General features: G+C 42.9%; 44 protein-coding genes and 4 riboswitches. Of the genes, 16 read left to right on the top strand and 28 right to left on the bottom strand.

Translation table 11 applies throughout. From position 1 onward, the window contains the following. Positions 1-473: 473 nt before the first annotated feature. From queF to ACY3LV_RS20285, 5 genes are all read right to left on the bottom strand, one after another. A complete protein-coding gene (gene queF, locus ACY3LV_RS20305) occupies positions 474-971 on the bottom strand; it encodes a preQ(1) synthase (protein WP_003218613.1) in 498 nt (165 codons plus the stop codon). Positions 972-988: 17 nt separating this feature from the next. Next, positions 989-1,720 carry a 7-carboxy-7-deazaguanine synthase QueE gene (gene queE, locus ACY3LV_RS20300; RefSeq protein WP_148963759.1) on the bottom strand — a complete coding sequence of 244 codons (732 nt, stop codon included), beginning with the start codon at positions 1,718-1,720 and terminating at the stop codon, positions 989-991. Then, positions 1,713-2,162, bottom strand: coding sequence for a 6-carboxytetrahydropterin synthase QueD (queD, locus tag ACY3LV_RS20295; protein ID WP_148963760.1), 450 nt, complete (start codon positions 2,160-2,162; stop codon positions 1,713-1,715). The genes queE and queD overlap by 8 nt, the downstream gene beginning before the upstream one ends. Then, the gene (gene queC, locus ACY3LV_RS20290) at positions 2,155-2,814 is read right to left on the bottom strand and encodes a 7-cyano-7-deazaguanine synthase QueC (RefSeq protein ID WP_087990991.1); all 660 of its coding nucleotides are present in this window, start codon (positions 2,812-2,814) and stop codon (positions 2,155-2,157) included. Before queC ends, queD begins: the two co-directional genes overlap by 8 nt. A 127-nt stretch (positions 2,815-2,941) precedes the next feature. Continuing rightward, a riboswitch (PreQ1 riboswitch) is annotated at positions 2,942-2,986 on the bottom strand. Positions 2,987-3,123: 137 nt separating this feature from the next. Further along, entirely contained in the window at positions 3,124-4,167 is a 1,044-nt protein-coding gene (locus ACY3LV_RS20285; protein ID WP_087990990.1) for a YkvI family membrane protein, read from the bottom strand. A gap of 365 nt (positions 4,168-4,532) precedes the next feature. Here ACY3LV_RS20285 and clpE point away from each other — a divergent pair, with 365 nt between their 5' ends. The 3 genes from clpE (at position 4,533) to motB (ending at position 8,587) form a co-directional block, all read left to right on the top strand. Continuing rightward, entirely contained in the window at positions 4,533-6,632 is a 2,100-nt protein-coding gene (gene clpE, locus ACY3LV_RS20280) for an ATP-dependent protease ATP-binding subunit ClpE (RefSeq protein WP_333560533.1), read from the top strand. 391 nt (positions 6,633-7,023) lie between these two features. Further along, the gene (gene motA / locus ACY3LV_RS20275) at positions 7,024-7,836 is read left to right on the top strand and encodes a flagellar motor stator protein MotA (RefSeq protein ID WP_087990988.1); all 813 of its coding nucleotides are present in this window, start codon (positions 7,024-7,026) and stop codon (positions 7,834-7,836) included. Further along, positions 7,808-8,587: a flagellar motor protein MotB gene (motB, locus tag ACY3LV_RS20270; protein WP_464864403.1), complete on the top strand. Its 780-nt coding sequence runs from the start codon at positions 7,808-7,810 to the stop codon at positions 8,585-8,587. Before motA ends, motB begins: the two co-directional genes overlap by 29 nt. Before the next feature lie 39 nt (positions 8,588-8,626). Here motB and mhqR read toward each other — a convergent pair whose 3' ends face one another. Continuing rightward, positions 8,627-9,064, bottom strand: coding sequence for a MarR family transcriptional regulator MhqR (mhqR, locus tag ACY3LV_RS20265; protein ID WP_087990986.1), 438 nt, complete (start codon positions 9,062-9,064; stop codon positions 8,627-8,629). Positions 9,065-9,259: 195 nt separating this feature from the next. Here mhqR and kinD point away from each other — a divergent pair, with 195 nt between their 5' ends. Next, on the top strand, positions 9,260-10,777 hold the full coding sequence (gene kinD, locus ACY3LV_RS20260) for a sporulation kinase KinD (RefSeq protein WP_187441535.1): 1,518 nt from the start codon (positions 9,260-9,262) through the stop codon (positions 10,775-10,777). A 27-nt stretch (positions 10,778-10,804) separates the two neighbouring features. Here the strand turns inward: kinD and ACY3LV_RS20255 are convergent, their stop codons facing one another. Together ACY3LV_RS20255 and spo0E are read right to left on the bottom strand one after the other, a co-directional pair. Beyond that, positions 10,805-11,236: a hypothetical protein gene (locus ACY3LV_RS20255; RefSeq protein WP_333517745.1), complete on the bottom strand. Its 432-nt coding sequence runs from the start codon at positions 11,234-11,236 to the stop codon at positions 10,805-10,807. A gap of 85 nt (positions 11,237-11,321) precedes the next feature. Further along, positions 11,322-11,579: an aspartyl-phosphate phosphatase Spo0E gene (spo0E, locus tag ACY3LV_RS20250; RefSeq protein WP_087990982.1), complete on the bottom strand. Its 258-nt coding sequence runs from the start codon at positions 11,577-11,579 to the stop codon at positions 11,322-11,324. A gap of 202 nt (positions 11,580-11,781) precedes the next feature. On the opposite strand from spo0E, the gene ACY3LV_RS20245 reads away from it, so the two are divergent. Then, positions 11,782-12,102 (top strand): YkvA family protein, encoded by a 321-nt coding sequence (locus ACY3LV_RS20245; RefSeq protein ID WP_333560535.1) that lies wholly within the window; start codon positions 11,782-11,784, stop codon positions 12,100-12,102. 90 nt (positions 12,103-12,192) lie between these two features. Here ACY3LV_RS20245 and mtnD read toward each other — a convergent pair whose 3' ends face one another. From mtnD to mtnE, 5 genes are all read right to left on the bottom strand, one after another. Then, positions 12,193-12,729: an acireductone dioxygenase gene (mtnD, locus tag ACY3LV_RS20240; RefSeq protein ID WP_333517746.1), complete on the bottom strand. Its 537-nt coding sequence runs from the start codon at positions 12,727-12,729 to the stop codon at positions 12,193-12,195. Between the two features lie 14 nt (positions 12,730-12,743). After that, positions 12,744-13,373, bottom strand: coding sequence for a methylthioribulose 1-phosphate dehydratase (locus ACY3LV_RS20235; protein ID WP_087990980.1), 630 nt, complete (start codon positions 13,371-13,373; stop codon positions 12,744-12,746). Next, on the bottom strand, positions 13,331-14,038 hold the full coding sequence (gene mtnX, locus ACY3LV_RS20230; protein WP_333560536.1) for a 2-hydroxy-3-keto-5-methylthiopentenyl-1-phosphate phosphatase: 708 nt from the start codon (positions 14,036-14,038) through the stop codon (positions 13,331-13,333). The genes ACY3LV_RS20235 and mtnX overlap by 43 nt, the downstream gene beginning before the upstream one ends. Continuing rightward, the gene (gene mtnW, locus ACY3LV_RS20225) at positions 14,035-15,252 is read right to left on the bottom strand and encodes a 2,3-diketo-5-methylthiopentyl-1-phosphate enolase (RefSeq protein ID WP_148963769.1); all 1,218 of its coding nucleotides are present in this window, start codon (positions 15,250-15,252) and stop codon (positions 14,035-14,037) included. The genes mtnX and mtnW overlap by 4 nt, the downstream gene beginning before the upstream one ends. A gap of 84 nt (positions 15,253-15,336) precedes the next feature. After that, positions 15,337-15,437: riboswitch (SAM riboswitch) on the bottom strand. A gap of 41 nt (positions 15,438-15,478) precedes the next feature. After that, positions 15,479-16,672 (bottom strand): methionine-glutamine aminotransferase, encoded by a 1,194-nt coding sequence (gene mtnE / locus ACY3LV_RS20220; protein WP_333560538.1) that lies wholly within the window; start codon positions 16,670-16,672, stop codon positions 15,479-15,481. A 94-nt stretch (positions 16,673-16,766) separates the two neighbouring features. On the opposite strand from mtnE, the gene ACY3LV_RS20215 reads away from it, so the two are divergent. The 3 genes from ACY3LV_RS20215 (at position 16,767) to mtnA (ending at position 20,152) form a co-directional block, all read left to right on the top strand. After that, positions 16,767-17,546, top strand: coding sequence for a carbon-nitrogen family hydrolase (locus ACY3LV_RS20215; protein WP_464864402.1), 780 nt, complete (start codon positions 16,767-16,769; stop codon positions 17,544-17,546). 83 nt (positions 17,547-17,629) lie between these two features. Next, positions 17,630-17,785: riboswitch (SAM riboswitch) on the top strand. Positions 17,786-17,889: 104 nt separating this feature from the next. Beyond that, positions 17,890-19,083 (top strand): S-methyl-5-thioribose kinase, encoded by a 1,194-nt coding sequence (gene mtnK, locus ACY3LV_RS20210; RefSeq protein WP_333560539.1) that lies wholly within the window; start codon positions 17,890-17,892, stop codon positions 19,081-19,083. Between the two features lie 7 nt (positions 19,084-19,090). Beyond that, positions 19,091-20,152 carry an S-methyl-5-thioribose-1-phosphate isomerase gene (gene mtnA / locus ACY3LV_RS20205; protein WP_464864401.1) on the top strand — a complete coding sequence of 354 codons (1,062 nt, stop codon included), beginning with the start codon at positions 19,091-19,093 and terminating at the stop codon, positions 20,150-20,152. A gap of 33 nt (positions 20,153-20,185) precedes the next feature. Here mtnA and ACY3LV_RS20200 read toward each other — a convergent pair whose 3' ends face one another. From ACY3LV_RS20200 to kinE, 3 genes are all read right to left on the bottom strand, one after another. Further along, positions 20,186-20,311: a hypothetical protein gene (locus ACY3LV_RS20200; protein WP_148963774.1), complete on the bottom strand. Its 126-nt coding sequence runs from the start codon at positions 20,309-20,311 to the stop codon at positions 20,186-20,188. A gap of 90 nt (positions 20,312-20,401) precedes the next feature. After that, entirely contained in the window at positions 20,402-20,899 is a 498-nt protein-coding gene (locus ACY3LV_RS20195) for a methylated-DNA--[protein]-cysteine S-methyltransferase (protein WP_333560541.1), read from the bottom strand. Continuing rightward, positions 20,896-23,112, bottom strand: a complete 2,217-nt coding sequence (kinE, locus tag ACY3LV_RS20190) for a sporulation two-component system sensor histidine kinase KinE (RefSeq protein WP_333560542.1) — start codon at positions 23,110-23,112, stop codon at positions 20,896-20,898. Before kinE ends, ACY3LV_RS20195 begins: the two co-directional genes overlap by 4 nt. A gap of 254 nt (positions 23,113-23,366) precedes the next feature. Here kinE and ACY3LV_RS20185 point away from each other — a divergent pair, with 254 nt between their 5' ends. Continuing rightward, positions 23,367-24,389, top strand: a complete 1,023-nt coding sequence (locus ACY3LV_RS20185; protein ID WP_148963777.1) for an acyltransferase family protein — start codon at positions 23,367-23,369, stop codon at positions 24,387-24,389. 40 nt (positions 24,390-24,429) lie between these two features. Here the strand turns inward: ACY3LV_RS20185 and ACY3LV_RS20180 are convergent, their stop codons facing one another. The 4 genes from ACY3LV_RS20180 to htpX form a co-directional block, all read right to left on the bottom strand. Next, positions 24,430-24,600, bottom strand: a complete 171-nt coding sequence (locus ACY3LV_RS20180) for a hypothetical protein (protein ID WP_148963778.1) — start codon at positions 24,598-24,600, stop codon at positions 24,430-24,432. Between the two features lie 2 nt (positions 24,601-24,602). Further along, entirely contained in the window at positions 24,603-24,758 is a 156-nt protein-coding gene (locus tag ACY3LV_RS20175) for a hypothetical protein (protein ID WP_087990970.1), read from the bottom strand. A 154-nt stretch (positions 24,759-24,912) separates the two neighbouring features. Further along, a complete protein-coding gene (locus ACY3LV_RS20170; protein ID WP_087990969.1) occupies positions 24,913-26,262 on the bottom strand; it encodes a TrkH family potassium uptake protein in 1,350 nt (449 codons plus the stop codon). Between the two features lie 173 nt (positions 26,263-26,435). Further along, a complete protein-coding gene (gene htpX, locus ACY3LV_RS20165) occupies positions 26,436-27,332 on the bottom strand; it encodes a protease HtpX (protein ID WP_464864400.1) in 897 nt (298 codons plus the stop codon). Positions 27,333-27,501: 169 nt separating this feature from the next. On the opposite strand from htpX, the gene htpK reads away from it, so the two are divergent. Beyond that, positions 27,502-28,203 carry a transcriptional regulator HtpK gene (gene htpK, locus ACY3LV_RS20160; RefSeq protein ID WP_087990967.1) on the top strand — a complete coding sequence of 234 codons (702 nt, stop codon included), beginning with the start codon at positions 27,502-27,504 and terminating at the stop codon, positions 28,201-28,203. 131 nt (positions 28,204-28,334) lie between these two features. Continuing rightward, positions 28,335-28,529: an acid-soluble spore protein SspD gene (gene sspD, locus ACY3LV_RS20155; RefSeq protein WP_010330194.1), complete on the top strand. Its 195-nt coding sequence runs from the start codon at positions 28,335-28,337 to the stop codon at positions 28,527-28,529. A 10-nt stretch (positions 28,530-28,539) separates the two neighbouring features. Here sspD and ACY3LV_RS20150 read toward each other — a convergent pair whose 3' ends face one another. The 4 genes from ACY3LV_RS20150 to ACY3LV_RS20135 all read right to left on the bottom strand — a co-directional run bounded on the left by ACY3LV_RS20150 (position 28,540) and on the right by ACY3LV_RS20135 (position 32,414). Beyond that, positions 28,540-29,682 (bottom strand): anti-sigma-I factor RsgI family protein, encoded by a 1,143-nt coding sequence (locus tag ACY3LV_RS20150; RefSeq protein ID WP_087990966.1) that lies wholly within the window; start codon positions 29,680-29,682, stop codon positions 28,540-28,542. After that, a complete protein-coding gene (sigI, locus tag ACY3LV_RS20145; RefSeq protein ID WP_087990965.1) occupies positions 29,679-30,434 on the bottom strand; it encodes an RNA polymerase sigma factor SigI in 756 nt (251 codons plus the stop codon). Before sigI ends, ACY3LV_RS20150 begins: the two co-directional genes overlap by 4 nt. Before the next feature lie 262 nt (positions 30,435-30,696). Further along, positions 30,697-31,488 (bottom strand): TerC family protein, encoded by a 792-nt coding sequence (locus ACY3LV_RS20140; RefSeq protein WP_087990964.1) that lies wholly within the window; start codon positions 31,486-31,488, stop codon positions 30,697-30,699. Between the two features lie 105 nt (positions 31,489-31,593). After that, a riboswitch (yybP-ykoY riboswitch) is annotated at positions 31,594-31,701 on the bottom strand. 47 nt (positions 31,702-31,748) lie between these two features. Next, a complete protein-coding gene (locus ACY3LV_RS20135) occupies positions 31,749-32,414 on the bottom strand; it encodes a DedA family protein (protein WP_087990963.1) in 666 nt (221 codons plus the stop codon). Between the two features lie 175 nt (positions 32,415-32,589). Here ACY3LV_RS20135 and ACY3LV_RS20130 point away from each other — a divergent pair, with 175 nt between their 5' ends. The 3 genes from ACY3LV_RS20130 (at position 32,590) to ACY3LV_RS20120 (ending at position 37,804) form a co-directional block, all read left to right on the top strand. Then, positions 32,590-34,992, top strand: coding sequence for a putative bifunctional diguanylate cyclase/phosphodiesterase (locus ACY3LV_RS20130; protein WP_464864399.1), 2,403 nt, complete (start codon positions 32,590-32,592; stop codon positions 34,990-34,992). Positions 34,993-35,080: 88 nt separating this feature from the next. Continuing rightward, positions 35,081-35,965, top strand: coding sequence for a non-homologous end joining protein Ku (gene ku / locus ACY3LV_RS20125; protein ID WP_442893051.1), 885 nt, complete (start codon positions 35,081-35,083; stop codon positions 35,963-35,965). 3 nt (positions 35,966-35,968) lie between these two features. Beyond that, the gene (locus ACY3LV_RS20120; protein ID WP_464864398.1) at positions 35,969-37,804 is read left to right on the top strand and encodes a DNA ligase D; all 1,836 of its coding nucleotides are present in this window, start codon (positions 35,969-35,971) and stop codon (positions 37,802-37,804) included. Positions 37,805-37,827: 23 nt separating this feature from the next. Here ACY3LV_RS20120 and ACY3LV_RS20115 read toward each other — a convergent pair whose 3' ends face one another. Further along, entirely contained in the window at positions 37,828-38,841 is a 1,014-nt protein-coding gene (locus ACY3LV_RS20115) for a glycosyltransferase family 2 protein (RefSeq protein WP_087990960.1), read from the bottom strand. Positions 38,842-38,853: 12 nt separating this feature from the next. Then, on the bottom strand, positions 38,854-40,548 hold the full coding sequence (locus tag ACY3LV_RS20110; RefSeq protein WP_333560551.1) for a DUF6044 family protein: 1,695 nt from the start codon (positions 40,546-40,548) through the stop codon (positions 38,854-38,856). Positions 40,549-40,743: 195 nt separating this feature from the next. Between ACY3LV_RS20110 and ACY3LV_RS20105 the strand changes: the two genes are divergently transcribed. Beyond that, a complete protein-coding gene (locus ACY3LV_RS20105) occupies positions 40,744-41,556 on the top strand; it encodes a metallophosphoesterase (protein ID WP_087990958.1) in 813 nt (270 codons plus the stop codon). Positions 41,557-41,584: 28 nt separating this feature from the next. On the opposite strand, the gene ACY3LV_RS20100 is transcribed toward ACY3LV_RS20105, so the two are convergent. Then, the gene (locus ACY3LV_RS20100; RefSeq protein ID WP_087990957.1) at positions 41,585-42,136 is read right to left on the bottom strand and encodes a YkoP family protein; all 552 of its coding nucleotides are present in this window, start codon (positions 42,134-42,136) and stop codon (positions 41,585-41,587) included. 92 nt (positions 42,137-42,228) lie between these two features. On the opposite strand from ACY3LV_RS20100, the gene ACY3LV_RS20095 reads away from it, so the two are divergent. After that, positions 42,229-43,365, top strand: a complete 1,137-nt coding sequence (locus ACY3LV_RS20095) for an MGDG synthase family glycosyltransferase (RefSeq protein WP_464864397.1) — start codon at positions 42,229-42,231, stop codon at positions 43,363-43,365. Here ACY3LV_RS20095 and ACY3LV_RS20090 read toward each other — a convergent pair. After that, on the bottom strand, positions 43,362-43,826 hold the full coding sequence (locus ACY3LV_RS20090) for a MarR family winged helix-turn-helix transcriptional regulator (RefSeq protein ID WP_003232536.1): 465 nt from the start codon (positions 43,824-43,826) through the stop codon (positions 43,362-43,364). The two genes, ACY3LV_RS20095 and ACY3LV_RS20090, sit on opposite strands and share 4 nt — an antisense overlap. Between the last annotated feature and the right edge of the window lie 227 nt (positions 43,827-44,053).

The following is a 44,053-nucleotide window of genomic DNA, read 5'->3' as shown; positions in this document are numbered from 1 at the left end:
TCTAATGTCGGATAACAACGATCCGTTTTCAAACTTGAAGGTGTTTTTTATTTGTCTCATTTTATGGGGTCAGTCCCACATCATAGTGAGGGGTTTATTTGTTTGGACGATATTTCTGATTAGCTTCAAGTTCCTTTTTCAAGGCGATTTTCTTAACCGGTATTATTCTTTCCATATTAATCAATGCGCTCAAAGAAAAAACTGCATTTGGTAAACCTAAAATATATAAACCAATTAAAAGTCTAGATTAAGAGGGTGATGTCCTTTGCAGGGCATTTTTTAGTAGATAAAAAAAAGAAAAGACGTACTAAAGCGTACGCCTTAAACTGCTTCTGTTCTATCAATTTTCAGCTGCATAAAAGTCACAGTTCAGGTTGCACCTCAGGTCACAGTCGGGTCACATTCCCGCCTAAAATTGACGCTAAATGTCAGTATTTTATGGTGACATCACTTCGTCTCACACAACGGATTCCTTATCGATTATCAATCGTCTCCGGATACAAATCATGATTCATCATACGATACTCGGCCATTTTCTCGTACTTCGTTCCCGGCTTTCCGTAGTTTGTGTACGGGTCAATGGAAATTCCGCCTCTTGGCGTAAATTTGCCCCATACTTCAATGTAGCGCGGGTCCATTAATTCGATTAAGTCATTCATGATGATGTTCATGCAGTCTTCGTGGAAGTCACCATGGTTTCTGAAGCTGAATAGGTACAGCTTTAATGATTTGCTTTCAACCATTTTTTCATCAGGAATGTAGCTGATGTAGATTGTTGCAAAGTCAGGCTGTCCTGTTTTGGGGCATAAAGATGTAAATTCTGGGCAGTTGAATTTCACAAAGTAATCACGGTTTACATGTTTATTCGGGAATGATTCCAGCACGTCCGGCGCATATTCAAACAAATAATTTGTTCCTTGGTTGCCAAGCAGTGTGACACCTTCTAATTCTGATTCTTTTCTTGTCGTCATATTTATCTTCCTTTCTATTATACGCCGCGTTTGTTGCCCCATAACAGGGTGTGCAGCTGCGGAAGCACTCTGACGAGATTCAGTTCCGCATCGGCAGCTACCTTATCAACAAGCGCTTCGTATTTTCCAAGCAAATGTGCAATCAATGTCTGATCATCTGTCGTATGAACGTCATCATTACCGACTTGTAAATAAAACGGGATTCCCGGGTAACGCTTGTGCACGGTTTTGGCAAACGCCATATCTTCATCATTAAAAATGACAACCTTTAAGCTGACAGCATGCTGTCTGTTATTCTCTTTAAGTGATGTCAAAATGTGATCAAGCTTTTGAAAGTTCGTTACCATTTTTGAGCTTGGCGGTTTTGGAGAAATTGTCAGATCATCGATCAGCGTAAACCACTCCTGATAAACAGTCCCCTGGGTTTCAAGCGCTGCACGAATGTTATTTTCCTTCAGCAGTTCGATAAAAGCACCCAGCTGTTTTAACAGGGCCGGGTTTCCGCCCGAGATCGTCACGTGGGAAAACGCGTCTCCCCCAATGTCTTTAAGCTCTGCAAAAATCTCCTCAGCCGTCATCCATCGAATATCTTTTTTAGCAGACCCGTCCCAAGTGAAGGCAGAGTCACACCAGCTGCAGGAATAATCACAGCCGGCTGTGCGAACGAACATCGTTTTTTGTCCGATCACCATGCCTTCTCCTTGAATCGTCGGGCCGAAAATTTCTAATACAGGAATTCCTTTAGCCATTCAAACCACCCTTTTTCGGACGGTAGACACAGTAACTTGTCGGTGTTTCCCGGACAAACACCTGTACACAGCTTGGCTTATTCTCCAATGTGTCTAAATAAGCCTGTACGTTGTCATAAATCGTTTTCGCCACAACTTCAGTTGTTGGCACCGAATACCGATCGTCCTGAGAAAATTCTTCATGATCATTTAAAAGCGTATGATCATAGTTTCCGTGCACCAGTTTTTTGAGCACGCTGAAATTGACAAGGAAGCCGGAGTCGTCAAGTTCGTCGCCGGCAACGGTTATATTGACGGTATACGTATGCCCGTGAACCCTGCTGCACGCTCCAGCACTTTCCCGAGGGATAAAATGAGCAGCTGAGATGTGCATGTCCTTATTCAATTCAAATGAATAAGGATGCTGGGTCTGGGGATAAATTTGAGATAACAATTTATGCACGCTCTCCTTTCATCGCCATATATTCTTCATAGCCTTTTAAACGAAGGTGGCATGCCGGACATTCGCCGCAGCCGTCTGCGATGATGCCGTTATAGCATGTCAGCGTGTTGTTTTTCACAAAATCAAGGGCGCCAAGCTCATCTGCAAGCTTCCATGTTTCCGCCTTATTGAGCCACATGAGAGGCGTATGAATCACAAACGGCTTCTCCATTGCCAGGTTTACCGTTACGTTGCAAGATTTCACGAATTCATCACGGCAGTCAGGATAACCGCTGAAGTCTGTCTCGCAGACTCCTGTAATAATGTGGCGCGCGCCAATTTGATATGCCAGAATAGATGCAAAAGATAAAAATACCAAATTCCGTCCCGGAACAAATGTGGATGGCAGTTCACCGTCTTTTGCCTCTATCTCAATATCATTTCTTGTCAGGGCATTCGGTGCAAGCTGATTTAAAAGTGACATATCGAGCAAATGGTTTTTCACACCAAGCTTTTCCGCAATCGATTTTGCCACTTCGACTTCCTGCGAATGACGCTGATTATAATGAAAAGTCACCGTTTCGACTTCTTTGAATTCCTTTAAAGCCCACAGTAAGCAAGTGGTACTGTCTTGACCGCCGCTGAATACGACAATTGCTTTTTCTTTTTTCATGATTCCTCTCCTTTTCCGCAATAAAACCATCGGCGAGAGACATCGCTACAGCTGATTCACACAAAAAAACACCTTTTCGGAAGGTGCTCTAGAAAAACATAAAAAAGGCCGTATCCAAGGATACAGCTCGTCCTTAGTTTTTTATAGAGGGTGTAGCTAGAACCTCTCCCGCATATCGCACGGATTTTCTTCAATTTTTCACTTCTGCTATCTTACCATAATGTTGTTTTTCTTGACAATAAAAAAGTAAGCCCTGACTTCCCGATCAATCATTGTTCTGCAATGACGGCTCACTTCATTACTTGTATTTTACAAACTGCGCCGCCGGGGAACCTTTTTGCAAATCAGGGCGCCTATGAACGCCAGACTCACATAGCCAAACAATGGATAAATCGTTGAAATGAGCTTGCCGTATCCTATTTGGCTCGTAATATAAGCCGTGGTCATAATGGCTGCAAAGATATATTTGCTTTTCATTGGAAGAAAGCTCTGCACTTGTTTTTCCAACCCATATAGATTGCCGATAACCGATGTGAACACTTCACCGAAAATAATGAGCAAATAAATCAAATGGACAGACCGCGCAAAGAGATAAACCACTTGAGCCATCGGTATATCGTACAAAAATACATCCGGGAGCATCGACAAAGACAGAAAACTCGCGGACAGCACAATCGTCAGCATCGCGCCTCCGACTAAAGCGCCCTTTTTTATCACTTTTTCCGATGACATTTCATTCGCCAGCGGAACCAAGACCGCTTGGGCAAGCGATAAATTTAAAGCGCCGTAAGAAAACGCTGATAACAGCCAGTCCCAGCGGTGCGGCCATCCCCACTGCGCTGCGTTCCGCGACTCGCTGAAAATAAAAGAGTCGGCCACCACAATCATAGAAAAGATGATTAAAAGAGGAACAACAAACACATTGACACCGAAAATGCCTTTTACTCCTCCAGTCATCACAATTAAGCTCAAACCGATTGTAATCAGCATCCCAATCTGAGGGGACAGCCCCAGCTGTTCCTCAAAAAGCGCCCCTGCCCCGGAAAGCATAACAGATGTGACGCCGAGGAGTACAAACAGCATAAACACATTAATAAACCGCCCAGCCTTCGCCCCGAACAAGAATATGTTCATTTCTTGATAGGACTTGGCATTGATTCGTTTTGAAATGATCATCAGCTTGGCCCCCAGAAACGTAAACATTCCGCCGCTGACGATAATACCGAATAAACCGAACCAGCCGAACTTCAGAAAAAACTCAACAATTTCCCTGCCAGTCGCAAACCCAGCTCCGACTACTGTGCCGACATAAACAAAGGCAAGCTGACTTGCTGACCCTTTTGATTGTTCCATTTCTCCCCTCCGAACGAACCGCAGTTTTGTCCACATGTGCCTTTTATAACCTATGAGACAAGTTCCTTGAAAAGAAGGGGAAAACATGTTTTACTTTATAAACAATTTAAAAACATTTTCCGCAAATGACTTGAAAGTCAAAGAAGGTCAGAGTATACTATGAATCAAAGTTGGTCAAACAAGCCGGCCTTTTTTAAAAACCAATTGGTCAAAGTTAGTCAAATAGTCAGACTGCTCTGAGCATATTGTTTTGAAAGCCCATAAGTTTGCCGTATACTAATAGTCAAAGAAGGTCAAATTCAATCGGCCTTTTTATTCACATTCATTGGTCAAAGAAGATCAAATTTTTAAGGGGGTTTTGGCAAATGCGTTGTCAACATTGTCATCAAAACGAGGCGACGATTCGCCTTAACATGCAAATTAATTCCGTTCATAAACAAATGGTATTATGTGAAACTTGCTATAACGAACTGACCCGTAAACCTTCAATGAGCATGGGTCCTCAATCTTTCGGTTTTCCGTTTGAACAAGCGTTCCAGCCGAAAGAACAAAACGCAGCAAAACAAAGCGAGAAAAAAGGGTTGCTTGATGAGCTGGCTCAAAATATCACAAACGGTGCAAAAGCCGGCCTCATTGACCCCGTAATCGGCCGTGATGAAGAAGTCGCTCGCGTGATCGAAATTCTGAACCGCCGCAACAAAAACAATCCTGTTCTCATTGGTGAGCCGGGTGTAGGGAAAACCGCCATCGCCGAAGGACTCGCTTTAAAAATTGCTGAAGGCGATGTTCCAAACAAACTGAAAAACAAAGAACTTTACTTGCTTGATGTTGCATCCCTTGTTGCAAACACAGGAATCAGAGGCCAATTTGAAGAGAGAATGAAACAGCTGATCACTGAGCTGAAAGAACGAAAAAATGTCATTCTTTTCATTGATGAAATTCATCTTCTCGTTGGCGCAGGCTCTGCAGAAGGCTCTATGGATGCAGGCAACATTCTCAAACCCGCCCTTGCCAGAGGCGAACTGCAAGTCATCGGTGCGACAACACTGAAAGAATACCGTCAAATCGAAAAAGATGCCGCGCTGGAAAGACGTTTTCAGCCTATCATGGTGCAGGAACCTTCAATAGAACAGGCCATCCTCATTCTGCAAGGGATCAAAGACAAATACGAAGCATACCATGGCGTGACATTCAGTGATGAAGCAATCAAAGCATGTGTGACTTTATCATCCCGCTACATTCAGGACAGACACCTGCCGGATAAAGCAATTGACTTATTAGATGAAGCTGGTTCAAAAGCCAACCTGTTAATTGATGAGCTGAATGATGAGGATGCGGCGGAACGCTTAACTGCGATTGAAGCCGAAAAAGCAAAAGCGCTGGAAGAGGAAAATTACGAACTGGCGGCAAAACTCCGGGATGAAGAAATTGCATTAGAGAAAAAAACAAACAGCTCTTCCTCTCATTCGGCTGTCACTGTGGAAGCTGACCATATTCAGGATATCATTGAACAAAAAACAGGCATCCCTGTCGGCAAGCTGCAGGCGGATGAACAAACAAAAATGAAAGAGCTTGAAGCAAAACTTCATGAACGTGTGATCGGACAAGAAGCTGCTGTTCAAAAAGTGGCAAAAGCGGTAAGACGAAGCCGCGCGGGATTAAAATCCAAAAACAGACCCGTTGGCTCCTTCCTCTTTGTCGGTCCTACCGGTGTAGGGAAAACAGAGCTTTCTAAAACGCTGGCGGATGAACTATTCGGCACAAAAGACGCTATTATCCGTCTTGATATGAGCGAATACATGGAGAAACACGCCGTATCTAAAATCATCGGTTCACCGCCTGGTTATGTCGGCCATGAGGAAGCTGGACAATTAACAGAAAAAGTGCGCCGCAATCCTTACAGCATCGTGTTGCTGGATGAGATTGAAAAAGCACACCCTGACGTTCAGCATATGTTCCTGCAAATCATGGAGGACGGCCGTCTGACAGACAGTCAAGGCAGAACCGTAAGCTTTAAAGACACTGTGATTATTATGACAAGCAACGCGGGTGCTGGTGAGAAACAAATGAAAGTCGGTTTCCAATCAGATGACAGTGTATTCGAAGAACAAACATTGATTGATTCACTCAGCATGTTCTTTAAACCTGAGTTCCTCAACCGTTTTGACAGCATTATTGAGTTCCGCTCACTGGAAAAAGAACATCTGGTCAAAATCGTCAGCCTGCTGCTCGGAGAACTTGAAGAAACATTGGCAGAACGCGGCATCGCCTTGAGTGTGACAGACGAAGCGAAAGAAAAAATCGCTGAGCTGGGCTACCACCCTTCATTCGGCGCACGTCCGCTCAGAAGAACCATCCAAGAATGGGTGGAAGATGAAATGACCGATCTCCTGCTTGACAATAGCGAGATCACAAGTTTCCATGTGACTGCAGAAGATCATACAATCAAAGTGCACGCGAAATAACAATGAGCGGTTTCCTGTTTAGGAAGCCGTTTTTTTGTGGATTCATACTCTTGACCGAGAAAATACCGTCCCTTCCCCCGAAGTGTTACTCCCCTTTATCATTTACACTTTTTCTTAAGGAGGGATGGAACATGTTTATATACAGTGAATATTTATTTCTCTTATGTTATGAAAACCGTCTGAAGAACAGCTTGCGAGCAAGCTGCCAATTTCAATACCGCTAAACCCGCGGGCTTTTCAATTTTTGAAAGGCCCCGTATTTGTTTATTTCTCCCTTCTATGCCTCTTCCTTGAATATTTCATGAACAAATTCACAATCTCCCTAAAGTTCCGGGTACCGAAACCGATATTAACCATAGACAAGCTAGAAAAAAAGGATTTGGTGAAAACTATGGATAAAACTTCGTTAATTGGTGTTATTCTTGCTTTTGTGGCATTGAGCGTGGGGATGGTTCTGAAAGGCGTCAGTTTCAGCGCGCTTGCAAACCCCGCTGCCATTTTAATTATTATCGCCGGGACAATCTCAGCAGTGGTCATTGCGTTCCCAACAAAAGAAATTAAAAAAGTGCCCGCGCTGTTCCAAGTGTTATTTAAGGAAAACAAACAGCTGACAATAGAGGAGCTTATTCCTATGTTCTCTGAATGGGCCCAGCTTGCGCGCCGCGAAGGCCTTCTTGCTTTAGAAGCGAGCATTGAAGATGTAGATGATGCTTTCCTGAAAAACGGGCTCAGCATGGCTGTTGACGGGCAAAGCGCGGAATTTATCAGAGATATCATGACAGAGGAAGTTGAAGCAATGGAGGACAGGCATCAGGCCGGAGCCGCTATTTTCACACAGGCAGGAACGTATGCGCCGACACTTGGAGTACTCGGCGCTGTAATCGGACTGATCGCCGCCCTCTCTCATATGGATAACACAGATGAGCTTGGACACGCCATCAGTGCGGCCTTTGTTGCCACCCTTCTCGGTATCTTTACGGGGTATGTATTATGGCATCCTTTCGCAAATAAATTAAAACGAAAATCAAAACAAGAAGTAAAACTGCGTGAAGTCATGATCGAAGGCGTCCTGTCCGTACTTGAAGGACAAGCACCGAAAGTCATCGAACAAAAGCTTTTAATGTACCTTCCTGCGAAGGACCGCTTGAAATTTGCAGAACAAGGAGAGGCGCAAAATGGCGAGAAAAAAGAAGAAGAAGCATGAGGACGAGCACGTTGATGAATCATGGCTGGTTCCTTACGCCGATATTCTAACTCTTCTCTTAGCATTATTTATTGTGCTGTACGCGAGCAGCTCGATTGACGCAGGTAAATTTCAAATGCTTTCAAAATCATTTAATGAAGTCTTTACGGGTGGCACCGGCGTAATGGACTACTCCAGTGTCATCCCTCCTGAAAACGATTCAGACGGAATTGATGAAGTGAAAGATGAAAAAGAAGAGAAAAACAAGAAAGATCGAGAAAAAGCGGCTGATCAAGAAGAACTTGAAAGTGTGAAGAGCCAGGTAGAAAAGTTCATCAAAGATAAAAAGCTCGAACATCAGCTGGAAACAAAATTGACTAGTGAAGGTCTTCTGATTACGATTAAAGACAGTATTTTCTTTGATTCTGGGAAAGCGACCATCCGTAAGGAAGATGTTCGGCTTGCAAAAGAGATTTCTACTCTTCTTGTGATTAACCCGCCGAGGAATATCATTATCAGCGGACATACGGATAATATGCCAATAAAAAATTCTGAATTCCAATCAAACTGGCATTTAAGCGTCATGAGAGCGGTAAACTTTATGGGACTCCTGGTTGAAAACCCTAAGCTTGACGCAAAAGTGTTCAGTGCCAAGGGCTATGGTGAGTATAAACCGGTGGCTTCCAACAAAACTGCGGAAGGCCGAAGCAAAAACCGGCGCGTTGAAGTTCTCATCTTGCCGAGAGGCGCTGCGGAAACAAATGAACAATAGAAAAAAAGGAAGCCTTGTGATTAGTCAGGCTTCCTTTTTTTACTTATTATGAAACTGTTTTGCGTTTAACCCTACTCTTTTTAACATCTCTGTACACATCTCTACCTCTTCTTCGCTTAATACGCTGATCATTTCATCAATTTCCGCAGCGTGATCAGGAAAAATATCATTCAAAAGACCGGTGCCTTTTTCAGTGATTTGTGCAAATGTCACTCGTCTGTCTGTAGGAGACGCTTTCCGAATGAGGAGTTCTTTTTGCTCCAGCTTATCTACAACGTATGTGATGCTCCCGCTAGCCAAGAGAATTTTATCCCCTATCTGCTGCAGCGGCTGATCGCCTTTATGGTACAACAGCTCAAGCACAGCAAATTCAGTCGGATTCAGTCCATGATTATGAATATGCTTATTCATATGATCGTTAATAGACCGATACGCGCGCGACAGCACGATAAATAACTTCAGTGATTTTTCTGTCATGTCTCAATCATCCTTTTAGAAACCGTTACAGAGAAACATTAATAAACAAAGACGGAAATGTCAATAAAAATCTTTCCAATATTTCTCTTCTTTTTTATCATGTAAGCTGCCCAACATCTTTTTCTAATTTTTTTGGTTATTTTTTCTTATTAAAGAAGAAGAAACAATGATATAATACCTCTAATCAGGTGTAAGTTGGAGCGATGCAAATTGAAAATACTAAAAGGCGCCTGCGGGAGAATCAAACTTTATTTGATACTGGTCGTGATTCCGGCACTCGTCATCAGCTTTTTCGTATATGAAAAAGAAAAAGATACAATAGCTATAGAACATAAGCAAGAAGCAAGTGTTATGCTGAACCTTCACCGCAACAAAATTAATTATTTAATCGGAGAAACAAAGGCGAGAATGACCTCCTTGTCCATCGCCATCGACAGACCGGTTGATATAAAAAAAATGCAGTCGATTTTGGAAAAAGCCTTTGATTCAGAGCCGAGATTTTCCGGTCTCTATCTTCTTAATACCAAAGGAGACGTCACTGCAAGTTCAACAGAATTAAAAACGAAAGTAAACCTGGCAGACAGATCTTTTTTTACAAAAGCGAAGGAAACCAAAAAGACAGTCATTTCAGATAGTTATTCGAGCAGAATTACAGGCCAGCCAATTTTTACAATTTGTGTCCCTGTTTTGGACTCAAAACGAAATGTGACAGATTATCTTGTCGCAGCGATCCAAATTGATTATTTGAAAAATATCATTAACTTGCTGAGCCCTGATGTTTATATTGAAGTAGTGAACCAAGATGGGAAAATGATATTTACGAGCGGACAAGCCTCTCATGCAAAAGATCAGAAACCAGTCAGCGGATTTCTGGATGATATCAGCTGGAATATGAAAGTATATCCGAAGCCGGTCACAATAGAAGAACTGACGAAAAGCCTTGTTCTGCCACTATCATGTACTATTGTTTTGCTGAATATCCTTTTTATTCTCGTGCTGTATTATTTACTGAAACGCCAGACTCAGCTGGAGCGCTCAGAAAATGAGGCGCAAAAATTAGAGCTGATCGGGACGCTCGCTGCCAGCACAGCTCATGAAATCCGCAATCCGCTCACCGGCATAAGCGGCTTTATTCAGCTGCTGCAAAAGAAATATAAAGGTGAAGAAGATCAGCTGTACTTCTCCATTATTGAACAAGAGATAAAGCGCATTAACCAAATTGTGAGTGAGTTTCTCGTTCTCGGAAAACCGACAGCTGAAAAATGGGAGCTGAACTCGCTTCAGGATATTATCGGTGAAATTATGCCGATTATCTATTCTGAGGGCAACCTATACAATGTTGAAGTCGAATTACAGTATTTAACCGGGCAGCCCTTACTTGTTAAATGTACAAAAGATCATATTAAACAAGTGATTTTAAATGTAGCAAAAAATGGCCTCGAATCAATGCCTGAGGGAGGAAAACTGACGATCACCTTGGGTGCTTCGGATCAAAAGGCCATTATCAAAGTTGTGGATAACGGTGAAGGGATTTCTCAGGAAATGCTGGATCATATCTTCCTCCCCTTTGTTACTTCTAAAGAAAAAGGAACCGGTCTCGGCCTTGTCGTATGTAAACGGATCGTGCTGATGTACGGAGGCTCCATTCATATCGAAAGTGAAGTGCGAAGAGGTACAGAGGTGACGATCATCCTCCCTGTATCCGCTTCATAGCCCCCCTGACTGTGTCAGGAGGGCTTTTTATCTTCGTGACCGGGCATTGCCACTTGACTTGCTCGCCGTTCTGCCAGAAAAGAGTATTTTGATGAAGCGCAGCAGCATTTTCAGAAGCAAAAAAAACATAAAGAATACCAAAAAACCCTTTAAACCCTCAGTAGCATCTAAAAACTCCATATTCCCTCTCCCCGTCACTTTTTGCTGAATTTCAATCGCGAATACGATGACAATGATGACTGTAACGGTATAGATAAAGGACAAGGCTGTCATGCTCCACTTAGAAAGCCAAGTAAACACAGCGTGAGTGACGCCGAAAAAGAAAATGCCAAAAATGCCAATCACCCAAAAGTGCATTTCTTTGTCGGTTAAATGAATGCCGAACATTCCGCATAATGAAATAAAAGCATCATGAAATTGATTGATCATTTCAGTAATGATAATCGCCAGTTCTTTCATCAGTTCCCTCTTTCATATGAATTTTTCCAGAAAAAAAGAGCGCTTCTGAAAAGCTCTCTCTTTATATATGCATCTGATAGCGCCGCTATTTATTTGCATCATATGCAGGCATGACATCTCTGCGGGGCCACAAGCCTAATTTCTTTACAAGGCCTTGAATCCCTTGAGAATGTTCGTTTTCTAGCATAAGCTGCTGATATTCATTCATTAAACAGTCCAGCTCCTGACTGTGCCTGATCGTGTCATGGCCCGTAAATCCCTGTTTTCTAGCGGCATCTATCATTAACTTTCTTTTTTCATCAATAGACACCAACAATCTTTCTTGTTCAGAAGAACCGCCCATTCACTTCACCCCTCGCCGCTAAGAAATAGGAAACAAGTTTGATTGGGTTATTGTGCATTATTACAGATTATACTTTATTTGTAAACATATTTTCATTAAATAAGTTAAATTTTCAGGTATAATAGATTTATTGATAGGATTAGAAGAACAATACCCAGAGGAAGAATATCTTAAACACGCCGCTAGGCAGGAGGTATGCCAAATGAAGAAAAAGAAAGCATTGATGCTCGGAGCGGCAGGCGGAAAAGCGATTTTAAAAAGGAGAAACCGAAAAAAATGTATCCAGCATATTGCTGTTTTTTTTCAAATGCTTCGTGATTGGAGAAACGGCGACTACCCCCATTCACAGGTTAAAACGCTTTTACTACTAACTGCTGCCATCTTGTATATCGTCATGCCGCTCGATATCATTCCAGACGTTATCTTCGGTCTTGGGATCATAGACGATGCAGCTGTTTTAGGTTTGATTTGGACACTGATTAAAAAAGAAATGTCACGATATGAAAAATGGCGTTTGCAATGAAAAAGCCCCGTTCGATTTGAAAGGGGCTTTCAGATTGTTGACAACATCCTAAGACGTTTTGAGTTTTAGGATGTTGTCCTCTTTTCCTGCTTATTGATTCACGCTGTCCTTTTCATAAATCGGAACCCAGCCTTCGGTTGTCACAAAGATTCTCACCGCGACAACTTTTCGGTCCTCCTGAAGCGTGAAGTAATGGCGGATATTTTCAGGCACTGAGATTAAATCTCCGGGGTTTAAACGAACATCAAAAAACGTGCCGTCTTTGCCTTGAATGACAAAAATCCCATGGCCGCTTACGATAAAACGGACCTCATCGTCTGTGTGGTGATGCTCTCTTTTAAAGTTCTCAAGCAGTTCATCAAGTTTCGGATTGCTGTCTGACAATGAAATAACATCCTGTGCTTTGTAGCCGCGGCGGTTTGAAATATCTTTAATTTCAGTTTCAAAGGCATCAAGGATTTGCTGTTTTTCTTCTTCTGTCAGATCATATTTCTCTGAAAGCTGTTCCGGGAGCTTACTGATATCCCATTGCTCATAAATGACCTCTTGACTGTCCAGAAAGCTTGCTACTTCCTCTTGATTTTCAATCGTTGTATTTGCCTCATCATGAATACGAATTGTTGCCATTTCAGTTCCTCCTTTTATTTAACCAGCTGATGCTGAATTGTGTTCAATTTCAAATGGTAGCTGAACAAAAATTCATATGCTTCAAGCACTCTTTTTGCTTCAAATGCTGTTCGGCCCCAAGCTGTAATACCGTGATTTCGGATTAGAACAGCTCCTGAATCTTCTGAAACCTCTTCCGCAAACAATGCCGCGAGCGTCGGAATATGAGCTGGGTTTTCAATGATCGGAATGGTCACTTCTGCATTCTCTTCCCACAGTCCGAGCGCTTTTATGATTTCCTGGCCTCTGAATGTGATTTTCTTTTGGTCTCCGTATAGCTCTGAGATGACATTATTGTTTATCGTATGGACGTGCAGGCAGCATCCGGCATTGGTTTTATTGTACAAATGTGTATGCAAAAGCGTTTCCGCTGACGGTTTCAGAGAATGCCCGCTTTCGGCAGGCTCTCCGTTTTGATCCACCAGCAGAAAATCTTCATCCGTTTCTTTGCGTTTATCTTTCCCGCTTGCGGTTACGAGAAAGGTTAAAGGCTCATCAGAAACCTTAATAGACAGATTGCCGCTAGTCGCCGGAAACCAGTCTCTTTCGGCCAATTCCCGTTTTACTTCAGCGAGCTCTCGCCAGCGTTCTTGTTTTGCAGCCATTCCTGTACCTCCGTTACGTTCTCAATATCTTTTCTAATCTCATAAAAATCTTGATACGGGAGATGATTCAGATTTCGCTCCCGGCATTCGTTTAATAAATAATCCCTTGCAAAACAAAGGTCAGACAGCTTTGCCGCCTCCACATCTGTAACCGAATCACCGATCATGATGAGATATTGGTCCGGTTCAGAAAGTTCATGTATCACAGAGGGTTTGCAGCACCCGCATTGATTGCTGCATGATCCTTTGCAAGAATGAGGCCAGTCAATATGAATATAGTCGCTGTCAAATGACGCATGGTTGCAATAAATACGTTCTTTCTCCACAATGCCTTCAAGCAAAGGATACACAAAAAAGTCCATTCCTCCGCTTACGACATAAAACGGAAGCTCGTGCTCATTGATAAACGCTACAAATTCCCGAAAGCCTTCCCTGATTTTTGCATCTTCCAATACAAATCTTGTAATCTCTTCTTCTAAATTGCTAGGCAGAAGGCCGAACATCCGCCCGACACCTTCCTTGATCGACAGCGTTTTGGAAAGTACGCCGTCTTTTAATGCCGTCCACTCCGGGGGAGCGAATGTTTTCATGATGCTTATAATGTTGTCGTTCCTCGTGATGGTTCCGTCAAAATCACAAATGATTAAAGGTTTTCGAGTCGTCATACGGCTTCAACCTTTCCCCATTTATCAAGCGCAAGCTTTAGATCCTTGCATTGTTCGGCTTTTTCATCAATCGGCTGGGCTTCTAAGACCGCATCAATAATGGCTCTGAACGCTTTGCCCCCACCTTGGGCGCCGTTCGGATGTCCGTGTACGCCTCCACCGGCGTTAATAATATGATCTATGCCAAAATCCCGCATTAAAAGCGGAACCATACCGGGATGAATGCCTGCTGACGGAACGGCAAATGTTTGGTTAAAGGCATCCTCTCTTACACATTCTTCATGAATCGCCAGCGCATGTTCTTTCGGAAGCGCAACCGAGCCGTATGGCGACGGAAAGAGACTGAAGTCAGCACCGCAATACCGGTTTAATTTTCCGAGCAAAAGAGCGTGAGAAAAGCCATAAAACGGAGAAGATGTGAACGCCCCGCTGACCGCTGGATGCGCCATAATCGGGATCGCAATTTCGGGATCTTCCGCAAGGCTTTGCATGACGTCCAAGCCGTAAGCGAAAACATTAAACAAAAGCGCATCCGCTCCCAATTCGGCGGCGCGTCTCGCTTTATCTTTCAGATCAGCCGTACGTCCAGTCAAATTGACCGCGTACAGCGTTTTATGCCCGGTTTGTTCATACGTTTCTTTCAATATTTGCTTTCCCTCTGTAATTCTTGTTTCAAAAGACGCCGGACCTGTCTCAAAGAAAATTTCATCGTCCTTGATCAAGTCAACTCCGCCAAGCGCCTGCTGTCTGAGCTGTTCTTTAATATCACGCAGGTCCCTTCCGATAACCCCTTTAAATATGCTCATTAACAGCGGTCTCTCAAATTCCCCCAGCAGCTTCCGGATGCCGTATACGCCAAACTTCGGTCCCGGCAGCGTGCGCTTAAATGCTTCAGAGAAGTGAAGATCGAGTAATTTAATTTTTCCATCCAGCGACAGCTTGCCAAACACTGTTGTCAGCAAAGCCGGAATATCCTGAGAGAAATTGATGTCAGGATAGGCAATTGTGATCACCGCTTGTTTTCCTGATGCAGGAGTTCCCTCTCTTTCCTCGACCTGTATCACCCGCCCCTTGTGCTTTTGCATTTGCTCCTGTTTCACCAAGGGCAAATCCGTCCAAGAGCCAACTGTCAATCCTGTTGCGATTTGTTCTGCTTTTTTCTCTGTATCGGCTCCCGGTTCGGTCAGGAGATATGTTGCCAATAACTCACTCATGCCAGAGCTCCTTTCATTTTCATCCATATAAAAAAACCTCTTCAAACAGCAATCGCGTCTAAAGAGGTTTCGTTTCTCGTCCGAATCTTATCTCTCAGCCGCCAGCTGCAAGAATTAGCACCGTGCTTTACAAGTCGGTTGCCGGGCTTCATCGGGCTCGTCCCTCTGCCTGCTCTTGATAAGAAAATATAGATTTTATAAATTATTTCGAATTATCCCATCGTTATCAGGTCTTGTCAATGCTTTTTTGGGTAAACAGGTTCAGTTTCCCAATTCGATAAGCGGCTTCCTTCAGTCTTTCTTCACTTGTCAGCAGCCCGACTCGGACGTAGCCCTCGCCATATTCACCGAAGCCGTTTCCGGCTGCAACCGCCACATTCGCTTTTTCCAGCAAAAGGTTTGAGAACTGCTCGGAAGTATAGCCTTCAGGCACAGGCAGCCATGCAAAAAATGAACCTGCCGGAGCTGTCACATCCCAGCCGATTTTCCGGCATGACGCGATCCAAACGTTTCGCCTGCTTTCATATCGGGCATTTTGCTCCGCCACACACGTCTGATCAGCTAACAGTGCCGCCGCTGCAGCCTCCTGAGTCGCTCTGAAAAGACTGACAAACATATGGTCTTGATACAGATTGATCGCTTCAATGACCGAAGCGTTTCCAACGGCAAAGCCGACCCGCCACCCTGCCATATTATACGTTTTTGACAGCGTGTAAATTTCAATGCCGATATCCTTGGCACCTTCAGTTTGCAAAAAACTTAAAGGCTTTCCGCCGTCAAATCCTACAGCGCCGTAAGCAAAATCGTGAACGACACAGACCCCGCTTTCTTTCGCAAAACTCACGGTTTCTTCAAAGAAGTCAGGGGTAGCAACGGCTCCGGTCGGATTATTCGGATAATTCAAATACATTAATTTCGCCTGTTCCCTCACTTCAGCGGCGATGCTGCTGTAATCAGGAAGAAACGCTCTGTCCTCTATGAGCGGCATCATTTCCATCTTCGCTTTCGCGAGTGCCACACCTGACCAGTAATCAGGATAGCCCGGATCTGGAACTAAAATCGTATCTCCGGGATTCAGCAAGCATTGCGGGAGCTCAACCAGACCGGCTTTCCCGCCGAATAATACAGCGACTTCAGTTTCCGGGTCAAGATCAATGCCGTATTCTCTTTTATAAAATGCTGCCGCTGCTGATTTCAGACTGTATGAGCCGCGAAAAGACGAGTATTTATGATTTTCAGGATCAGCAACAGCCCGTTTCATTTCCTCGACGATATGTTCCGGAGTCGGCTGATCCGGATTTCCCTGTCCGAGATTGATGACGTCGTGTCCTTCTGCGAGCTTTCGGTTCACTTGCTGCACCAAAGAAGCGAAGAATTGTTGAGGCAGCTCCTTCAATACATCAGATTGTTCAAATTTCATCTATTCTCACCTTCTAAAAAAATCTTGAAATGATAGTCCATCATCATATATGGTTAAATAAAAAAAGTAAAGAAAAATGTGGAGTGATAAAAAGATGAAATGGACGATATCTTGTCTTCAATTTGATATTTCATACGGAAAACCTTCAGAAAATATAAAAAAGGCTGAATTCTCCATCGAAAAAGAAAGCAAACATGCTGATGTTCTTGTTCTTCCTGAACTATGGACAACCGGATATGACCTGGCCAACCTTGATGAGCTCGCTGATGAAGACGGACGTTCTGCTCAGAGCTGGCTGAAGAATACGGCAAAAAAACATGGCGTTCATATTATCGCCGGATCGGTTGCTGTCAGAAAGGATTCTGATGTTTATAATACAATGTACATCGCGGATAAGGAAGGACAAATCATTAAAGAGTACAGGAAAGCCCATCTTTTTCAGCTGATGGATGAGCATGTGTATTTATCAGCCGGCTCCGAAGACGGATACTTTGAGCTTGATGGCGTCAAAAGCTCAGGATTGATCTGTTACGATATCCGTTTTCCGGAGTGGATCAGAAAACATACGACAAAAGGTGCCAACGTGCTGTTTATTTCTGCGGAATGGCCTCTTCCCCGCCTTGATCATTGGAAAAGCCTGCTTATTGCGCGGGCCATTGAAAATCAATGCTTTATCGCTGCCTGCAATTGCACCGGTTCAAATCCAAATAATGAATTTGCCGGGCATAGCCTGATTATTGATCCGTGGGGGCGCGTCCTAGCTGAAGGCGGCCGGGAAGAAGGCGTTGTCCGAGCGGAAATCGACCTTCAGGAAAGCGTTAAGGTGCGGGAAAACATTCCTGTTTTCGATGATATCAGAAAAGATTTATATTAAAAAATAGATTGACAACTTACTAAAACACCTGTTACTATGTTCATCAACTGATAAATTAGAATTGTTCAACAAATCAATATATTCTCTTATCGAGAGTTGGGCGAGGGATTTGGCCTTTTGACCCCAACAGCAACCGACCGTAATTCCATTGTGAAATGGGGCGCATCTTTTTCGCGCCGAGACGCTCGTCTCATAAGGCACGGTGCTAATTCCTTCAGATCTGATCTGAGAGATAAGAGAGGCGGACATATATGTTAAGCCTCCTTCTCTCTGAGAAGGAGGCTTTTTTACGGCCATTCAGCTGAAAACATATCAAGAGATTACATAATTGGAGGTTATGACAATGGCAGTCACAAAAACACCTTTATACGAAACGTTAAATGAAAGCTCCGCTGTGGCACTTGCGGTGAAGCTTGGCTTATTTCCAAGCAAAAGCACGCTGACATGCCAGGAGATCGGAGACGGCAACTTAAATTACGTTTTTCATATTTATGATCAAAAACATGACAGAGCTTTGATTATTAAACAGGCGGTTCCTTATGCAAAAGTTGTCGGAGAAAGCTGGCCGCTGACAATCGATCGAGCCAGAATCGAAAGCAGCGCTCTCATCCGCCAAGGCGAGCATGTCCCTCATCTGGTTCCAAGAGTGTTTTATTCCGATACAGAAATGGCAGTTACTGTCATGGAGGATCTTTCTCACTTAAAAATCGCAAGAAAAGGACTCATTGAGGGCGAAAACTATCCGCGCCTGTCACAGCACATCGGTGAATTTTTAGGAAAGACCCTTTTCTATTCTTCAGATTACGCGCTTGAACCTAAGGTAAAAAAACAGCTTGTTAAGCAGTTTACAAACCCGGAGCTGTGCGACATTACGGAAAGACTTGTTTTTACAGATCCTTTCTTTGACCATGACACAAATGATTTTGAAGAAGAGCTTCGTCCTTTTGTCGAAAAGCTCTGGAATAATGACAACGTCAAAATCGAAGCCGCTAAACTGAAAAAGTGTTTTTTAACATCAGCAGAAACGCTGATTCACGGTGATTTGCACACAGGAAGCATTTTCGCCAGCGAACTTGAAACAAAGGTGATTGATCCTGAATTTGCTTTTTACGGACCGATCGGATTTGATATAGGCCAATTTATCTCCAACTTATTTTTGAACGCACTCGGCCGTGACGGTGATGACAGAGAGCCATTATATCACCATGTCGAGCAGGTCTGGGAAGCATTTCAAGAGACATTCACTGAAGCCTGGGAGAGGGACAGTCTGGATGTTTACGCCAACATCGACGGTTACCTTACTGACACCCTCAGTCATATTTTTGAAGAGGCGATCGGATTTGCAGGCTGCGAGCTGATACGCCGCGCGATTGGCCTTGCCCATGTGGCTGATCTGGAAACGATCGTGCCGTTTGATAAACGAATCGGCAGAAAACGTCTGGCGCTCGAAACCGGCACAGCCTTTATCGAAAAGCGTTCGGAATTCAAAACGATCACAGATGTTATTGAATTATTTAAGTTACTTGTAAAGGAATGATCTATTTATGCCCCATTCATTTGCTGTTCCGCGTTCTGTTGAGTGGAAAGAAACAGCCATTACCATTTTAAATCAGCAAAAGCTTCCTGAGGTGACGGAATATGTGGAGCTGACGACGAAAGAGGATGTATTTAACGCCATTGTCACGCTCAAAGTAAGAGGCGCTCCCGCCATCGGCATTACGGCTGCCTTTGGACTTGCGCTTGCTGCAAAAGACATTGAAACAGGTGATGTCACGGAATTCCGCCGCAGACTGTGTGACATCAAACAGTATTTAAACAGCTCACGGCCTACCGCCATTAATTTATCTTGGGCCCTTGAGAGACTGAGCCATTCGATCGAAAACGCCATCTCCGTAAATGAAGCAAAAACAAACCTTGTCCATGAAGCGATTCAAATTCAGGTCGAGGATGAGGAAACGTGCCGGATGATCGGTCAAAACGCCCTGCAGCTTTTCAAAAAAGGCGACCGGATTATGACGATCTGCAATGCCGGTTCTATCGCGACAAGCCGCTATGGAACGGCACTAGCTCCATTTTACTTGGCCAAACAAAAGGATTTGGGACTGCATATTTACGCTTGTGAAACAAGGCCCGTCCTTCAAGGTTCACGACTTACTGCGTGGGAGCTGATGCAGGGGGGCATTGATGTCACTTTGATCACAGACAGCATGGCCGCCCACACGATGAAGGAAAAACAAATTTCCGCCGTCATCGTCGGAGCCGATCGAATTGCAAAGAACGGTGATACGGCAAATAAAATTGGAACATACGGTCTCGCGATTTTAGCAAACGCCTTTGATATTCCGTTTTTTGTCGCTGCACCATTATCTACATTTGATACGAAAGTGAAAAGCGGCACTGATATTCCGATAGAGGAACGGGATCCTGAGGAAGTGAGGCAGATTTCCGGAGTGCGGACCGCTCCATCTGATGTGCCTGTCTTTAACCCCGCTTTTGACATTACACCGCATCATCTCATTTCGGGAATCATCACAGAAAAAGGGATTATGAGCGATAACTATGAAGAAGAAATTGAACTTCTGTTTCAAGGAGAAAAGGTTCACTAAAAAACCGCTGGGCTTTGCTCATTATGGGCCAAGTCAACGGTTTTTTTGTTTGTTTTGATTGATATGAATGATTTCATCTTTTTGAGCGCTTGATAAGATATGCAGTTTCACAAACAGTTCGGCAAAAGCGGCAATTTTTTCAGAGCGGCTCAGCTTCAATGGCTTTGTCCTCCTTTTTCGTCAGACCAACTTTTTTAACCTAATAAAATGATATGTCGGGCCGCAAAAAAAGGGAACGTGCCATACGTTTTATTTTTCTTTGTAGGAAATTTGCTCGATGTTCAGCAAAAATGCTTTGATATCGGTTTTGCTCCCGGCGTATCCTGTTAACGCGCTGTTTTTACCGATCACTCTGTGGCATGGGACAAAAATCGGCAGGTCGTTTCGTTTATTAGCCTGTCCGATGGCGCGCACCGCTTTCGGACTGCCGACCGCAGCGGCAATGTCAGCATAGCTTCTCGATTCTCCGTATGGTATCATCGCCAGCGCCTCCCATACTTTTTGCTGAAAAGGAGTGCCCTTTTGGCTCAGCGGCAGTGAGAATGTCTTTCTTTCGCCGGCAAAATATTCATGAAGCTGTTTTTTCGCTTCCGCCAAACAAGGCGTTTCCTTGTGCTCTATATGCTGAACGGTTTCTTTCCAATCCATCCAATCTTCCTGACTGAGAAATAGGCGGGTGATATGGCCATCCGCCTCGGCAATCATAAATTCCCCGAGCGGCGTTTCCGCTGTCGTATAGTAGTTCACTCTTCAACCCCTCTTTCTTGAGCATTCTGTCTGACGGGAAGCGTAAGGTGGAAAACCGTGCCCTTCCCTTCTTCACTTTCTACCATGATCTCGCCTTGATGTTCTTCAATAATTTTATAGCTTACCATAAGCCCAAGTCCAGTTCCCCGTTCCTTTGTCGTGTAAAACGGTTCACCAAGGCGTTTTAATTTATCTTCTGTCATTCCGACTCCCTCGTCTTTTAAGGAGATGAGAACATGATCTTGATCCAATGTCCTTATCGTCACAAAAATGTTTCCGCCGTCGGGCATCACTTCGATGGCATTTTTTAATATATTGATAAATACTTGTTTCAGCTGATTCGGTTCACAGTAGATCGGAGGAATGTCGTCAATTAAATCAAGATGCATTTGCACGTTGCTGAGATTGGCTTGCGCGTTCAGAAGGTCTATGGTGTCTCTCATAATTTGGGTGATATGTTTTTCTTCATACATAATGGCCTGGGGCTTGGCTAAAATCAAGAATTCGGTGATGATGGATTCGATGCGCTTTAGTTCTGAGGTGATCACGTTGAAGTAAAGGGTGTAGTCTTCCTCCACACTTCCTTTCAGGAGCTGAATAAAGCCTTTAAGTGCTGTCATCGGATTTCTGATTTCATGAGCGATGCCGGCAGCGAGTTCGCCGACAACATGAAGGGTATCCGACTTGCGCAGGCGTTCCTCCAGCTCTTTTCGCTCCGTTACGTCTTTAAAGATAGCCAGGTTCATATTTTGAATGATATTTCGTTTAAATGAGAATTCCAGTTTTCTATTGTCGCTGCTGCTCAGCAAAAACGGAATTTCGTTGTCCATTTCATCAAAATTAATCTGCCTTGCCGGTGATGCAAGATTTTCTATTTCATACGAAGAAATAATATCTAACAGACTATGCTTTTTTATCTCTTCATAAGACAGGCCTAAAATATGGCTTGCTAACGGGTTGGCGTCGATGATCCTGTATTGATTGTCGAACAATACATTGCCGTCCATTGAGCCGTTGAACACTTTTCTGAATTTCAGCTCGCTTTCCCGAAGCTCCTTTTCCATCCGCTTTCTGTCGCTGACATTTCTTAAAATCGTCAAATGCTGGTTTTCAAGTATGGTCCGCTTTGAAGTAAATTCGAGTTCTTTGAACTGCCCGTTCCCCATTTGAAACAGCAGCTCTTCTCTGATCTCTCCGTATTTTGCGTATTTCCTCTTCGTTATGCTGTATTTCCGCTGCGAGTCAACGAGAAAATCACACAGCTTTCGTTTCAACAGCAAGTTCATCGGCAGCTCAAAAATTTTACAGGCGGACTGATTCGCCTTCACGATTCTTCCGTCATTTGACCAGATGATAATGGCGTCCATCGCATTTTCAAATATTTCTCTGAAGCGCTCCTCGCTTTTAAAGAGCTGCAGCTCCATAGACCGCTTCTCTGTAATGTCCCTCATAATGGACATATAAAAACCGCTGATGATGTTTGATGTGATCGTGAATTCAAATAGCTTTTGGACTCCTGAACGAAGCTTGACGGGCAGCTCCCCCTTCGCTTTCCCCTTGCGGTTGAGCGTCTTCCAAATATTATCGAAATCTTTACGTGAGCCGCTGTCTATGAATTTGTACAACGATAAATGAGACAGCTCATTTTGATTGATTTCAAAACTTTTACAGAAGGACAAATTCGCATCAATAAAACCGCCATCTTTATCAAACAGAACGATTCCGTCAACAGCTCTGTCAAACAAGTCCTTAAAAAGCTGTTCATTCATAGAGAATTCCCGCTCTAGAATCTTCTTGGAAGATATGTCTCTCATGACAACAAAAAAGAAATCCTCGCCAATCCCTCTTTTGGCCAGAAACTCTATGTATTTAGTCGCTCCGCCATCAAGCCTGACCGGCACCTCCTTCCATAGGAAACCTTTCTTAAAAAACTTCTTTACAGCAAGATTCAGTTCATCCTTTGGGATAGAAAACAAAAAATCCAAAACGGAGCGAGTCTTCAAATCCTCCGAATCAACTTGAAGCATCCTTTCTGTGGCTTCATTCGCCTGAACGATTCTCAATTCATTATCACATATAAAAATAGCATCGAGCGTATTGTTGACAATCACTTGATGCTGATCTAACTCCTTTTTCAGCCGTGCATTTTCTTCTTTGATTCGCTTCAGTTCTTCCCGCAGCTCTGAATTTGTCTGGACATCAAGAGTTCCCATACGTGTACACTCCTTCTTCAAAACCTATCCCTCAATATTTCTACAAAATGCAGGAACTTCCTTCATTTGCCCTATAAATTTCAGAAAATTTCAGCGCGGTTACATAACGAAGACATTTTCTACGATCCTTACCTCCACTTTACATCGACCTAACAATCAGCTGTTTTTCAACTCATTTTTCTTCTTTTATTTTAAAATATAAACCACCAGGGAATAATCTCTTAATGACTGATTAAAGAGAAGGTGATGCTGCTTTGAGTAAATCGCGGGACAGTTATTTTGATAATGCTAAATTCTTATTGATATTCCTTGTTGTATTCGGCCATATTCTTCGTTCTTTTATTCATGATAACAACTTTATGCTATACCTTTACAAGTTCATTTACACATTCCACATGCCTGCCTTTATTCTTGTTTCCGGTTATTTTGCGAAAGGCTTTAAACGCGCAGGATATGTGAAAAAGCTGGCGGTCAAGCTGATTATTCCGTATTTGATTTTCCAAATCATCTATTCCGTCTTTTATTACATGATGCAAGACGAAAGCATGGCAAATGTGAATCCGATTGATCCGCAATGGTCGTTATGGTTTCTCGTAAGCTTATTCTTTTGGAACCTGCTGCTTTATCCTTTTTCAAAGCTTTCAAAGCTGTGGGCGCTGTTTGTCAGCTGCGGTATTGCCGTGCTGATCGGTTATCTAGACTTTGTCAGCAGCACGCTGAGCTTGTCACGAACATTTGTATTCTTACCGATGTTCCTTGTCGGGTTTTATCTGAATAAACACCATTTTGATTTATTGAGATCAAAACGGGGCAAACAAATTGCACTCGGGGTGCTTGCCGCCGTATTCGTCATCTGCTGGGGCGTCGACTTTGACTATTCTTTTCTATTCGGCTCTAAACCGTATTCTTCATTTGGAGACGTTACCTTGGCAAGCGGGCTTTCCCGAATTGGCTGGTATGTACTCGCCTTTGCGGCAACCTTCAGCTTTTTAGCGCTCGTTCCGCAAAAACGGTTTTTCTTTACGAAATGGGGAACCCGGACATTTTACGTGTATTTGCTCCACGGGTTTATTATTAAAACGCTGAGACAGGTCGGGCTTGAGGATGGGCTTACTGACTATCAAAACTTAGTGATTCTCTTACTCTTAACAGCAGCCCTGACATCAGTACTCTCAAGCAATTTTGTTAAGACAGTTGCTCAGCCCTTCATTGAGCTGAGAATGACCAACTTATCGCAATTTGTCAGAGGAACCGGCAAAAATGCTTATTTAAAATAGAAAAGCACCTCTTAAGCGGACGCCGCCTAAGAGGTCTTTTTTATTTTTGTTTGTTCTCTTTTTTCTTTTCAGGCTTTGTGATTTCTAGCGTTTCGATGATCTTCCCGGCATTGTAATCCCCTAATTCACTTGAGAATTCTTCCTCCAGCACCTTCTTATTCATTGGCTTTTTGTGATTTTGCATCTCTCTGCTATGGCGGTTTTTCTTCAAAATCACATGCCTCCTTGCCGGCCCTGTTTGGAATTGCGGTTGGCACCCCTAAAATTCGGGTTGTCATGATACTGTGTCTTATATGAATTTGGGTCCATGCTCTCGGTAGGTGTATTGTTATTTTTAATGGCCTCATCCACTTCGGCTTTGCGCTTCATACGAATCCTCCTCGCCTGTTTTTCAGACATTTGATTTCGCTAAAGATGCAGGAGCGTTAAACAGCACCTGTAGATGTTAGGTTCTCCAACTCAAACGGCTGCACACATCTTTTTTTTGGCAATCAAAAAACACCGCAAAACACGCGGTGTTTTTCTATCCAATAATCACTCTTTCCTTCGGATAATGATAATTCGCTTCAATTTCCTTCCTTCCGATCAGATACAGGAAGGTCAGGATGCCGATTCGCCCGATAAACATGACAATCATAATAACGCATTTTCCAACGTTGCTTAAATCAGCAGTAATTCCAAGTGACAGACCGGTTGTACCGAATGCCGAGCAGACTTCAAACAAAATCTCAAGCAGGGAATGCTCTTCAGTAATCGTAAGAATGAGTGTCGCGCCAAAAACGAGCAGAATCGCCATCATTGTGACAACAAGCGACTTCATGAGATCAGCAGGATGCAGCTCCCGTTTGAATACCTTTACGGATTTATTGCCGCGGGCAAAATGAAACAGCGCCAGAAGGTTCAGGGCGAAAGTCGTTGTCCGTATGCCTCCCCCTACTGAACTTGGCGACGCACCGATAAACATCAGCGCACTCATAAATAGCAGGGTCGGGTCAGACAGCTGGCTTATATCAATCGTGGCAAGCCCTCCGCTCCTTGTTGTGGTTGATTGAAATAGAGAAAGGAATAAAATATCATGCCACGATTTACCTGCAAACAAATGATTTGCTTCAAGGACATAAATCCCTATCGAACCAAACAAAACAAGTGCGCCAAACATTGTTGTTGTAATTTTTGTAAATAAACTAAACGGATATCTCCGGTTTTTGGAAAACAAAAAGTCTTTCACTTCCACTAGAACAGGGAAACCGATGGCTCCGAAAATAATCAATAACAGTGTAATAAATTGCACAAAATAATCATGCCGATATGGTATCAGAGAGCTGCCTGTTATATCAAAACCGGCATTTGTGGTTGCACTGACACTCGCAAAAAAACCATGCAAGTAAGCATCTTGAATGGAATCGTAGTAGGTTAAAAAATATGTCCCAAGGATGATGGCGCCAAAGAGCTCAATCCATAATATGAGAAAGAGAATTTGTTTCATGAGATTGACGATCCCAGAAAATTGTGATTGATTTTGATCAACCATCATTAATTTCCGTTCTTTTAACCCTATTCTTTTGCCCATTAGCAGCCAAACAGAAGTGCCTAATGTCATAATGCCAATTCCGCCAAACTGCAGAACAAACGCAAGAATAACAATTCCTGTTGTACTAAATGTATCAGCGGTATTCACAACAGAAAGCCCGGTTACGCTCACGGCGCTGACTGCTGTAAACAGAGCATCGATAAAAGACCATTCTGCTCCTTGTTTATGGGCCACTGGAAGACTCAATAAAATAACTGCAACCGTCACCGCAAGAAAATAATAAACCGCGATCAGCTGGGCCGGTGACAATGCCTGTATCAATTTTCCAAACTTTAATTTCATGTAAAATCCTTCTGCCTCTCTTTTTAAGTACGGTAATTATTCTAAAGATATTGGACACATTTTTAAAGGCTTTTACGCAACATTTTCTTAACTTGCTTATTTTTTTATGATTTTAGTCAAAGGATAAATAAAAAACCTCTGAGAGATTCTCTCAGAGGAATAATGTGTTTGTTTTATTTAGCTTCTAACCGTCTGATTCGCTCATCTAAATCAGGGTGAGTAGAGAAAAGCGAAGAGCGCTTCTTGCCATTAATCTTTAATGTTTGAACAGCTGTCTGATCGTCTTCCTTAATGCGGGAAGAATAGCTCTTAAGCGTCCGCAGCGCGTGAATCATTTTATCCTTGCCGGCCAGATCGGCTCCTCCTCTGTCAGCGTGGAATTCACGATGGCGCGAGTACGCAAACACAACAAGGCTGCCGAGAATAGAAAAGACAATCTGAAAGACAATCACTGCAATAAAATGAACGATCGGCGCAAGGTCTTCCTTGACAAAACGGCTTGCAATCCATGCTGCGATACGGGATAAAAAGACGACAAAGGTATTGACGATACCTTGTAAAAGCGTCATCGTTACCATATCACCGTTAGCGATATGCGCGACCTCGTGGGCAAGCACACCTTCAACCGCAGCATCATCCATTTGCTCCAGAAGCCCTGACGACACCGCCACAAGAGAACGGCGTTTTGACGGTCCAGTCGCAAACGCGTTCACTTCAGGCGAACGGTAAATGCCGACCTCCGGCATTTTCGTTAAACCGGCAGAACGGCTTAATCGATGAACACGATCAACCAACTGCTGCTCCTCGTAACTGAGCGTATGTTTTTCCGGATTCAACACTTTGACGCCCATCATCGTCTTGGCCATCCATCTGGACATCGCAAGAGACATAAAGGAGCCGACAAAACCAACGACCAAACTGAACACAAGGAGCGCGATTGGATCGATACCGCCATCAGCGGTAAAGTACGTCCCGACTCCGGTAACCGAGCTTAAAACAGATAAAACAATCCCGATTGTAGTAAGCACCAAAATATTTGTTAAAATAAACAGAAAAAGTCTTTTCGCCATAATAACCTCCGTTATTTTAAGTTCAAAAGAACCTATATATTTAAATTATAAAACATCTGTTTGAAAATGCAAGGAATTAGACGTATGATGTTAATGTATTGCTGACGCTTAAATTTTAAATTCATACATAGACTTATATTCGCGTCAAATTGTTTTGAAGAGGTGAACAATGAACATTTTCAAACTCACTCGAACCGATATGGTGCGGCTGCTCTATTCCCTAAAAGGACAAGGAGAAATAAGCCCGCTCGACATTGTCGTCCAATCAGCGAACATGTCAGCAGATAAAGCTGCCAATCATCTTGAAATTCCTGAATTTCTTACAAGATATGAACGAAAAAAACAAAAAAAAGAATACGGTCTCTCTACAAACGAAATCGTAGAACTCGGCAACCTATGCGAGCTGACTTCGTTAAAGTCAACCGCAATCCAAAACTGGGTAAAGCGTGATTTCAAAGATCTGATCGGACATCCTGAGCTGGGCAAAAAATATTCGGTTGAACAGGCAGTCATACTTTTAATTGTACGTGATTTAAAATCGATTTATGACTTTGAACATATACGGGCTATTTTAAGAGTGGCGTTTAACACCATCTCAGACAGAACCGATGATGTCATCAGTCCGATTTCTTATTATGAAAGCTGCGCATATGTGCTTGATGCCGTTCATCACCAGGACACACCTTCTATGAAGGAATCAAATCTGCAGGAGATCGTCGAACAGGAAACAGATCGTCTCCGCCATCGTTTTGAAGAATTAAATGACAGCCAATGGCTTAAAATCAGACAGATTATTGCCATAACAGTTCTCTCCATTTTGACATTCCATATTCAGGCAACCGCACATAAAATGACAGCTGACATTCTATAGACTGCGGTGCCCCCGGCTAAAAAACCGGGGGCTTTCTTATTTTCCACAACAATTCCCAGCATAAATAACCCCCGTACATTTCAAACTAACTACGCGTTAAGAATTCTTTATAGAAAAAGGAGATGAAAAAGATGGCGAGCAGAAATAAACTCGTTGTTCCAGGGGTGGAGCAGGCACTAGACCAATTCAAACTCGAAGTGGCTCAAGAATTCGGTGTGAACCTTGGTTCTGATACAGTCGCACGCGCTAACGGCTCTGTAGGCGGGGAAATGACAAAGCGGCTGGTACAGCAAGCACAATCACAAATAAATGGCACAACTAAATAAATTCAGGCCTTTATTCGCCGGGGTCACTCGGCGAATTTTCAGTTTGAGCTGAATTATTTTCACTGCTGTAGCCGTTTGGATTACGGCGGTCAGAAGCGTTATCCCTGTTTGACGAAGAACGATTCTTGCCTTGTTCACCGTTATTCCAGTCCCTGTGATATTGGCTTTGATCCTTTTCAGCGCTGTTTCCTTCATTTCCTTTATCTTGAGGATCTTGTATTGGGGTTTGCTGATCCCCATCTTTTTCAGCATTTGTGTTTTCATCTGATTCCTTTACATTTTTATCTTTGTCACCATCGTTAGTCTGGCCATCCGTAGTATCTTTTTTCCGGTCTCCGGAATCTATATCATCCTGCTGTTCATTATCTCCTTGCTTGCTGTCCTGGCCGTCAGGTTGATCTTTTTTTTCATCCTCATTTTCGGCACTGTTTTGATTCTCTTCCCCGGATGGTTTGCTGGGGTCCTCTTTTGAATCTTTATTGTGATTCTTTTCGTTTGATTTGATGTAGCTGCCTGTTGAAACGCCTTCCTTCTTCGCTTTTTCCCTTGTTTGCATATCTGACTCAAGAGATTCCATGCGGTATGTCGTTTTATATTTTTCCGTCACATCATTCAGCTGTTTTTTCACAGCTTTTTTATATGTATTGTCTTCCGTATTTTCATAAACAGTGGAAATCAATATTTCTTTCGATTCCTTTACATATCCATGTTCACTGCAGTCGGTAATAATATTATCAATCACCTTTTTAAAATCAGTCTTCTCCCAATTATCTATATCATTGACGACCTTCTTTCCCTCATCGTTTAGAGGCGTCAGTTCAATCACTTCGTAATCGCTGTTTAACGCCATTTCAAAGCTTGGATTAATATCGATTGTCATATACGCATAGGCCTTATTATTAGAAAAAACGGGGAGAATAATAAAAATAAAAAGCATAATAGCGGTCATCGTAACGATCCCCATTTTGAAAGGGCGCAGTTTAAAAAAATCAAAAAAGCTGGCCCTTCTGCCCATGCGTGATTCACTCGGAAGCATGATTTCTTCTCCGATTTCATAGCTGCGGCGATCATGTTTAGCTTTTAAAAATTGTCCGTCAGGGGTCAGCAACGTGACGAATTTTCTATTTTTCTCTACTATAATCCCTCTTCTCATGAGTGCAGCACCCCTTTAAGATAATCTTTTAAATAAATATAATCACCCGTAATGATAATACACATCGCAATAATATATTTTCTGTTTCTCTCAATCGTTTTTCGGCTTACAGAGACCAGCTGTTCGAGCTGTTTCACCGGAAGCTGTTTCTTTGTATACAGGATAGCGGCCAATTCTTCATGTTCAACAAGGGTGATCGCCACCTTTATGGCGTTTTGCCTTGCGTCCGCATGTTTTGGAGAGTTTTCAAGCAGCTCTTTAAACGATAAACCATAATCTTTTAGCTGCTTTTGAAAATAGAGGATTTCCTCCCGCCTCTGCTCCTGTTCAATCTGACGGCGGTATTCATCAATGGAAAGCTCGGCTTCGATCAGGCTTTGAGATGACTCCTGATCGTCTCCTTCCTGTAAATCGATGTTGATATTCTGTGCGCTTCTTGCTTCTTTTCTGATGTAATCAATGACTTTTCTTTTTATAATAAGCTCAGCAAATGCGAGCAGCGAATTTCCTTTTTCAGATGAGTATTTTTCAATAGCTTCATTAAATGCGATGAGTCCGATGCTGAACTCATCGTCTTTTTCATCTATATATCGTTTACAAACGGATGAAACCGTCTTTGCGATAAATGGCTTATATTGCTGTATTAATTCATTCTGCAGATCTTTATTGCCTTTTTGTATACTTTCAACCGTTTTTTCAAGCGTTTGCTTCTTTTTTCCTAATTTAAACAAAAGGCTAAGCACTGGTTTCACCTCAGTTCCTCCCTATAACTACTCATTAATGATAGCTAATTTGATAGGGATTCGCAAAGGAGAAAAAGAAATATTGGTTTCCAATGTCTCAATTATGACAAACCATTCTGACGTCCTATACATGATTTCGTGCCTTTCTAGAGAATTAAGGGGGTTTTATCAGTGTTTTTTGTAACAAAGCTGTTATAAAAATGTTATTTTATTTCGTCTATGAAAACGTTTTAAACATGAAAAGACTCTGCTTTTTAAGCAGAGTCTCATATTACGCCCTTTCCCGGCTGCTGTTATTTTGTTCGTTTTGTGTGCCCTCCGGCTGTTTTTTACCTGACATGAACCAGCCGGAAACCGCGATTGCCGCTAAGACACCCCAGAATATCAGCTTCCATGTTCCAGAATGGATAAAGTGCTCAGAAACAATCGCTATGTCGTTATGGGCAAGTGTATATAAAGCAAGCTTCACTCCGACCCAGCCGACAATCACAAAGGCTGCTGTTTCTAGGCTTGGACGTTCCTTTAATAACTTAACAAACATTGAAGCCGCAAACCGCATGATCACCAGGCCGATGATACCTCCGGCCAAAATGACGGCAAATTGCCCTCCGTCAAGTCCGCCGATCTGTGGAAGCGGTGTTGCAGGAAGCGTAACCGCCAGCGCTACTGCCGCTAAGATGGAATCAACCGCAAACGCGATATCTGCCAATTCAACTTTTAAAACAGTCGGCCAAAAACCGCTTTGCTTCGTCTCTTTATGCGTGTCTTCTTTTTTAAACACATATCTTTTCAATAAGTGGCTTATTGAGATATACAGCAAGTAGAGCGCGCCAATCGCTTGAACCTGCCATACGTTGACCAAAAAAGAAATGGCGAATAAAGAGCCAAATCGCAGAACAAAAGCCCCTGCCAACCCATAAAATAACGCCTTTTTTCTTTTTTCCTCCGGCAAATGTTTTACCATTACCGCCATCACTAACGCGTTATCGGCGGCTAAAATACCTTCCAGCCCGATCAAGACGAGAAGAACCCAACCATACTCCAATAATAATGCTGCATCCATAAATGATACCCTCCCAAAAAAGTTGTTTTCTTTCTCTTCATCCGATCTTATGGCGGCCGGACCATGCAAAAAAGACCTTTGCCGTCATAAGGCAAAGGTCTTGCTAGACATGAATTCAGGCATGCCAACAAAGCCGATGGATATCACAATCCATGGAATGACGACTTTGTTTCCGGAAAACAAATCCGGACGCTACTCCCCTTTGGGATTTCAAGAAATATAATATTATACGTCAATGATATGTGCAGCGAGATCATTTGTCAACGCTTATTTTTTAAAAATGCAGATAAATGTTCTGAGTGCGTGCGTTTTTTCCTCTTTTTAATCAGCAAGTAGACCACGAACAAAGCTAAAATTGCAATCCCGATCGGAAGCATATATTGATCGAGAATAGAGCCGACTTCCTTCCAATTTTCACCGAGCTTCACACCGAGATACACATATACAAATGTAATGGGCAGCATGGCGATGAATGTGTAAATCGAAAATACCCAAACGTTCATTTTTGCAATGCCGCACGGTATAGAGATCAATGTGCGGATGCCTGGCAAGAAACGGCCGCTGAAGGCCACAAATCCCCCGTGTTTTTTAAAAAATTCATCCGACTTATCGAGAGCTTCAGGCTTAATGAAGAGGTACTTCCCGAAACGTTCAAGAAACGGCCTCCCTCCGTATCGGCCTATCCAATACAGCGTGAGCGGGCCGGCAACTCCCCCAAGCGATCCCGCCAAAACAGCGCCGGCAAGCGTCATATCACCTTTAGATACCCAATAACCCGCAAGCGGCAGGACGATTTCAGCAGGAATAAACTCAATACAGAGCGCTAGAAATATTCCAAAATAAGATAGGCTTTTAAATGCTTCTATCCAAGACATAATCAGTTCTTCGATATCCATCACTTCCCTTTTTTCATCTTTATGTATCATACATTTTGTTTTTTTCAGAAAACGTCAACATGATTTTAACACATATTTCACGGTCAGCTGAACTAAAAATAGATCTCTTGCAATTTCTATGGTCTCAAAGGCTGAAATTCTGCGGTTAAGCAGCCGATAATAATGAGAGTCAACAAGACTGGAACACACGGGGGGGAATCTCCATTTGGAAATACACGTATCATATAATATAACACTCATATGTTTATCAATTCTAATTGCCTGTGCCGCAGCGTATATTTCCCTTGAACTGTCAAGGAAAGTCACCATTCATACAGGCTTAAAAAGTAAGATTTGGCTGATCGGCGGCTCACTTATTATGGGATTCGGTATTTGGTCAATGCATTTTGTCGGGATGATGGCCGTCGATATCAAGATGCCAATGCAATATGAATTCATGCCTTTAATTGCGTCCATTGGCGCAGCTGTTTCCGGATCATTTGTGTCCCTCTATTTTGTCAGCCGGCACATTCTTACATATTACAGACTGCTTAGCGGGTCAGTTGTGCTTGGCGCGTCTATTGCATCTATGCATTATATCGGAATGTCTGCCATTTCCCGGGTAATGATTATGTACGAACCGCTTCTTTTTACAGCATCCATTCTGATTGCGATTGCGGCATCTTTCATCTCATTAAAAATATTCTTTGACTTGGCCATGAAAAAACATTCTGAACACCTTATGTTCTATAAAGTCATCAGTTCGATTGTAATGGGAATAGGCATTTCAGGCATGCACTATACAGGGATGCTTGCGGCAACTTTCCGTTTGGATACGGACCCGCCCGGAAGCCATATGGAAATCCATACATTTCATTGGTCGGTTTTTGTTGCGTTAATTATTTTCTGCATTCAAACGCTATTGTTATTCAGTTCCCATGCCGATCGAAAGTTTATTAAACAGAGCGAGCGCATAAAGGATAACGAACAGAGATTTCAATCTTTAATCGTCCATAATATTGACGCGATCTTTATTTTGTCATTAGAAGGAGAGATTATATCTTCCAATCATGCTGGTGAGGACATGATCACCAAATTTGGCTTTAGTATGCACGATTGGAGAAATTACATATCACAGAAGCTTGAACGCCTTTTTAAGCAGGTCAAAAAAGATAAACAAGCCATCAACAGCGATAGCAAACTGATCACTGAAAAAGGCCAGTTTCACTTAAATATTACGCTCATACCTGTTGAAGTCAATCAAGAGCTGGACAGCATTTATGTCATTTGCAAAGATATGACAAAGCAGTACAGGGCAGAAAAAGAAATCCATAGAATGGCTCATTATGATTCTCTTACAGATTTACCCAACAGACGGCATGCCGTTTCGCACTTAACAGAGGTGCTGAATCGCGAGCATACCTTGAATTATAACGCCGTTGTTTTCTTTCTGGACTTAAACAGGTTTAAAGTGATTAACGATGCATTAGGACATAATGTCGGAGATCAGCTGCTTCAGATGACAGCTAAACGTCTATCGTCTGTTGTGCCTGATAATGGGTTTATCGCTCGTCTTGGCGGTGATGAATTTATTATTATCTTGACTAACGCCAATACCGGAACAGGCGAAGCGGATATTTTAGCAAGAAAAATTATCCAAAAATTCAAAAAACCATTTAAAATTCAAGATCAAACGCTTATTACATCTGTCAGTATTGGGATTGCGATATCACCAAAAGATGGGACGGACGGTCTTGAATTGATGAAAAAAGCCGATATGGCAATGTATGCCGCTAAAGAGCGAAACAAAAGCAAATACAGATTCTATTCTTTTGCAATCGGGAACAAAGAAACAGTCAAGCTTAACCAAGAGATGGAGCTCAGAGATGCAATAGAAAACGATAGATTTGTCTTGTATTATCAGCCGCAATTTAGTGCAAAAAATCAAAAAATGACGGGTGCAGAAGCGCTGATACGGCTTGTCACACCTGACGGGCAGCTGCGTCCGCCCGGAGAATTCATCAGTGTTGCTGAAGAAACGGGTCTCATTATTGATATCGGAAAGTGGATTATAGATGAAGCATGCAAGCAGGCAAGGGCTTGGTATGACAAAGGTTTTGATCTTTCTGTCGCCATTAATATTTCCGCCAGACAGTTTCAATCCGAAGAACTGATTCCCCTAATCAAGGAGGCGCTTGTTAAATACCAGCTTCCTCCTCGGCTTCTGGAAGTGGAAGTAACAGAAAGCATGACAATGGAAAATCTCGATCACTCCAAGAAGGTGTTGTCGTCTTTAACGGAATTAGGAATCAGAATCAGCATTGACGATTTCGGAACGGGACACAGCTCCCTTAGCTATTTAAAGGACTTTCCGATTCACAGGCTGAAAATCGACAAATCGTTTATCGACGATATTCAGACACACCCAAAATCAGAGCAAATTACCGGGGCCATTATTGCCATGGGCCACCAGCTGTCTTTGCAGGTGATTGCTGAAGGCGTGGAAAATTCAGCTCAAAAACAGCTTCTTTACGAAAAAGGCTGTGACCATTTACAGGGCTTCTTTTTCAGCAGGCCCATACCGCCGGAACAACTTGAACAACTCATTCTTGAACAGCCGCCGCATTAACAGCGACGGCTGTTTTTTTACCCATAAGTTACTACACATGAAACGTTCTCCTCCTCTTCACACTAAAAGAAAAAAGGGGTTTATTGATATGCATACAATGTGGAAGGGATCGATCAGTTTCGGATTAGTAAACATCCCAATCAAGCTTTATGCGGCCACAGAAGATAAAGACATCAAGCTGCGCAGCCTTCATAAAGAGGACCATGCGCCTATCAAATACGAAAAAATTTGCACGAATTGCGAAAAAACTCTCGGCCCTGATGAAATTGTGAAAGGATATGAATATGTAAAAGGAAAATATGTAGTGCTCACGGATGAAGATCTAAAAAGCTTAAAGCAGGAGCATGAGGAAAAAGCGGTTGAGATTGTTGATTTTGTTCAGCTTCAGGACATTGACCCGATTTATTTTAACCGCTCCTACTTTGTCGGACCCGGAGATAACGGGACGAAAGCCTATACTCTTCTGCGTGAAGCGCTGCGCTCAACCGGAAAGATCGGCATCGCCAATATGACAATCAGGTCGAAGCAGCAGCTAGCCATTCTCCGCGTTTATGAAAATTGTATCGTGATGGAGTCTATCCATTATCCGGATGAGGTCAGAAGCGCTGTCCATGTCCCGGGTGTACCTGATCAATCGAATGTAAACGATAAGGAACTGCAAACGGCAATCACATTAATAGATGAGCTGACAGCTGAGTTTGAGCCGGAGAAATATGAGGACACGTACCGGCACGCATTGCTGCAAAGAGTTAATGATAAGCTCGAGAATAAGGAAACAGCCGTCACACCTGATAAAGTGCCTCCTCGTGAAGATGTCATTGATCTGGTCAGCGCCCTGCAAGCAAGCATCGACAGAACAAGAAAGCCGAACCGGGAAAAACCGGCAGCCGAACCAGCACAAGCCGCTGAACCGAAAGGAGCCGGAGATAAGAAACGAAAAACGACTAGAAAAAAAGCCTCCGGCACATCATAGTCCATGGCGTTTACAATGCAGCCCGTCCTTACTTCATCACCGCCAATAGGAACAGAATGGCGCTACGAAGTAAAATATGACGGGTACCGCTGTATCCTCCGCATCCATTTGGCAGGTGTGACCTTAACTAGCAGAAATGGCTTGGAACTTACCAGCACCTTCCCTGAAATCACACAATTCGCCAAAACCGCCTTTCAGCACATAGAAAAAGATCTTCCGCTGACACTTGATGGTGAGATTGTATGTTTGGTGAACCCTTGTCGTTCAGATTTTGAGCACATTCAAGTGCGGGGGCGTTTGAGAAGGCCAGATAAAATCCGGGAATCGGCCAACGCGCGGCCGTGCTGCTTTCTCGCCTTTGATCTGTTAGAGCGACGCGGAGAAGATGTATCGTCACTTTCGTACCTGGATCGAAAAAAATTGCTGTACGACCTTATGGCTATGCCAAAACTTCCTGCATCTCCAGACCCTTATGCTAAGGAGACCATTCAGTATATCCCCTCCTTTGACCATTTTGATACGATTTGGGAGATGGTTACGAAATATGATGGAGAAGGAATTGTAGCGAAGAAAACAAACAGCAAATGGCTTGAAAAGAAGCGGTCATCCGATTGGCTTAAATATAAAAACTTTAAACAAGCTTATGTTTGTATAACAGGGTTCAACCCCAAAAATGGATTTCTGACAGTATCTGTGTTAAAAAACGGCGTGATGACACCGATTGCCTCTGTCTCACACGGAATGCGCGATGAAGAAAAAAATGCCGTACGCAAAATTATGGAACAGCACGGACATCAAACACCATCAGGCGAATATACGCTCGAACCTTCGATATGTGCAGCCGTTCAATACTTAACGATTCTCCAAGGCACATTGAGAGAGGTGTCGTTTGTCGGTTTTGAATTCCATATGGACTGGACCGAATGCACGTATGCGCAAGTCATCCGCCACTCCAAACCGATCCATCCGAAGCTGCAGTTCACAAGCCTGGATAAAATCATTTTTGAAAAGAATAAAAAAACAAAAGAAGATTTTATTCAGTACATGATTGAAGTCAGTGACTACCTGTTTCCCTTTTTGAAAAACCGTGCTGTCACAGTCATCCGCTATCCGCATGGATCAAGAAGCGAATCATTTTTCCAAAAAAATAAGCCGGACTATGCGCCGGATTTTATTCAATCTTTCTTTGACGGAAGCCATGAACATATCGTCTGCGAGGATATGTCCACTTTATTATGGCTTGCCAACCAGCTTGCTTTGGAGTTTCATGTTCCCTTTCAAACCATTAAAAGCAGGCGTCCGGCTGAAATTGTCATTGATTTGGATCCGCCCTCACGAGAGGACTTTCTTATGGCCGTGCAGGCTGCGAATGAACTGAAGCGGCTGTTTGACTCCTTCGGTATCACATCATACCCGAAGCTGTCCGGCAACAAGGGCATCCAGCTTTATATCCCCTTGTCCCATGAGGCATTTACGTATGAAGAAACACGCCAATTTACACAGCTGGTCGCAGAGTACTGCACCAATGCATTTCCCGAGCTATTTACCACAGAACGCCTGATCAAAAACAGGCACGGCAAATTGTATCTTGATTATTTGCAGCATGCAGAAGGAAAAACGATTATCTGCCCTTATTCGACAAGGGGGAACGAGCTTGGCACTGTCGCGGCACCGCTCTATTGGCACGAGGTACAGACATCCTTAACACCCGCTATGTTTACAATTGATACCGTCGTCGACCGGATAAAGAAGCAGGGCTGCCCATTTTTCGATTTTTACCGCAGCCCGCAAGACGAACCTCTTAGCGCCATTTTACATCAGTTGAACGGAAGGAGCTGACTTATTTAGTCAGCTCTTTCCGTTCAACTGTACTTTTTTTCTAACCGCTCTTTTTCCTGGCGCTGGAGCGGGCTCAGCGGCTCATTATACAAATCGATATCAATCGCATATTTCGGCCGGCTTTTCACTTCTGAAAAAATGGTTCCGATATACTCCCCGATGATCCCGATTCCCATTAATTGCAGACCGCCCAAAAACCAAATGGAAATGATGAGCGACGCCCAGCCTGCATTTGTATGGCCGAGCAGTTTTTGAATAAATGCACCGATTCCCGCCACAGCGCTGACGAAAAATAAAACAAAACCTAAAAGCGTAAAAAAGCGAATCGGCGCGACACTGAATGATGTAATCCCGTTAAAAGCGAATGATAGCATTTTTTTCAGCGGATATTTCGTTTTGCCGGCAAAACGTTCCTTTCGGTCATACAAGACTTCGGCGGATTTAAAGCCGATCATGGGAACAATTCCTCTTAAAAACAGATTCGCTTCCGGATAGCGCGCAAGCTCTTCAAGCGATCTTTTATTCATTAGTCGAAAATCAGCATGATTATAAATTAATTTAATCCCAAGCTTATTCATGAGGCGATAAAATCCTAAAGCGGTCGTTCGCTTGAAAAAGGTATCGGTTTTTCTGCTGCGGCGGACGCCGTAAACGATCTCGCAGCCCTCATGATACTTCAATATAAAATCCCGGATAACAGAAATGTCGTCCTGTAGATCAGCATCAATTGAAATGACACAGTCTGATTTGTTCTTCGCTTTATGGAGTCCGGCTAAAAGCGCTTTTTGGTGTCCGACATTGCAGGCTAATTTTAAGCCGGCAACCTTCTTGTTTCTTATACTTTCCATGGCAATCAAGGCCCAAGTGCGGTCTTTGCTGCCATCATCGACAAACAGAATTTTACTGTCTTCAGCGATTAATGTTTCTTCAATCAAGCCGTCTACAACCTCTGTCAGCTGATGGCAGGTCTCTTGAAACACTTCCTCTTCATTGAAACACGGAACGACGATGGTTAACACTGGCTGTGGCTGTTTCAATCGTTATCCTCCTTATCTTGTTTCATATAAATAAATGCGCCAGGCCGAATCTATATGGTCAAACGTCTTCACAAGCGCGAGATGGTTTTGATCAGCATTCATGATCGGGACTGAAGAAAAAATGTAACGACCGCCCATTTTTTTAAATACATTTGTATTTAATTGAAGATTGTTGATCGTTTTCTTCGAGTTCTTTTTAAAATCATATCGTTTCCCGAGCTCATCGACGAAAAGGTAGCAACGGCTGCCCCATTCATCAAAATATTGTTTCAGCCGAGCGTTTTTTTCCAGCTCTTTTGCAATGATTTTTCTAAATTCATATTTATATGAAAGCGGGTACAGGTTGTTATACGTATCTAACGTGTAAAACCCGTTATATTGGGCGATAGACGGATGCAGTCCGATGCTCGCCACCCTGTACGAATCTTGCGGACGCCCGATATACTCCTTAATCTCCTTGAATTGCTCAGATGCATAAAACTCCCGGAATGTCGGCGCATTGTAGTGAACGCCATACGTATACTCTTCATTAAAAGGCGCCAAAACCATCAGCTGTGCAGCGACTGCGGCGTATACAAGCCATTTCCACCCTCTCCCCATCCGCCATATGAGATATAGAGCTATCGCAAAGCTTACATATATGACAAGCGGCCGGAGGAAATGGAAACGCGCAAAATTAAATTCAGCTAAAAAAGCAAATTTCTGCTTTGGCACAGCCCATATTTTGTTGAACCAAAACGCATACCATAAAGATAGTCCGTAATTAAGCGCAAATAAAAACAGATAAACATTTTCTAGCTTTGTCCGGTTTCGCTTGAACAGCACAGCCATAAATATAAGCAGCAGGATCGGGAGGATGACAACGGTGTGAACGGTCATCACATGATTATGCCCATAGACAAAGTTTTTTACGGATAGACGAAGTGAATGCCATACGTCATGCCGTGATGAGATAAATTCTATCCGATGCATCGGCGCGTGGGAGAACAGTATTGAATACACAAGCCGATATTCAACGAAAAGGTAAATACTCGTCATAAATGCAATACTGCCTAAAAACATCAAATTCCATCTTCTTTGTGTGATGGCATCATACAGCCAAAAGCACGCCATTCCTGACAAGAAAAAGAAGAAACCTAAGACAAAGCTTGAATATAAAGGAAGCAAACCGAGCGTCAGCCACTCTCTCCATGAGATATCCCCTTTTCGGATATTCAAAAAAGCCCACAGTGCCAAAGGATATCCAAGCGTACTCAGCATTCCCGAAGGCCAGAAAGGTGTTAAAGCAAATGCCAGCGATACGCCAATTCGGATGAAAGCCGCTTTTGGCTCTGGAATCACATGTTTCTTCAGCAGTACATACATTCCCAAAAAAGCGACAACCCTTGTAATCGTCTGGCTTATTGCATAGGCGGTCATGGAAGAAAAGAAAGCGTGCAGCCAAACAATCCCGCTCCACTCAGTGCCAAAGGCATCTCTCGGCAGCCCGTTAATAATTTGCGGAATGGCTGCGTCAACCTTGCCGATGATTTCTCCGCTATCCGCCAAAACCTTGTACCAAGCGATATTGGAATCTAAATTATCGTGGACGCGAATATGGGCATCTTCCTTTAAAATAAAAAGCGGAGATACATACAGCAAAAGGAGAAATAATGCGATCCAGAGATAATATGTTTCTTTTTTGTGTTGTCTCAACAATCGTAACATCGCTTACACATCCATCTGTTATTCTGACTCCATATCCGGCATGTTCTGCCTCATGTGTCAAAATTTATTATCCCTTTTCCCTTCCAAAACATTCATCAGAAGACATTCCGTTTTTAACTTGTCTCTTCCCCATTAATTCCCGCTATCTTTAAGGCATGATCACTTACTATACTGATAGGAGGGAGGGGATATATTTTGTTTACAATCTTACTTTCATTAGCCATACTCGTATCTGTGCCATTTATATATAAAGCGAACCGCAATACAAAAGATGTGAAGGTCAACAGCATTTCAATTGATCAAAAAGACGGCCTTCCAGCTAGAAAAAAATTGAATATCCTTCATTTATCAGATTTTCACTTAGAAAACATTTCTGTTTCACCTGAAGAGCTATATCGTTTAACAAAAAATCAGCCTGTGGACATCATTGCGCTCACCGGAGATTTTCTAGATCGGAAACGTAATATTCCGAAGCTGGCAGGTTACTTAAACGCATTGCAAAAGTTGGAACCTGCATATGGAATGTACGCGGTGTTCGGTAATCATGATTATGTATTAAAAGATAGGGACTTTCTGAGATTGAAGCGTGTTTTAGAGGAAAACGGCTGTATCACGCTGCAAAATGAACATGTTCGAATTGAGACGGCCGCGGGGCCTGTCAATATTATCGGCATTGATGATTACAGCACGAACCGCAGTAATATTGCCGGCTCTTATCAAGATCTAGAAAACGGCTATCAGCTCGTATTAACACATGACCCAAACATTATTCTGGATATGAAAGATGTTCATTTTGATTACCTGCTCTCAGGCCATTTTCACGGCGGGCAAATCCACTGGCCAAAACCGTATCACTTGGTGAAAATGGGCAAGCTCGTGCGCATGAACATGATTAAAGGGCTTCATTATCACCACGATAAACCGTTTTATATCAGCGAAGGTTTAGGACAAACCGGTGTAAATATCCGTGTCGGAAGCCGCCCAGAAGTGACATTTCATCAGATATAAACAAAAAAGACTGCGCTGACCCCAGACATCAGTCTTTTTTTTGATAGGTTTTCTGAAGCTTTTCTTTCGAAATAAACAAATAGGATGTATTCGGTAAATGCCGCACGCTCATCGGCTTTGAAGTGAGATATAAAATCGGCATATGGGTGATCTTTTTAAAACATCTGTAGAAAGGATTGACCGGGGTGACCACATCAAAGCCGAGCCTTTCCACACCTTTGTCAAGCATTGTAATGCCCACAATCCCTTTAATTTTTTCACTTTTTTTATGCTTGTTGATGTAATCCAAAAGCATCGGCATCGATTGGTATACTTTTTGATAGATAATGATTCCCTTTCTGACTGTGCTCTCAATGCTTTGCAGCTCCCTGATCAGCTTGATGTTGTGCAGATGGATTTTAACGAGCACATCATTTTTTCTGATATGCGTTCCGTCGCTCAGCACGACCTGATGTCCTTTGTACTTCGTCAGCCTGACTCGAAAGACGCTTTTTCGATCCTTGTCAATCAAGGTCAGTCTTGAAAAAAAGAAATAAATCGGGTCAACCACTCTCCAAATAGAAAGGAAACAGGTTTTCATCTCTTCACCTTCCTTATGATCAAAAACACCCTTATATTTTGTGAACGTTCTCCCCAAAATATAGTTGCCATATTTTTTTAAGGAGGACCATCATGAAAAACATTCTCATTTTTCCTTTTTTAAGCATTTCCACAGGGCATCATCATGTGGCGGATGCCCTGCAGGCTGAACTGGAGTCTCAAGGACTCGCATCTGAGAAAATTGATATCTTTTCACACGCATATAGACGATTAGAAAAACTGTCCTCCGAGGCGTATTTAAAATGGATTCAATATTTCCCGAAAACGTACAACGGCATTTACAGGCTCCTCGCCTGCGGACGATATCAAAATGACAAACGCTATCCCATGTACGAATGGCTGTTCACACAACAAATGAGGCACATCCTCAAAGAAAAACAGCCTGATATCGCCTTCTGCACACATGCGCTGCCTTCCTATCTGCTGAACCGGCTAAAGCCGGAATATCCGAATATGACGGTTGTAAATGTATATACTGATTTTTTTGTGAATCAATTATGGGGACGGGAGAACATCGATTTCCATTTTTCTCCGATTGTGGATATTAAGAAACAGCTCATGTCTGAAGGAATCGATCCGAAAAACATATACATGACCGGCATTCCCGTTCACCGAATGTTTGAAGCGGGATCAGCAGACACCTGTCAGCATCATCCGCCATATACCATCATCATCACAGGCGGCAGTATGGGAGTCGGGGGTATTTTAAAATGGGTTCAGGATCTGTCGCCAGGAGGAAACATCTTATACAAAATATTATGCGGTCAAAACGAAAAGCTCTACTGCTATGTCAAAAGTTTACGCCATCCTTTTATTGAGGCGATTCCCTACCTTCACAGCAAAGCAGAGATGAACCGTTTATACGAACAGGCGTCAGGCATTATGACAAAACCAGGAGGCGTGACCATCAGCGAATGCTTACAGAAACGGCTTCCGGTATTTATTTATCATGCGCTGCCGGGCCAGGAGGAAATGAATGTGAACCTTCTAAAGGAACGGAAACTTGTCACAGATATGAGAAATTGGGGTATGCAGAAAGCAGAGGAGCGTATGGCGGCATTTTTCCAATCGAATAAACAGATGAAAGAATATGAAAAACATGTCAATGGATATCTTGCCGAAATCTCTGATCGAAGGATTGAAGATGTATTAAAAAGGATCATATCAAACAAAAAAACACTCCCTGAAACAGAGAGTGTAGAATATTAACGAAACAGCAAATGCTGGCTGTGAATGCCTGCTTTCTTCAGCAGAACGATCAGCTGATCCTGTTCATCAGGCGAAAGGCCTGAAAACGCTCTCGCAATACGCAGTGCATGAATCGGATAAATTTTATCCAAATACTCATTGCCCTTGTCAGTTAAATGCGCGTAAACGGAGCGTTTATCTTTCGGGTCCTGCTCCCTTACTAAAAACCCGTTTCTTTCTAATTTGTCAATGACATATGTGACGTTTCCGCTCACTAGCAGAAGTCTCGACCCAATTTGCTGTAATTTTTGCGGGCCTCTTGTGTAGAGGAGCTCCAATACAGCAAATTCAGTGGGATTAAAGCCATGCTCTTTGCTGTCACGGATACTATGTTCAGACACACTTTTGAAAGCCCTTGCAAAAACTCTGTACAAATTCATCGCACGCTCAACTTCTTCTTCGTTAAACGATAATCTCATCATATCTACCTCGTATATAGGATTTTTATAAAAAAATAATGAAAACCCTTACATATAATAAGAGTTCAGTCCCTTACTATACGTATTCGCTATCATTCGAGAAATTCCTTCTGAAAGCAAAAATATCCTTATACATTATCTTGTATAAGGATATCCAGACTGTCGAGAAAATCTCGACAGTCTTTATTTTTTCCTTAAAATACCCATTCACGTGTAATAAAATAAAAGAA

The sequence above is a fragment of the Bacillus sp. 11C genome (genome assembly GCF_055486375.1).
Note: the sequence above shows the minus strand (reverse complement) of the source record. Positions and strands in the feature narration are given on the sequence as shown.

What these genes read in the sequence shown, in the direction of transcription:
- motB (WP_464864403.1), top strand. Translation starts at nt 7,808, where the DNA reads ATGGCGAGAAAAAAGAAGAAGAAGCATGAGGACGAGCACGTTGATGAA.
- queC (WP_087990991.1), bottom strand. Translation starts at nt 2,814, where the DNA reads ATGAAAAAAGAAAAAGCAATTGTCGTATTCAGCGGCGGTCAAGACAGT.
- ACY3LV_RS20100 (WP_087990957.1), bottom strand. Translation starts at nt 42,136, where the DNA reads ATGAAAACCTGTTTCCTTTCTATTTGGAGAGTGGTTGACCCGATTTAT.
- motA (WP_087990988.1), top strand. Translation starts at nt 7,024, where the DNA reads ATGGATAAAACTTCGTTAATTGGTGTTATTCTTGCTTTTGTGGCATTG.
- ACY3LV_RS20140 (WP_087990964.1), bottom strand. Translation starts at nt 31,488, where the DNA reads ATGGATGCAGCATTATTATTGGAGTATGGTTGGGTTCTTCTCGTCTTG.
- ACY3LV_RS20215 (WP_464864402.1), top strand. Translation starts at nt 16,767, where the DNA reads ATGAAATGGACGATATCTTGTCTTCAATTTGATATTTCATACGGAAAA.
- mtnW (WP_148963769.1), bottom strand. Translation starts at nt 15,252, where the DNA reads ATGAGTGAGTTATTGGCAACATATCTCCTGACCGAACCGGGAGCCGAT.
- mtnD (WP_333517746.1), bottom strand. Translation starts at nt 12,729, where the DNA reads ATGGCAACAATTCGTATTCATGATGAGGCAAATACAACGATTGAAAAT.
- mtnX (WP_333560536.1), bottom strand. Translation starts at nt 14,038, where the DNA reads ATGACGACTCGAAAACCTTTAATCATTTGTGATTTTGACGGAACCATC.
- queF (WP_003218613.1), bottom strand. Translation starts at nt 971, where the DNA reads ATGACGACAAGAAAAGAATCAGAATTAGAAGGTGTCACACTGCTTGGC.
- mtnK (WP_333560539.1), top strand. Translation starts at nt 17,890, where the DNA reads ATGGCAGTCACAAAAACACCTTTATACGAAACGTTAAATGAAAGCTCC.
- clpE (WP_333560533.1), top strand. Translation starts at nt 4,533, where the DNA reads ATGCGTTGTCAACATTGTCATCAAAACGAGGCGACGATTCGCCTTAAC.
- ACY3LV_RS20235 (WP_087990980.1), bottom strand. Translation starts at nt 13,373, where the DNA reads ATGGCTGCAAAACAAGAACGCTGGCGAGAGCTCGCTGAAGTAAAACGG.
- spo0E (WP_087990982.1), bottom strand. Translation starts at nt 11,579, where the DNA reads ATGGGCGGTTCTTCTGAACAAGAAAGATTGTTGGTGTCTATTGATGAA.
- mtnE (WP_333560538.1), bottom strand. Translation starts at nt 16,672, where the DNA reads ATGAAATTTGAACAATCTGATGTATTGAAGGAGCTGCCTCAACAATTC.
- ACY3LV_RS20095 (WP_464864397.1), top strand. Translation starts at nt 42,229, where the DNA reads ATGAAAAACATTCTCATTTTTCCTTTTTTAAGCATTTCCACAGGGCAT.
- ACY3LV_RS20245 (WP_333560535.1), top strand. Translation starts at nt 11,782, where the DNA reads ATGAAGAAAAAGAAAGCATTGATGCTCGGAGCGGCAGGCGGAAAAGCG.
- ku (WP_442893051.1), top strand. Translation starts at nt 35,081, where the DNA reads ATGCATACAATGTGGAAGGGATCGATCAGTTTCGGATTAGTAAACATC.
- mtnA (WP_464864401.1), top strand. Translation starts at nt 19,091, where the DNA reads ATGCCCCATTCATTTGCTGTTCCGCGTTCTGTTGAGTGGAAAGAAACA.
- ACY3LV_RS20175 (WP_087990970.1), bottom strand. Translation starts at nt 24,758, where the DNA reads ATGAAGCGCAAAGCCGAAGTGGATGAGGCCATTAAAAATAACAATACA.
- ACY3LV_RS20170 (WP_087990969.1), bottom strand. Translation starts at nt 26,262, where the DNA reads ATGAAATTAAAGTTTGGAAAATTGATACAGGCATTGTCACCGGCCCAG.
- sspD (WP_010330194.1), top strand. Translation starts at nt 28,335, where the DNA reads ATGGCGAGCAGAAATAAACTCGTTGTTCCAGGGGTGGAGCAGGCACTA.
- ACY3LV_RS20135 (WP_087990963.1), bottom strand. Translation starts at nt 32,414, where the DNA reads ATGATACATAAAGATGAAAAAAGGGAAGTGATGGATATCGAAGAACTG.
- htpX (WP_464864400.1), bottom strand. Translation starts at nt 27,332, where the DNA reads ATGGCGAAAAGACTTTTTCTGTTTATTTTAACAAATATTTTGGTGCTT.
- kinE (WP_333560542.1), bottom strand. Translation starts at nt 23,112, where the DNA reads ATGGGAACTCTTGATGTCCAGACAAATTCAGAGCTGCGGGAAGAACTG.
- queE (WP_148963759.1), bottom strand. Translation starts at nt 1,720, where the DNA reads ATGGCTAAAGGAATTCCTGTATTAGAAATTTTCGGCCCGACGATTCAA.
- htpK (WP_087990967.1), top strand. Translation starts at nt 27,502, where the DNA reads ATGAACATTTTCAAACTCACTCGAACCGATATGGTGCGGCTGCTCTAT.
- ACY3LV_RS20110 (WP_333560551.1), bottom strand. Translation starts at nt 40,548, where the DNA reads ATGTTACGATTGTTGAGACAACACAAAAAAGAAACATATTATCTCTGG.
- ACY3LV_RS20255 (WP_333517745.1), bottom strand. Translation starts at nt 11,236, where the DNA reads ATGAAAGAACTGGCGATTATCATTACTGAAATGATCAATCAATTTCAT.
- ACY3LV_RS20285 (WP_087990990.1), bottom strand. Translation starts at nt 4,167, where the DNA reads ATGGAACAATCAAAAGGGTCAGCAAGTCAGCTTGCCTTTGTTTATGTC.
- mhqR (WP_087990986.1), bottom strand. Translation starts at nt 9,064, where the DNA reads ATGACAGAAAAATCACTGAAGTTATTTATCGTGCTGTCGCGCGCGTAT.
- ACY3LV_RS20150 (WP_087990966.1), bottom strand. Translation starts at nt 29,682, where the DNA reads ATGAGAAGAGGGATTATAGTAGAGAAAAATAGAAAATTCGTCACGTTG.
- ACY3LV_RS20120 (WP_464864398.1), top strand. Translation starts at nt 35,969, where the DNA reads ATGGCGTTTACAATGCAGCCCGTCCTTACTTCATCACCGCCAATAGGA.
- ACY3LV_RS20090 (WP_003232536.1), bottom strand. Translation starts at nt 43,826, where the DNA reads ATGATGAGATTATCGTTTAACGAAGAAGAAGTTGAGCGTGCGATGAAT.